Annotated in this window: 55 protein-coding genes, 1 tRNA gene and 1 pseudogene (2 of these 57 running past the window's edge); 31 read left to right on the plus strand and 26 right to left on the minus strand. The window is 68.9% G+C overall.

What is annotated here, in order from left to right; all coding sequences use genetic code 11:
* From glmU to FKO37_RS08990, 3 genes are all read right to left on the minus strand, one after another.
* Positions 1 to 1,275: the 5' portion of a bifunctional UDP-N-acetylglucosamine diphosphorylase/glucosamine-1-phosphate N-acetyltransferase GlmU gene (gene glmU / locus FKO37_RS08980; protein ID WP_238604215.1), read on the minus strand. The gene continues 222 nt to the left of window position 1, outside the view; 1,275 of the gene's 1,497 nt are visible here — the first part of the coding sequence; it begins with the start codon at positions 1,273 to 1,275; its stop codon lies beyond the left edge, outside the window.
* A gap of 45 nt (positions 1,276 to 1,320) precedes the next feature.
* A complete protein-coding gene (locus FKO37_RS08985) occupies positions 1,321 to 3,000 on the minus strand; it encodes a diguanylate cyclase (protein ID WP_238604216.1) in 1,680 nt (559 codons plus the stop codon).
* 90 nt (positions 3,001 to 3,090) lie between these two features.
* Positions 3,091 to 3,162 (minus strand) — tRNA-Gln (locus FKO37_RS08990).
* Positions 3,163 to 3,359: 197 nt separating this feature from the next.
* On the opposite strand from FKO37_RS08990, the gene FKO37_RS08995 reads away from it, so the two are divergent.
* Both FKO37_RS08995 and FKO37_RS09000 read left to right on the plus strand, forming a co-directional pair.
* Positions 3,360 to 4,319 carry an acyl-CoA desaturase gene (locus FKO37_RS08995; RefSeq protein ID WP_037820201.1) on the plus strand — a complete coding sequence of 320 codons (960 nt, stop codon included), beginning with the start codon at positions 3,360 to 3,362 and terminating at the stop codon, positions 4,317 to 4,319.
* Between the two features lie 148 nt (positions 4,320 to 4,467).
* A complete protein-coding gene (locus tag FKO37_RS09000) occupies positions 4,468 to 5,058 on the plus strand; it encodes a TetR/AcrR family transcriptional regulator (protein WP_134667546.1) in 591 nt (196 codons plus the stop codon).
* 4 nt (positions 5,059 to 5,062) lie between these two features.
* On the opposite strand, the gene FKO37_RS09005 is transcribed toward FKO37_RS09000, so the two are convergent.
* From FKO37_RS09005 to FKO37_RS09015, 3 genes are read right to left on the minus strand one after another with little or no spacing between them, the layout of a single operon-like run.
* Positions 5,063 to 5,443, minus strand: coding sequence for a VOC family protein (locus tag FKO37_RS09005; RefSeq protein WP_037820205.1), 381 nt, complete (start codon positions 5,441 to 5,443; stop codon positions 5,063 to 5,065).
* Positions 5,443 to 5,841 (minus strand): NUDIX domain-containing protein, encoded by a 399-nt coding sequence (locus tag FKO37_RS09010; RefSeq protein WP_238604217.1) that lies wholly within the window; start codon positions 5,839 to 5,841, stop codon positions 5,443 to 5,445. The genes FKO37_RS09005 and FKO37_RS09010 overlap by 1 nt, the downstream gene beginning before the upstream one ends.
* A gap of 10 nt (positions 5,842 to 5,851) precedes the next feature.
* Positions 5,852 to 6,385 (minus strand): MarR family transcriptional regulator, encoded by a 534-nt coding sequence (locus FKO37_RS09015; RefSeq protein ID WP_037820208.1) that lies wholly within the window; start codon positions 6,383 to 6,385, stop codon positions 5,852 to 5,854.
* A gap of 31 nt (positions 6,386 to 6,416) precedes the next feature.
* Here FKO37_RS09015 and FKO37_RS09020 point away from each other — a divergent pair, with 31 nt between their 5' ends.
* Positions 6,417 to 7,133 carry an SDR family NAD(P)-dependent oxidoreductase gene (locus FKO37_RS09020; protein ID WP_238604218.1) on the plus strand — a complete coding sequence of 239 codons (717 nt, stop codon included), beginning with the start codon at positions 6,417 to 6,419 and terminating at the stop codon, positions 7,131 to 7,133.
* Between the two features lie 2 nt (positions 7,134 to 7,135).
* Here FKO37_RS09020 and FKO37_RS09025 read toward each other — a convergent pair whose 3' ends face one another.
* Genes FKO37_RS09025 through FKO37_RS09035 form a run of 3 tightly spaced genes read right to left on the minus strand, consistent with a single transcriptional unit; the run spans position 7,136 to position 10,087 of the window.
* A complete protein-coding gene (locus tag FKO37_RS09025) occupies positions 7,136 to 8,293 on the minus strand; it encodes a sorbosone dehydrogenase family protein (RefSeq protein ID WP_037820212.1) in 1,158 nt (385 codons plus the stop codon).
* Positions 8,294 to 8,312: 19 nt separating this feature from the next.
* A complete protein-coding gene (locus FKO37_RS09030) occupies positions 8,313 to 8,966 on the minus strand; it encodes a response regulator transcription factor (RefSeq protein WP_037820214.1) in 654 nt (217 codons plus the stop codon).
* Positions 8,963 to 10,087, minus strand: coding sequence for a sensor histidine kinase (locus FKO37_RS09035; RefSeq protein WP_078870808.1), 1,125 nt, complete (start codon positions 10,085 to 10,087; stop codon positions 8,963 to 8,965). The genes FKO37_RS09030 and FKO37_RS09035 overlap by 4 nt, the downstream gene beginning before the upstream one ends.
* 116 nt (positions 10,088 to 10,203) lie before the next feature.
* Here FKO37_RS09035 and FKO37_RS09040 point away from each other — a divergent pair, with 116 nt between their 5' ends.
* Together FKO37_RS09040 and FKO37_RS09045 are read left to right on the plus strand one after the other, a co-directional pair.
* Entirely contained in the window at positions 10,204 to 10,839 is a 636-nt protein-coding gene (locus FKO37_RS09040; RefSeq protein WP_374204232.1) for a class I SAM-dependent methyltransferase, read from the plus strand.
* Positions 10,811 to 11,317 carry a DedA family protein gene (locus FKO37_RS09045; RefSeq protein WP_037820220.1) on the plus strand — a complete coding sequence of 169 codons (507 nt, stop codon included), beginning with the start codon at positions 10,811 to 10,813 and terminating at the stop codon, positions 11,315 to 11,317. The genes FKO37_RS09040 and FKO37_RS09045 overlap by 29 nt, the downstream gene beginning before the upstream one ends.
* On the opposite strand, the gene FKO37_RS09050 is transcribed toward FKO37_RS09045, so the two are convergent.
* Positions 11,295 to 12,071: a helix-turn-helix transcriptional regulator gene (locus FKO37_RS09050; RefSeq protein WP_037820222.1), complete on the minus strand. Its 777-nt coding sequence runs from the start codon at positions 12,069 to 12,071 to the stop codon at positions 11,295 to 11,297. The genes FKO37_RS09045 and FKO37_RS09050 overlap by 23 nt on opposite strands.
* Positions 12,072 to 12,158: 87 nt before the next feature.
* Here FKO37_RS09050 and FKO37_RS09055 point away from each other — a divergent pair, with 87 nt between their 5' ends.
* Positions 12,159 to 13,100: an LLM class flavin-dependent oxidoreductase gene (locus tag FKO37_RS09055; RefSeq protein WP_037820223.1), complete on the plus strand. Its 942-nt coding sequence runs from the start codon at positions 12,159 to 12,161 to the stop codon at positions 13,098 to 13,100.
* Between the two features lie 6 nt (positions 13,101 to 13,106).
* Positions 13,107 to 16,685 (plus strand): transcription-repair coupling factor, encoded by a 3,579-nt coding sequence (gene mfd / locus FKO37_RS09060; RefSeq protein ID WP_063762927.1) that lies wholly within the window; start codon positions 13,107 to 13,109, stop codon positions 16,683 to 16,685.
* A gap of 409 nt (positions 16,686 to 17,094) precedes the next feature.
* Here the strand turns inward: mfd and FKO37_RS09065 are convergent, their stop codons facing one another.
* A complete protein-coding gene (locus tag FKO37_RS09065; RefSeq protein ID WP_238604219.1) occupies positions 17,095 to 17,508 on the minus strand; it encodes a hypothetical protein in 414 nt (137 codons plus the stop codon).
* An 81-nt stretch (positions 17,509 to 17,589) separates the two neighbouring features.
* Here FKO37_RS09065 and FKO37_RS09070 point away from each other — a divergent pair, with 81 nt between their 5' ends.
* The 7 genes from FKO37_RS09070 to FKO37_RS09100 all read left to right on the plus strand — a co-directional run bounded on the left by FKO37_RS09070 (position 17,590) and on the right by FKO37_RS09100 (position 24,317).
* A complete protein-coding gene (locus FKO37_RS09070; protein WP_308196518.1) occupies positions 17,590 to 18,588 on the plus strand; it encodes a hypothetical protein in 999 nt (332 codons plus the stop codon).
* A complete protein-coding gene (locus tag FKO37_RS09075) occupies positions 18,585 to 19,499 on the plus strand; it encodes a MazG family protein (protein ID WP_238604221.1) in 915 nt (304 codons plus the stop codon). Before FKO37_RS09070 ends, FKO37_RS09075 begins: the two co-directional genes overlap by 4 nt.
* 717 nt (positions 19,500 to 20,216) lie before the next feature.
* Entirely contained in the window at positions 20,217 to 20,771 is a 555-nt protein-coding gene (locus tag FKO37_RS09080) for an RNA polymerase sigma factor (protein ID WP_037820232.1), read from the plus strand.
* Positions 20,772 to 20,800: 29 nt separating this feature from the next.
* Positions 20,801 to 21,589 (plus strand): zf-HC2 domain-containing protein, encoded by a 789-nt coding sequence (locus FKO37_RS09085; RefSeq protein WP_037820233.1) that lies wholly within the window; start codon positions 20,801 to 20,803, stop codon positions 21,587 to 21,589.
* A 21-nt stretch (positions 21,590 to 21,610) separates the two neighbouring features.
* The gene (locus FKO37_RS09090) at positions 21,611 to 22,414 is read left to right on the plus strand and encodes an ABC transporter ATP-binding protein (RefSeq protein ID WP_037820234.1); all 804 of its coding nucleotides are present in this window, start codon (positions 21,611 to 21,613) and stop codon (positions 22,412 to 22,414) included.
* Positions 22,414 to 23,754: a hypothetical protein gene (locus tag FKO37_RS09095; RefSeq protein WP_238604222.1), complete on the plus strand. Its 1,341-nt coding sequence runs from the start codon at positions 22,414 to 22,416 to the stop codon at positions 23,752 to 23,754. Before FKO37_RS09090 ends, FKO37_RS09095 begins: the two co-directional genes overlap by 1 nt.
* Positions 23,754 to 24,317 (plus strand): hypothetical protein, encoded by a 564-nt coding sequence (locus FKO37_RS09100; RefSeq protein ID WP_037820237.1) that lies wholly within the window; start codon positions 23,754 to 23,756, stop codon positions 24,315 to 24,317. The genes FKO37_RS09095 and FKO37_RS09100 overlap by 1 nt, the downstream gene beginning before the upstream one ends.
* Before the next feature lie 74 nt (positions 24,318 to 24,391).
* Here the strand turns inward: FKO37_RS09100 and FKO37_RS09105 are convergent, their stop codons facing one another.
* The 5 genes from FKO37_RS09105 to efeU all read right to left on the minus strand — a co-directional run bounded on the left by FKO37_RS09105 (position 24,392) and on the right by efeU (position 29,238).
* Entirely contained in the window at positions 24,392 to 24,802 is a 411-nt protein-coding gene (locus FKO37_RS09105) for a PPOX class F420-dependent oxidoreductase (protein ID WP_037820238.1), read from the minus strand.
* Between the two features lie 4 nt (positions 24,803 to 24,806).
* A complete protein-coding gene (locus tag FKO37_RS09110) occupies positions 24,807 to 25,871 on the minus strand; it encodes an LLM class flavin-dependent oxidoreductase (protein ID WP_238604223.1) in 1,065 nt (354 codons plus the stop codon).
* Positions 25,872 to 25,976: 105 nt separating this feature from the next.
* The gene (gene efeB, locus FKO37_RS09115; protein ID WP_238604224.1) at positions 25,977 to 27,236 is read right to left on the minus strand and encodes an iron uptake transporter deferrochelatase/peroxidase subunit; all 1,260 of its coding nucleotides are present in this window, start codon (positions 27,234 to 27,236) and stop codon (positions 25,977 to 25,979) included.
* A complete protein-coding gene (efeO, locus tag FKO37_RS09120) occupies positions 27,233 to 28,384 on the minus strand; it encodes an iron uptake system protein EfeO (RefSeq protein ID WP_238604225.1) in 1,152 nt (383 codons plus the stop codon). Before efeO ends, efeB begins: the two co-directional genes overlap by 4 nt.
* Before the next feature lie 2 nt (positions 28,385 to 28,386).
* On the minus strand, positions 28,387 to 29,238 hold the full coding sequence (gene efeU / locus FKO37_RS09125; RefSeq protein WP_037820241.1) for an iron uptake transporter permease EfeU: 852 nt from the start codon (positions 29,236 to 29,238) through the stop codon (positions 28,387 to 28,389).
* 268 nt (positions 29,239 to 29,506) lie between these two features.
* Between efeU and FKO37_RS09130 the strand changes: the two genes are divergently transcribed.
* Positions 29,507 to 30,307 (plus strand): murein transglycosylase, encoded by an 801-nt coding sequence (locus FKO37_RS09130; protein ID WP_238604226.1) that lies wholly within the window; start codon positions 29,507 to 29,509, stop codon positions 30,305 to 30,307.
* A gap of 312 nt (positions 30,308 to 30,619) precedes the next feature.
* Here the strand turns inward: FKO37_RS09130 and FKO37_RS09135 are convergent, their stop codons facing one another.
* Both FKO37_RS09135 and FKO37_RS09140 read right to left on the minus strand, forming a co-directional pair.
* Positions 30,620 to 30,802 (minus strand): hypothetical protein, encoded by a 183-nt coding sequence (locus FKO37_RS09135; RefSeq protein ID WP_037820244.1) that lies wholly within the window; start codon positions 30,800 to 30,802, stop codon positions 30,620 to 30,622.
* 206 nt (positions 30,803 to 31,008) lie between these two features.
* A complete protein-coding gene (locus FKO37_RS09140; RefSeq protein ID WP_037820246.1) occupies positions 31,009 to 31,413 on the minus strand; it encodes a tetratricopeptide repeat protein in 405 nt (134 codons plus the stop codon).
* Positions 31,414 to 31,483: 70 nt separating this feature from the next.
* Between FKO37_RS09140 and FKO37_RS09145 the strand changes: the two genes are divergently transcribed.
* The 6 genes and pseudogenes from FKO37_RS09145 to FKO37_RS47500 all read left to right on the plus strand — a co-directional run.
* Positions 31,484 to 31,975, plus strand: a complete 492-nt coding sequence (locus FKO37_RS09145) for a glyoxalase/bleomycin resistance/extradiol dioxygenase family protein (protein WP_238604227.1) — start codon at positions 31,484 to 31,486, stop codon at positions 31,973 to 31,975.
* A gap of 115 nt (positions 31,976 to 32,090) precedes the next feature.
* On the plus strand, positions 32,091 to 33,377 hold the full coding sequence (gene eno / locus FKO37_RS09150; protein ID WP_037820247.1) for a phosphopyruvate hydratase: 1,287 nt from the start codon (positions 32,091 to 32,093) through the stop codon (positions 33,375 to 33,377).
* A 193-nt stretch (positions 33,378 to 33,570) separates the two neighbouring features.
* Positions 33,571 to 33,936, plus strand: coding sequence for a septum formation initiator family protein (locus FKO37_RS09155; RefSeq protein WP_078870811.1), 366 nt, complete (start codon positions 33,571 to 33,573; stop codon positions 33,934 to 33,936).
* Between the two features lie 490 nt (positions 33,937 to 34,426).
* A complete protein-coding gene (locus FKO37_RS09160; protein WP_037820317.1) occupies positions 34,427 to 34,939 on the plus strand; it encodes a DUF501 domain-containing protein in 513 nt (170 codons plus the stop codon).
* A 326-nt stretch (positions 34,940 to 35,265) separates the two neighbouring features.
* Complete coding sequence (locus tag FKO37_RS09165) at positions 35,266 to 35,436, plus strand: hypothetical protein (RefSeq protein ID WP_167754305.1); 171 nt, start codon at positions 35,266 to 35,268, stop codon at positions 35,434 to 35,436.
* Positions 35,437 to 35,810: 374 nt separating this feature from the next.
* Positions 35,811 to 36,260, plus strand: a pseudogene (locus tag FKO37_RS47500) (hypothetical protein); the annotation flags it as partial.
* A gap of 155 nt (positions 36,261 to 36,415) precedes the next feature.
* Here FKO37_RS47500 and FKO37_RS47505 read toward each other — a convergent pair.
* Entirely contained in the window at positions 36,416 to 36,739 is a 324-nt protein-coding gene (locus tag FKO37_RS47505) for a hypothetical protein (RefSeq protein WP_308196594.1), read from the minus strand.
* A 61-nt stretch (positions 36,740 to 36,800) separates the two neighbouring features.
* Here FKO37_RS47505 and FKO37_RS09175 point away from each other — a divergent pair, with 61 nt between their 5' ends.
* Positions 36,801 to 37,694: a LysR family transcriptional regulator gene (locus FKO37_RS09175; protein ID WP_037820253.1), complete on the plus strand. Its 894-nt coding sequence runs from the start codon at positions 36,801 to 36,803 to the stop codon at positions 37,692 to 37,694.
* A gap of 4 nt (positions 37,695 to 37,698) precedes the next feature.
* On the opposite strand, the gene FKO37_RS09180 is transcribed toward FKO37_RS09175, so the two are convergent.
* Together FKO37_RS09180 and FKO37_RS09185 are read right to left on the minus strand one after the other, a co-directional pair.
* Positions 37,699 to 38,433, minus strand: coding sequence for an SDR family oxidoreductase (locus FKO37_RS09180; protein WP_238604228.1), 735 nt, complete (start codon positions 38,431 to 38,433; stop codon positions 37,699 to 37,701).
* The gene (locus FKO37_RS09185) at positions 38,430 to 39,167 is read right to left on the minus strand and encodes an oxidoreductase (RefSeq protein WP_238604229.1); all 738 of its coding nucleotides are present in this window, start codon (positions 39,165 to 39,167) and stop codon (positions 38,430 to 38,432) included. The genes FKO37_RS09180 and FKO37_RS09185 overlap by 4 nt, the downstream gene beginning before the upstream one ends.
* Before the next feature lie 180 nt (positions 39,168 to 39,347).
* Here FKO37_RS09185 and FKO37_RS09190 point away from each other — a divergent pair, with 180 nt between their 5' ends.
* From FKO37_RS09190 to FKO37_RS09220, 7 genes are all read left to right on the plus strand, one after another.
* The gene (locus FKO37_RS09190; protein WP_238604230.1) at positions 39,348 to 40,301 is read left to right on the plus strand and encodes a Ppx/GppA phosphatase family protein; all 954 of its coding nucleotides are present in this window, start codon (positions 39,348 to 39,350) and stop codon (positions 40,299 to 40,301) included.
* A gap of 194 nt (positions 40,302 to 40,495) precedes the next feature.
* On the plus strand, positions 40,496 to 42,124 hold the full coding sequence (locus FKO37_RS09195; RefSeq protein WP_238604231.1) for an ABC transporter substrate-binding protein: 1,629 nt from the start codon (positions 40,496 to 40,498) through the stop codon (positions 42,122 to 42,124).
* Positions 42,125 to 42,227: 103 nt separating this feature from the next.
* Positions 42,228 to 43,154, plus strand: coding sequence for an ABC transporter permease (locus FKO37_RS09200; RefSeq protein WP_238604232.1), 927 nt, complete (start codon positions 42,228 to 42,230; stop codon positions 43,152 to 43,154).
* Positions 43,147 to 44,103 carry an ABC transporter permease gene (locus FKO37_RS09205; protein ID WP_037820263.1) on the plus strand — a complete coding sequence of 319 codons (957 nt, stop codon included), beginning with the start codon at positions 43,147 to 43,149 and terminating at the stop codon, positions 44,101 to 44,103. Before FKO37_RS09200 ends, FKO37_RS09205 begins: the two co-directional genes overlap by 8 nt.
* 5 nt (positions 44,104 to 44,108) lie before the next feature.
* A complete protein-coding gene (locus FKO37_RS09210) occupies positions 44,109 to 45,134 on the plus strand; it encodes an ABC transporter ATP-binding protein (RefSeq protein ID WP_037820264.1) in 1,026 nt (341 codons plus the stop codon).
* Complete coding sequence (locus FKO37_RS09215; RefSeq protein ID WP_037820267.1) at positions 45,127 to 46,125, plus strand: ABC transporter ATP-binding protein; 999 nt, start codon at positions 45,127 to 45,129, stop codon at positions 46,123 to 46,125. Before FKO37_RS09210 ends, FKO37_RS09215 begins: the two co-directional genes overlap by 8 nt.
* Before the next feature lie 83 nt (positions 46,126 to 46,208).
* Entirely contained in the window at positions 46,209 to 47,924 is a 1,716-nt protein-coding gene (locus FKO37_RS09220) for a S8 family serine peptidase (RefSeq protein ID WP_238604233.1), read from the plus strand.
* 41 nt (positions 47,925 to 47,965) lie between these two features.
* Here the strand turns inward: FKO37_RS09220 and FKO37_RS09225 are convergent, their stop codons facing one another.
* From FKO37_RS09225 to FKO37_RS09240, 4 genes are all read right to left on the minus strand, one after another.
* The gene (locus tag FKO37_RS09225; protein WP_238604234.1) at positions 47,966 to 49,474 is read right to left on the minus strand and encodes an alpha/beta hydrolase; all 1,509 of its coding nucleotides are present in this window, start codon (positions 49,472 to 49,474) and stop codon (positions 47,966 to 47,968) included.
* Between the two features lie 38 nt (positions 49,475 to 49,512).
* Complete coding sequence (locus FKO37_RS09230) at positions 49,513 to 51,030, minus strand: alpha/beta hydrolase (protein ID WP_238604235.1); 1,518 nt, start codon at positions 51,028 to 51,030, stop codon at positions 49,513 to 49,515.
* Positions 51,031 to 51,194: 164 nt separating this feature from the next.
* Positions 51,195 to 51,914: an ABC transporter permease gene (locus FKO37_RS09235; protein ID WP_238604236.1), complete on the minus strand. Its 720-nt coding sequence runs from the start codon at positions 51,912 to 51,914 to the stop codon at positions 51,195 to 51,197.
* A gap of 18 nt (positions 51,915 to 51,932) precedes the next feature.
* Positions 51,933 to 52,817, minus strand: coding sequence for an ABC transporter ATP-binding protein (locus tag FKO37_RS09240; RefSeq protein ID WP_134732365.1), 885 nt, complete (start codon positions 52,815 to 52,817; stop codon positions 51,933 to 51,935).
* Between the two features lie 135 nt (positions 52,818 to 52,952).
* Here FKO37_RS09240 and FKO37_RS09245 point away from each other — a divergent pair, with 135 nt between their 5' ends.
* Both FKO37_RS09245 and FKO37_RS09250 read left to right on the plus strand, forming a co-directional pair.
* Positions 52,953 to 54,086, plus strand: a complete 1,134-nt coding sequence (locus FKO37_RS09245) for a sensor histidine kinase (protein ID WP_205673340.1) — start codon at positions 52,953 to 52,955, stop codon at positions 54,084 to 54,086.
* Complete coding sequence (locus FKO37_RS09250; RefSeq protein ID WP_037820278.1) at positions 54,083 to 54,685, plus strand: DNA-binding response regulator; 603 nt, start codon at positions 54,083 to 54,085, stop codon at positions 54,683 to 54,685. The genes FKO37_RS09245 and FKO37_RS09250 overlap by 4 nt, the downstream gene beginning before the upstream one ends.
* A 41-nt stretch (positions 54,686 to 54,726) precedes the next feature.
* Here the strand turns inward: FKO37_RS09250 and FKO37_RS09255 are convergent, their stop codons facing one another.
* Positions 54,727 to 55,943: the 3' portion of a S10 family peptidase gene (locus FKO37_RS09255; RefSeq protein WP_238604237.1), read on the minus strand. It continues 274 nt past the right edge of the window; the window shows 1,217 of its 1,491 coding nt (coding positions 275-1,491); its start codon lies off the right edge, out of view — the gene reads right to left on this strand; its stop codon occupies positions 54,727 to 54,729.

A 55,943-nucleotide genomic window follows, 5' to 3' on the forward strand; every position in this document is an offset into this window, starting at 1 on the left:
CCCGATCCGCACCGGCGCGACCAGCGTGTTGTCCGCCCCAAGCCGGACATGCGAACCGACAACGGTCTGGTGCTTGCTCACCCCGTCGTAGTTCACGAAGACGCTGGAACAGCCGATGTTGCTGTGGTCGCCGACGATCGCGTCGCCTACGTACGTGAGATGCGGCACCTTCGTCCCGGTGCCGATTTGCGCGTTCTTCGTCTCGACGAACGCGCCCAGCTTGCCCTTCGCGCCGAGCTTCGTGCCCGGCCGCAGGTACGTGTACGGACCGACGTTGACGCCGTCGCCCAGCTCAGAGCCCGAACCATGCACGCGGACGACCGACGCGCCCGCGCCGATCCGCACGTCGGTCAGCGTGGTGTCCGGGCCCACAACGGAGCCCTCGCCGACCGAGCAATGGCCCTTGAGCTGGGTGTTCGGCTCGATCAGCACGTCGCGGGAGAGCGTGACGTCCGCCTCGATCCAGGTGGTGTTCGGGTCGATCACCGTGACGCCCTCGCGCTGCCAGCGGCGCACGATGCGGCGGTTGTACTCGGCGCCGAGTACCGAAAGCTGCACGCGGTCGTTGACGCCCTCGGTGACCCACGGGTCGTCGACGACCAGCGCGCCGACGCCCTTGCCGTCCTCGCGGGCGATGCCGAGGACGTCGGTGAGGTAAAGCTCACCCTGCGCGTTGTCCGTCGACAGCCGCGACAGGCCGTCGATCAGGACAGCCGCGTCGAAGGCGTAGACGCCGGAGTTGATTTCGGTGATCGCGCGCTGGTCCGGCGTCGCGTCCTTGTGCTCGACGATCGCGCTGACCGAACCGTCGGCGCCGCGGACGATGCGGCCGTAGCCGGTGGGGTCGGCGACCTCGGCGGTGAGCACGGTGACCGCGTTGCCCGCCTTGGCGTGCTCGGCCCGCAGGGATTCCAGGGTTTCGGTGTCCAGCAGCGGAACGTCGCCGTAGCTGACGACCACGGTGCCGGTGAGTCCTTCCGGCAGTTCGGCCAGCGCGCACGAAACGGCGTGCCCGGTGCCCTTCTGCTCTTCCTGCACGGCGGTGGCGACCTCGCGGCCGAGCGCCTTGCCGACCCGGTCGAGTTCGGCGCGCACGGCGTCGCGGCCGTGTCCGATCACGACCACCAGATGCTGCGGCGCGAGGCCGGCGGCGGCGCGCACTGCGTGTTCCACCAGCGGCCTTCCGGCGATCGGGTGCAACACCTTAGGAGTGGAGGAACGCATGCGGGTGCCCTCACCCGCAGCGAGGATCAGCGTGCTCAGCGGGCCGCTCACGAGTCTCCCAACGATTCACCGGTGCGTTGACGAGCACCAACGATCCTACGTGGGGTCCTCAGCGCTCCACGCGGGGTCGGTCGGAGCCGTTTCCCCAGGCCAGCCGCTCGTGCCGTCGCCAGCCATCGAGTTGGCCGACGCGACCTGGTTGCCACCGCCGCGTTTCGCTTCGTACATCGCCGCATCTGCGCGTGCGAGCACCTGTTCGGCCCGCTCTTGCGGACGCAGCGACACCAAGCCAATGGACAACGTCACACCGTGCGAGAGGTGATGCGGCAGTGTCGCGACCGATTTGGCCGCGCGGCCGAGCGCCATCTTCGCCGCCGACGCCGGTGCGCCGGGCAGCAGCACGATGAATTCGTCGCCGCCGTAACGGGCCACCACGTCGTCGCCGCGCAGAGCGTCGCGCAGAGTGCTTGCGACAACACGCAAAACGTTGTCGCCCTCGGCGTGCGACTGCTTGTCGTTGACGCCTTTGAACCCGTCGAGGTCGACAAGCGCGACCGCGAGCGGCTGGGCGTCCGCCGACGACGCCAGCGCGCGCAGGCGTTCGTCGAGCGCGCGGCGGTTCGGCAGTCCGGTGAGCGGATCCTGCAGTGCCTGCTGGGTGATCGCACCGTGCTCGGCGGAGAGCCGTTCATGCTCGCGGCGCGCGTTCAGCGTGGCGATCTGCGATTCGCGCAGCGCCCACATTTCGGTTTCCAGCGCGGTCGCGTAGTCGATCAAAGACTGGCTCGCGGCTTCCGGGTCGAGCCGGGCGAGCTCGCGGGAGAGGGTGAGCCGCATCGACGGCTGCGAGACGTCCTCGGCCAGCACGTCGCGGGACTCGCGCAGCACCTGCAGCGCGTCGGAGCGGCGGCCGGCCGCGTCGAGGCAGCGGGCCAGCGCGATCGCGACCAGCTCCTGCTCGTGCGGGTAGTGGTGGCCGAGATGCATGCCCTGCAACCGTTCGACGTGCTCGGCCGACGGGTCGTGCAGTGCGAGCGCCGCGGCCAGCACGCCGACCTGGTCGACCGCGGACACGCCGATCTTGCGCGGGAACAGGGATTCGGCGAACGGGCCCTCGGCGGCGACCGCCATCGACGCGGCCGTGCGGAACTTCTCCGCCGATTCGTCGTACTGCTCGATCCGCTCGAGCCGGAGACCCCAGCCGAGCAGCATCTTGACCCGGTTCATCAGCTGCAGGGTGATCTCGTGCGGGCTCGCGCTTTCCCGGATCGCCTGGTGCGCGCGGCCGATCACCTCTTCGGCGGCCTCGTAGACGCCGAGCTGGTTGAGCACTATCCAGCAGTCGATGAGCGCCATCGACTGCATGCGGTTCCAGTTGCGGACGCCGACCTGGCGGTCCGGAATCGTGGAGTCGTCGAGGATCGCGAGCGCGCGGGCGATCTCGGTGAGCGCGGCGTCCTCTTGCGCGGCGAGCACCAGCCGGCGTCCGCGCAAAGCGTGCGCGTCCGCGCGCAGCAGCGAAAGGCCGTGCCGCCGGGTGTGCGCGAGCATCTCGTCGAGCCGGGGCTCCGCTTCGGCCGCGAGACCGCGGGTGACGAGCCGGGAGAACGCGGAGGCGCGCAGCAGCTGGGCGACGAGCGTGGGTTCCCCCCGCCGGAGGGTTTCCTCGAGCAGCTCGTCCATGATCTTGACGATCTCGAGCTGGTTTTCGTGTTCCTGGCGCTGAACGGCCGCGATGAGTTCCCGCGCGCGCCCGACCAGCCACGCGTCCGACATTTCGACCAGGGTCGGGCGACGGGTGCCCGCGGGGTCGCTCGGTTCCTCGCTCAGCCGCCCCCACTCCCATCGCCCTCGCCGGATGTGCAGCTCCGCCGCCAGGATTCGAACCTGAACTGTCAGAACCAAAATCTGAAGTGCTGCCGATTACACTACGGCGGATCGGTCCAGGTCAGGATAGCGATGATCGAGGACGGGGGCGCCAGGAGGGGGAGGCGTGCGCCACAGGCCCGTCCCGGGCATCGGGCAATCGGACTTTTCGGGCCTCCACAGCGCCGGAAACCTCCTGTACCGTAACTTACGACACCGTAGGTAAGGGCACCCTTCGCAAGGGGTTGTGAGAGGAAAGAAGTGAGCGCATGACGGCCACCCTCGATCGTTCTCAGTCAGCGGGCGACCCGCCGAAGGGCCCCAAGCCGATCATCGACGGACAGCGCGGGATCGGCGTTCAGCTGTCGGTGTACTTCGGGGTGCTGCTGCCGATCGTGGCGCTGCTGGTCGCGGTTCCGTTCGCCTGGGGCTGGGGGCTGACCTGGACGGACGTCGCGCTCTTCGTCGTGTTCTACGGGATCAGCGGGCTGGGCATCACCGTCGCTTACCACCGCTACTTCACCCACGGTTCGTTCAAGGCCAAGCCGTGGCTGCGCGTCGTGATGGCGATCGCGGGCAGCATCGCGTTGCAGGGCCCGGTGATCACCTGGGTGGCCGACCACCGGCGCCACCACGCGTTCTCCGACCGCGACGGCGACCCGCACTCGCCGTGGGCGTACGGCACCTCCCCGCTGGCCATCGCCAAGGGTTTCTGGCACGCGCACATGGGCTGGCTGTTCGACCGGGACCAGAGCAACCAGGCGCGGTTCGCGCCGGATCTGGTGAAGGACCCGGCCATCCGCAAGGTCGACGACCTGTTCTGGCTGTGGTCGCTGGTGAGCCTGTTCGGGCCGGCGCTGCTGGGCGGCCTCATCTCGTGGTCGCTGTGGGGCGCGGTGACCGCGTTCTTCTGGGCGGGCCTGGTCCGCGTGTGCGTGCTGCACCACGTGACCTGGTCGGTCAACTCGATCTGCCACATGATCGGCGAGCGCCCGTTCGCCGCGCGCGACCGTTCGGCGAACTTCTGGCCGCTGGCGATCTTCTCCTTCGGCGAGTCCTGGCACAACCTGCACCACGCCGACCCGACCTCGGCCCGGCACGGCGTGAAGCGCGGCCAGATCGACATGTCGGCGCGGCTGATCTGGATGTTCGAGAAGTTCGGCTGGGTGCACGACGTGCGGTGGCCGACCCCGCAGCGGCTGGCCCGGATCGCGGCCGAGAGCAAATAACAGTGTGAATGGCAGTGCCGGTCAGTGCCGGTGAGAACCGGCATTGCCACGCACGACTACCCTGCAGTGAATGGCGGGGAGACGACGGGCGAAACGAGAAGCGGCGGTCACCGGCGCGCGGCCGGCCGCACCGGTCGCCCGGGTGCGCATGACCGGCAGCGAGCGCAGGCAGCAGTTGCTCAACGTGGCACGCGCATTGTTCGCCGAAAAAGGGTTCGACGGCACCTCGGTCGAGGAGATCGCCGCGCGGGCGAACGTGTCGAAACCGGTTGTCTACGAGCACTTCGGCGGCAAGGAAGGCATTTACGCCGTCGTCGTCGACCGGGAAACGCAGCTGCTGCTCGACCGGATGATCTCGACCCTCCACGGTGGACACCCGCGGGTGATGCTGGAGCAGGCGGCCGTCGCGTTGCTGAGCTATGTCGAGGATTCCCACGACGGTTTCCGGATTCTCGTCCGCGATTCCCCGGTCGCCAGTTCCACCGGCACCTTCTCGACGGTGCTCAACGACATCGCGAGCCAGGTCGAGCACATCCTCGCGCAGCAGTTCGCCGCGCGCGGGTATGAGGAGAAGCTGTCCGCGCTTTACGCGCAGGCGCTGGTCGGCATGGTCGCGCTCACCGGGCAGTGGTGGCTGGACGCGCGCAAGCCGAAGCGGGACGAGGTCGCCGCGCATCTGGTGAATCTCGCCTGGAACGGGTTGTCCCACTTGGAGAACAAGCCCCGGTTGCTCGGCTGAGTCCTCAGCTTCCGGACGGCGCGTTGCTCAAATCCACGACGCAGAACAGGTTGCCGTCCGGGTCGGCGAGGACGACGAAGTCCGGCTCGGGCGGGTAATGCGGCCAGTCGACCCGTTGCGCGCCTAGCCCGATGAGCCGTTCCACCTCGGCGCGCTGTTCGTCCGCGGTGTCGGTGTAGAGGTCCAGGTGCAGCCGCGGCACGGGTTCGGCGGGCGAGTCGCTTCGCATGAGGCCGAGCGCGTGCGCGCCGCCGGGGTGGGCCAGCGTCTTCCACGTCGCACTCGCCCATTCCGGATCCTCGACTAGCCCGAGCGCTTCGCACCAGAACCGCATCGCGCGTTCGACGTCGGCGACTCCGAGCACCGTTGTCCCGAGTCGCAGCATCAGACCAGTTTTCCTTGCGCGCGCAGGTCGTCCAGGATCAGCTGGACCGTCGCCGACACCTGGTCGCGATCGGCGTGGGCGAGCCAGCCGAACGACTCGATCTCGCTGCTCGGCTTCAGCTCGCCGGTGTACTTCGCGGTGTAGCAGGTCATCCGCACCACGACGCCGTCCGCCTTGCCGTGCGCCTGCGCTTCCCAGGTTCCGGCCAGCTGCGCGGAAGCCGGATCCAGCGTCACGCTTAGTTCCTCGGCGATTTCCCGGACCAGCGTCTCGACGTCCGACTCGCCCTCCTCGCGTTTCCCGCCGGGCAGGTACCAGGTGTCCTTGCCCGCCGAGCGCGCGGCGAGCAGCTTGCCGTCGACCACGTGCAGCCAGGCGACTTTGTCGATGGAGGGCATGTCCGCCACCCTACCTCCGCGCCCGCCGGTCGAGGTCCGCGAGCAGGATGCGCAGGAGGTCGGCGAGCTGATCGCGCTGCGCCGGGGACAGCGCGGACACCAGGGTTTCCTCGTGCTCCAGCAGATCTCCGACGGTGCGCTCGATCAACTCGTGGCCAGCGTCGGTGAGCTCGACGTACACCCCGCGACGGTCCGAAGTGGACTTCACCCGGCGGACGTGCCCGTCGCGTTCGGCACGCGCGGTTTGCTGGGAGATCGCGCCGGGACTGACCCGGCAGCGTTTCGCGAGTTCGCCCGCGCTGAGCCGGTACGGCGGCCCGGCCCGGCGCAGCGTGCTGAGCAAGGTGCGGGTGGAGGCGTCCATCCCGAGTTCGAGCATGGTCGCGCGCCGGTCGTCCTCCAGCAGTTTCGCGATGTGCCAGATCCGCGTGATCACACCGATGGACGACACCGGCGTGCCCGGCCGCTCCCGCAGCCACGCCCGCTGAATCTCGTCCACCTCGTCGCTTGACGGGTTTTCCCCGCCGCCGGTACCGTCGTCCACCAGAGGTACTTTAGCAATAAAGGACGTGGGGATGAATCGGGAATCGGTAGTAACCGGGGGCGGCACCGGAATCGGGTACGCGATCGCCGCGGCGTTTGCCAGGGCGGGTGATCGGGTCACGATCACCGGACGGCGCGAGGACGTGCTCACCGAGGCGGCGGCGCTGCTCGGCGCGCGGGCGGTGAGCTTCGACGCGAGCGATCCCGAGGCGGTCGAGGCGGCGCGCGACCAGCTGCCCGAACGCATCGACGTGCTGGTGAACAACGCTGGCGGCAACACGGATTTCCTGCACGAAGACAGCCGAGACTTGAAAGCGCTCGACGCTGCCTGGACGGCCAATCTTCGCGCGAATCTGTTCAGTGCGGCGTTCGTGACGACGGCGCTGCGGGACCGGCTCGCCGACAACGGCCGCATCGTCACGATCGGTTCGATCGCCGGGCACACCGGCGCCGAATCGTACGGCTGGGCGAAAGCCGCGGTGGAGGTGTGGAATACCGAAACCGCCCGGCAATTCGGGCCGCGCGGGATCACGGCGAACATCGTCGCGCCGGGATTGATCGTGGACACCGAATTCTTCCGCGGGAAACTCTCCGCTGAACGCCAGGAGCGGCTGGTCGAGAACACGATGACGAAACGCGCGGGCAAGCCGGAGGATGTCGCCGAAGTGGTGCGGTTCCTGGCTTCCCCGGAGGCCGGGCACGTCACCGGCCAGGTCGTGCACGTGAACGGCGGCGCGTACGTAGGCTGACCTCAGCCGGGGGTCACGCGCAGCACTTTGTCGTTGCTGCCGTTGGAAGTCGTCACGTACAGCGAGCCGTCCGGTCCGCTTCGAGCCGCGCGCAACCGGCCGAATTTGTCGTTGAATTCCGCGGGCAGCGTCACTCCGGTGACCTTCGCGGCCGCGTCCAGGTGCAGCAGCAGGAGTTTCTGTCCCTTCAGCGCGACCACGACCAGCGCGCCTTCGTTCGCTCCCCACTGTTTGCCGGTGAGGAAGGCGTCGCCGCTGGTCGCCTCGGTGATCTGGCCAGTTGTCCACAGTGGACGAACCGCGTCCGGGAACCGCTTGGTGTCGGTCATCGGCACGCTCTCGTCGTAGCTGGGGTCGGTGCCGCCCTTCGACGGATCCCAGCCGTAATTCCCGCCTGGGCGCAGGAGATTCACCTCGTCGTCGAATGCCGGTCCGTGTTCGGAGGTGATCACCTGACCGGTGCCCGGCCGGATCGCGACGCCCTGCACGTTGCGGTGCCCGTAGGTGTAGATCCGGCGTTCGTTCGGGTCGGAGGAGGACAGGAAGGGGTTGCCCGGCACCGGTTCCCCGGTCTTCGCGTTGATCCGCAGCACCTTGCCGCCGAGGCTGTGCCGATCTTGCGCGACCGTGGACCGCGCGGTGTCGCCGGTGCCGACGAGCAGCGCGCCGTCGGGAGCGAGCGTCGGGCGGCAGCCGGAATGGCGTCCGCTCGGATTCACCGGCAGCCCGGTCAGCAGGTCGCGCACCTTCGCCGCGCTCGCGCCGTCGTCGGCGAGCCGCCAGGTGACGAGCCGGACGTCCACCGCGCGGCCGTTTTCCTGGTGGGTCTGGCAGGTGGTGAACTCGCGCGAGGTCGCGAAGTCCGCCGCCAGCACCAGGCCCATCAGGCCGCCTTCGCCCTGCACGAGGACGTCGGAGAAATCGGCGCGCACGTCGGTCGTCCGGCCGTCGCGGACCAGCGCGAGCTTGCCGGGCCGCTGCGGCACGAGGAGCGAACCGTCGGGCAAGAAGGCGACGTCCCAAGCGTGTTCGAGGCCGTCCGCGACCTCCTGCACGGCGAACCGGCCCTGCTCCGGCTTGGCCGGGGCGGGGGCCGAGGCCGGCGCCGCCGAGCAGGCGGCGAGCAGCAGGACCGAGGCGAGCACCGCGACGAGACGCATGGGTCCAGCATGCCCCGATTCAGCCGCCGGGACGTACCAATCCGGATTCATACGCGAACACGACGGCATGCACCCGGTCGCGCAGCCCGAGCTTGTTCAGCAACCGGCCGACGTGCGTTTTCACCGTCGTCTCGCCGATGAACAGCGTCCCGGCGATCTCGGTGTTCGACAGTCCGCGCGCGATCAGGCCGAGCACGTCCTTCTCGCGTTCGGTCAGCGTCTCCAGTTTCTGCTCGTCCAGCGGCGTCCGGTGCGCGCTGAGATAGCGGTCGAGCAGGCGTTTCGTGACCGACGGCGACACCATCGCGTCACCGCGCAGCACGCCGCGGATCGCCACCAGCATCTCGTCCGACGGCGCGTCCTTGACCAGGAATCCGCTGGCCCCGGCGCGCAGCGCGGAGTAGGCGTACTCGTCGAGGTCGAACGTCGTGATCACCAGGACCGAGGTGTCCGGCAGTTCGGCGCAGATCTGCGCGGTGGCCGCGACGCCGTCGAGCACCGGCATCCGGACGTCCATCAGCACGAGGTCCGGCCGGCGCGCACGGGCGAGTTCGACGGCTTCCGCGCCGTCGCCCGCCTCGGCGACCACCTCCAGGTCGGGTTGGCTGTCGACGATCATCCGCAGCCCGACGCGCACGAGTTCCTGGTCGTCGCAGATCAGCACGGACGTCATGCGGCGTCCGTCCGCAGCGTCGCCGCTACGCGGTAGCCGCCGTCCGGCAGCGCGCCGGTTTCGAGCTTGCCGTGGTACATCGCGACGCGCTGCGCCATGCCGGTGAGGCCGCGCCCGGACCCGGGCAGTCCCGCCGCGGCCGGTTGCCGTCCGCCGGAGTTGGTCACCTCGACGCGGATTTCCGGACCGGCGAAGGCGACCCGGACCCGGCCGGTCGCGTCGGGCGGCGCGTGTTTGAGCATGTTGGTCAAGGCCTCCTGGACGATGCGGTACGCCTGAAGCGCGACGCCTGCGGGCAGGTCGGCGATGTCGCCGTCGACTTCGAGGGTGATGTCGCGGCCGGACTGTGCGACGAGCGTGCGCAACTGGTCGAGCGTCGGCTGCGGAGCGCGCGCGGGTTCGCCAGCATGCATCACTTCTAACAGCCGCCGTAGTTCGGCGAGTGCGGAACGGCCGGTTTTGCTGATGGTGTCGAGCGTGCGGTCGACAGCGTCTGGATCGTGATGGCGCGCGAGCTTCGCTCCTTCGGCGTTCAGGACGATCACGCTCATGCTGTGTGCGAGTACGTCGTGAAGCTCGCGCGCGATCCGTGTGCGCTCTTCGGCGACTGAAGCGCGACTGCGGGCTTGTTCCTCGGACGCCGCTAGCTCCGCTCTCAACCGTTCTTCTTCGGACAGTTGCTCCTTCGTGCGGAAGAACGCGCCGAGCGCCCACGCTGCCAGGTACAGCGGCAGTGGGCCGAAGATGGTGAGCGTCGGGTTCAGGGTGTTGGCACCCCAGGTAAATCCCCAGAAAGTGTCCAGGCCGACGACAGCTACCGCGAAGCCGATGAACCATCTGTCGCCGGCTTTGACGAGCGTGTACAGCATGACTGCCATCGCGAGGTCGCTGCGGCCGCGGTCGTACGCCCAGATCTCGTTCGTATAGACGACAGCGACTCCGATGAGGATCAGGAGCGCGACAGTGCGCGGATAGCGGCGACGCACCAACAGCGGCAGCAGGAACAGCATCGACACCATGCGGATCGGCCAGGTCGCCTGATCCGCGATGTTGGGGCCGAAGGCGGCGAAGACGGCGTACAGCGGCAAGTCGAGCAGCCAACGCTGCTTGCGTCCCCACATCACCAGTCCACGCACGAAACGAACGTAACTCGCGGACGTCGTCGCGCGCGTCGTTCCGGAGGATGGCGGTGGTCCTCCGAGCGGACGACTTTTCCCGCCGACCGAGTCGATCCGCGATGACCGAGCCGCTTCCTACCGTACGAAACATGTCGATTACCAGGGAGTTCTTCCGGCATCCGATGCGTACCGGCGCGATCGCCGCCAGCTCGGCACGGCTGGCCGGAGTGATGACTGCCGGGCTGGGCGTCGAAAGCGCGCACAGCGTCGTGGAGCTAGGGCCGGGAACGGGCGTGTTCACCGAAGCGCTGCTTCGCATCCTTCAGCGCGACGCGCATTTCACCGCGGTCGAAATCAACAGGCACCTCGTACAGGAGCTTCGTGAGCGCTTCCCGTCGCTGCACGTTGCGGAAGGCTCCGCGGAACACGTCGCTGCGTACGTGACCATGCCGGTCGACGTGGTCGTCTCCGGCCTGCCGTGGACAGCCATGCACGCCGCACCACAGGCTGCGGTACTGAATGCCGTCTGCGAAGCGCTGTCGTCACAAGGCCGCTTCACCACCTTCGCGTACGCGCACACCGCCTGGACGCCGCCCGCGCGTCGGTTCGCACGGTTGCTGCGAAGCCGCTTCGCGGTTGTCGAACGCACCAGTGTGGTTTGGCGGAACCTGCCGCCGGCGTACGTGTACCGCGCGGCTTTGCCGGTGCGGTCGGGACTGGACCGCTATGGACAGCCTGCTTCAGCCGCTTCTTGACGCGCCCGCGCCGCTCGTCTACCTGATCTGCGCGCTGGTGATCATGGCCGAGACGGCGCTGCTGCCCGGCATCGTGCTGCCGACGCTGTCCACCTTGCTGCTCATGGGTTTCCTTGTGCAGCGCGGGACTTTACAGCTGTGGCCAGCGCTCACGGTCTGCGTTGTGTCGGCGTTAGCGGGGGACCAGCTCGCGTACTGGGAGGGACGACTGTGGGGTCCGAAGCTGCGACGGTCGCGCGTAGGACAGCGGATCGGCGAAGCGAAGTGGGACAAGGCTGAAGCGACCGTCGCGCGTTATGGCGTGCCAGCAGTCGTCCTAGGGCGGTGCCTCGCGGGCGTACGCACTCTCGTGCCGCGCGTCGCCGGTTCCGCCGGACTGTCGTACCGACGCTTCTTCATCGGAAGCGTGTGCGCGGCAGTGCTGTGGGCGGGGGTGGAGCTGACGATGGGGCAGGTCACCGGGTGGGTCGCGCCTTGAGCAGTTCCGCAGTGGAAGCGTCGGCGGGCAGGAAGGTTTCGAGGCTCAGCTCGGCGACCGTCACGTCGACCGCGGTGGCGAAGTGCGTGATCGCGGTGAGCAGCCGCAGTTCGCCCGCCGAGCTGGACAACTGCAGCGGCACGGCGAACCCGAGGTGGTCGCCGGACGGTTCGCCGGGCGACGGCAGGTAGCCGGTGAGTTCGTCCAGCAACGCCTGATGGCGCGGGTCGGGTCCGTTCGCCAGACCGCGGCGAGGACGTTCGAGCACGTGCTGCGCCCAATCGGCGAAGTTCTGGATCCGCGGCGCCATCCCGCGCGGGTGCAACGCCAGCCGCAGCACGTTGACCGGCGGTTCCAGCAGCTCCGCCGCGACATCCTCGGTGAGCAGGCCGAAGCTGTCGTTCGCCGCGACGAGATCCCCGTAGCGGTTCACGACCAGCGCCGGATACGGCTCGTGCCCGGCGAGCAGCGCGCGCAGCGACTCCAGCACCGGCGTCAGCGCGGGGTCGTCCATCCGGGTTTCGGGGTAGACCGGCGCGTATCCGGCGGTCAGCAGCAAGGCGTTGCGCTCGCGCAGCGGCAGGCCGAGCGCCTCGGCGACGCGCACCACCATGCCCCGGCCGGGCAGCGAACGGCCGCGTTCCATGAAGCTGACGTGGCGCTGCGTCGTCCCGGCTTTCAGCGCGAGGTCGAGCTGGCTGAGCCGACGGCGGGAACGAGCGTCGCGCAAGGCGTCGGCGAACGAAGTGGGCACTGCGCGATTCTGGCCGGTGCTCGTGTCCGCCTGCCATTCCCCGCAGGGAATTGCCGGGACGCCCGGCCGCGCTGGATCGTCGGCGACGTGGAATTCGGACTTCTTCTTCCTGCCGGACAGGCACAGCTCGAAGCAGGCGGCACCCCGCGTGCCCTCGTCGCATTGGCCCGCGAAGCCGAACGGCTCGGATTCGCGTCGATCTGGGCCGGTGACTCGCTTTCCCGTCCCCGGATCGAACCGCTCACCCTGCTCACCGCGGTCGCGCAGGCCACCGAACGCGTCACCGTCGGCACTGCCGTGCTGCTGCCCGCACACCGCAATCCGGTGCAGACCGCGATGACGCTCGCGTCCGTCGACCTGATCTCCGAAGGACGGCTGGCGGTCGGCGTCGGCGCGGGCTTCCCCGGCTTCAGCGAGCGGGAGTTCGAGCTGGCCGGGGTCGATTTCCGGACACGGTTCTCGCATCTGGACGACGTCGTCACGCTCTGGCGCGAGCTGTGGACCGGGCAGCCGCAGTCGTTCCACGGCAAGGTGCTGCATTACGACTGGCTGCCGCCGGCGGTCTGGCCCGCGCGCCCCGGCGGTCCGCCGATCTGGCTGGGCGGCGCGACGCCTGCCGCGCTCCGCCGAACCGCGCTGCATTACGACGGCTGGCTCCCGTATCCGCCGGACCCCGCGGACTACGCGTCCGGCCTCGCGACGATCCGCGCCGCCAGCGATCGCCCGGTCACGCCGTCGCTGTTCCTGACGGTTTACGTTGACCCTGACCCGCGCCGCGGCCGTCGCGTTCTGGAGGACTACGCGCAGGCGACCTACCGGCGTCCGTTGGCGCAGATCAGCACCATCCAGGCGACCGTGACCGGCCCGATCTCGGAAGTCGCGGCGACGGTGCGCCGCTACGCCGAGGCCGGAGCGGAGCACGTGCTGCTGCGCGTCGGCTCCCTCGAACCCGGTGCGGTCGAGCAGCAGCTGCCCCTGTTGGCGGAGGTGATCGCCGGGGAGCGAAAACTTGTCGGTGCCGCGACGTAGGCTGGGATGGTGACCGACGCTGTACTGTCCGGACTCCTCCAAGCCATCCTTCCCGACCCGGCGCTGCGCGGCGTTGTCGAGCGCGCCGGGGCCCCGCTGCTCGAACTGCAAGGCGCTGTCGCCGTACGGCAGCTCGTGGCCGCCGCGCTGGCCGAAGACCCCGAGCGCGGCGGCGCGGGCCGTCCGGTGCTGGCCGTCACCGCCACCGGACGCGAGGCCGACGAGCTCACCGCGTCGCTCGGCGCGCTGCTCGGCCCCGATCGCGTGGCCGACTTCCCGTCCTGGGAGACGCTGCCGCACGAGCGCCTTTCGCCGCGCGCGGACACGGTCGGGCGGCGGCTGGAAGTGCTGCACCGGCTGCACACCGGAGACGACGAACTGCGGGTCGTGGTCGCGACCGTGCGCAGCCTCATCCAGCCGATGGCCCCCGGGCTCGGCTCGCTCGCGCCGATCGACCTGGTCGTCGGCGAGGAACAGAGCTTCGAGGACCTGCTCGAACGGCTTGTCGAGCTGGCGTACACGCGCGTGGACATGGTCGAGAAGCGCGGCGAGTTCGCGGTCCGCGGCGGCATCCTCGACCTGTTCGGGCCCACCGCGCAGCATCCGGTCCGCGTCGAGTTCTGGGGCGACGAGGTCAGCGAGATCCGCGCGTTCGCGGTGTCCGACCAGCGCTCGCTGCCCGGCGAGATCCAGCGGGTCACCGCGCCGCCGTGCCGCGAGCTGCTGCTCACGCCGGACGTCAAGGAGCGCGCGGCGGAGCTAGCCACCACGTACGAGGCCGACGCGCACCTGGCCGAAATGCTCACCAAGCTGTCCGGCGGCATCCCGGTCGAGGGCATGGAGGCGCTCATCCCGGTCCTCTGCGAGGGCGAGCTGGCGCTGCTCACCGACGCGATGCCGCAGGGCAGTCACGTGCTGCTGGCCGATCCGGAGAAGATCCGCGCCCGCGCGGCCGATCTCGTCCGCACCGGGCAGGAGTTCCTCGAGGCCTCCTGGACCACCGCCGCGGCGGGCGGGCAGGCGCCGATCGACCTCGGCGCGTCGGCGTACCGCGATCTGGCCGAGATCGCGTCGCACGCGCAGGAGACAAAGCGCCCGTGGTGGACGCTCACCCAGCTGACCAGCGAAGACCCGGATGTCTACCGCGTCGGCATCGAGCCCGCGCCCGCCTACCGGGGCGAGCTGGAACGCGCGATGACCGACCTGCGCGCGCATCTCGCGTCCGGCGGCACCGGCGTGCTCGTCGTCGCCGGGCAGGGCACCGCCAGCCGCGCGGTGGAGCAGCTGATGGCCGCCGAGGTCCCGGCGAAACACGTCGAAGTGCTCGCCGACGTCCCGCCGGCCGGGGTCGTCACGGTCACCTGCGGCGGGCTCGCGGAGGGCTTCGTCTCGCCGGAGCGCGCGCTCGTGGTGCTGTCCGAGGCCGACCTGACCGGCCGCGGGGCCACCGCCGGATCGTCCACAAAGGACTTGAACACCAAGATGCCGTCGCGCCGCCGCGGCGCGGTCGACCCGCTGGCGCTCAAGGCGGGCGACTACGTGGTGCACGACCAGCACGGCATCGGCCGGTTCGTGGAGATGGTGCAGCGCACGGTCGCCGGCGCGACGCGCGAGTACCTGCTGCTGGAGTACGCGTCGTCCAAACGCGGTCAACCCGGGGACAGGCTGTTCGTGCCCACCGACCAGCTCGACGAGGTGTCCCGCTACGTCGGCGGCGAACTGCCCACGCTCAACAAGCTCGGCGGCTCGGACTGGAAGAACACCAAGGCACGAGCCAAAAAGGCGGTCAAGGAGATCGCCGCGGAACTGGTGCAGCTCTACGCCGCCCGGCAAGCCGCGCCCGGGCACGCGTTCGGCGCGGACACGCCGTGGCAGTCCGAGCTGGAAGACGCCTTCCCCTTCACCGAGACCAACGACCAGCTCGCGGCCATCGACGAGGTCAAGTCGGACATGGAACGCGGCGTCCCGATGGACCGGGTGATCTGCGGCGACGTCGGTTACGGCAAGACCGAGATCGCGGTGCGCGCGGCGTTCAAGGCGGTGCAGGACGGCAAGCAGGTGGCCGTGCTCGTGCCGACCACGCTGCTCGCGCAGCAGCACCTGAACACGTTCACCGAGCGCATGCGGTCGTTCCCGGTCACCATCAAGGGCCTTTCGCGGTTCACGCACAAGGCCGAATCGGACCGGATCCTCGAACAGCTCGCCGACGGCGAGGTCGACATCGTCATCGGCACGCACCGGCTGCTGCAGACCGGCATCCGCTACAAGGACCTCGGCCTCGTGATCGTCGACGAGGAACAGCGGTTCGGCGTGGAGCACAAGGAACACATCAAGGCGCTGCGCACGCACGTCGACGTGCTGACCATGTCGGCGACGCCGATCCCGCGCACGCTCGAGATGTCGCTGGCGGGCATCCGCGAGATGTCGACCATCCTCACCCCGCCGGAAGACCGGCACCCGATCCTGACCTACGTTGGCGCGTACGACGACAAGCAGGTCGGTGCGGCGGTCCGGCGCGAGCTGCTGCGCGACGGCCAGGTGTTCTACGTGCACAACCGGGTGTCGTCGATCGAGAAGGCGGCGAAGCGGATCCGCGAGCTGGTGCCGGAGGCGCGCGTCGTCACCGCGCACGGGCAGATGAACGAGGACAAGCTCGAAAAGATCATCCAGGGCTTCTGGGAGAACGAGTACGACGTCCTCGTCTGCACCACGATCGTCGAGACCGGTCTGGACATCTCCAACGCCAACACGCTGATCGTGGAACGCGGCGACATGCTCGGCCTCGCCCAGCTGCACCAGCTGCGCGGCCGGGTCGGGCGCGGACGCGAACGCGGGTACGCGTACTTCCTGTACCCGCCGGAAGCGCCGCTCACGGAAACCGCGCACGACCGGCTCGCCACCATCGCGCAGAACACCGAACTCGGCGCGGGCATGGCGGTCGCGATGAAGGACCTCGAAATCCGCGGCGCGGGCAACATCCTGGGCGCGGAACAGTCCGGGCACATCGCGGGCGTCGGATTCGACCTGTACGTCCGGCTAGTCGGCGAAGCGGTCGAGGCCTTCCGGCGGCACGCGGGCGCGGAACCGGCGGAGGACGAGGAACTGGCCGAAGTCCGCGTCGACCTGCCCGTGGACGCGCACATCCCGCACGACTACGTCCCCGGCGAACGGCTGCGGCTGGAGGCGTACCGCAAGATCGCCGCAGCTCCGGACACTGCGGCCCTCGACGCGGTACGCGAGGAATTGGTCGACCGCTACGGCCAGCCACCCGCCCCGGTCACCCGCCTGCTCGCGGTCGCAGCGTTCCGGCACGCCTGCCGCGCCGCGGGCGTCACCGAGGTCGCGGCACAAGGCAACACGATCCGGTTCGCACCGCTGCCGTTGATGGACTCGCAGCTGGTGCGGCTGAAACGCTTGTACCCCAAGGCGTTGTACAAGGCGATCACCAACACGGTGTCGGTGCCGAAGCCGACCGAAGGCCCAGCAGGCGGCCGAATGGGCGCGCCGGTGCTGCGGGACCAGGAACTGCTCGACTGGTGCACGAAGCTGCTGGCGCAGTTGACGAAAACCCCAGCCGCGGTGTGAGCGCTGCGGCGTGCCTCGCCTGAACCGCCGCCGGTACCCGCGGCGGTCTCGATGGCGAGGCACCGCCGCGGCACCCGGGCTCCCGAACCGCGGACCTAACCCCGAGCGATATCGGCCGGACGAGGTTCCGCCGCTCTGGCCGCGACGTGGTTTCCGTGGCCAGGCGTCAGCTAGCCGAAACCCCGGGTGGCTGCGCCGTGGCCAGCCGCAGTGCCACTTCCTCCTGTGGCGTAGGCAGTGCCCCGCAGCCGGACATCGGCAACGGTCGTGGATGTCGCGGCACTCTGGCTCCCGAACCGCCGCCGCGGGTCTGACCCGCCGTGCTGCGGTACGAAATCGGCGCGCGCGGCGGTTTCGGCCGGACGAGGTGCCGCCGCTCTGGCCGCGGCGTGCTTTCCGTGGCCAAGCGTCAGCTAGCCGAACAGACCTCGAACCCCGGCGGTTGCGCCGTGGCCAGCCGCAGCGCCACTTCCTCCTGCGGCGTAGGCAGCGCCCCGCACCCGGACATCGGCAACGGTCGTGGATGTCGCGGTACCCGGGCCCCCGAACCGCCGCCACGGCCCGGATACACGAGCAGCCCGCGTTCCGGATCCGGCACCGCGTCGAGGGCGGCGGTCACCGCGGGCAGGTGCCGGAAGCGATCTCGTGCCTGCTCCGACGCAAACTCGATCTCCAGCGTCACGCCCCAGCGATGGACGTGCCACGTCCACTGCTCGGCGCCGTTGGTCAGCGCGGCCTCGGTCAGACGGTCGCCGTGAGCACGTTGCCACGCGCTCGCCGCGAAGGCCCCGTCGAGGACTTCGATCGACAACCAAGAGTCCATATGTCGACAATAGCCCGCTGAATGCCTCGATGGTGTTGCGTTTCGAGGCCATGTGAGAGGGTAGGGCCTGTGATGCGGATCATGGGGCGCCGCCGTGCGCTGGGCGCCGTTCTCGCCGGAGCTTTCCTCCTCGCCGGATGCGGTACCGGCCCCAGTCAGGTGGGCATGGCCGCGGTCGTCGACGGTCAGGTCACCACCATCGACCAGGTTCAGGCGCTGCTCGACCGCGCCGTGCAGGAGCAGCCGTACGCCCGGCAGCTCGCGTCGCGGCACCAGCTCGACCTCGTCGGGCGCGAGATCGTCCGGCAGACGCTGCTGCACGAGGTCGTCGTGAAGGCCGCGCAGAAGGAAGGCATTGCCGTCGACGAGGCCACCGTCAGCGAGGCCATGCAACAAGATCCGCTTGCGTCGCCGGTGCCCGAGGCCGTCACGCAGGACCAGTCCGCGGCCGTCACCCAGCTCGTCTGGCGGCTGCGCGATCACCGCGAGGCCATCACCGACCAGTACCTGCAGCAGCGGATCGCGCTGAAGTACCTCTCGACGCTCTCGGTGAACTTCGACTACACCAGCATCGGCGCGCCGACCTCGGAGAGCCAGGCCCCGTCGATCGACCCGAAGGCCGCGCGCAGCCAGGCCATCGCCAAGGCCGAGGAGTACGCGAGCGACCCGGGCAAGATCCAGGCCGACATCCAGAGCGGCGCGCAGGGCAACGTGGGCCAGCAGGCTCCCGCGCTGTCGTCGCCGCAGGACGCCGCGACCGTGCTGTTCGGCGTGCCCGCGAACACCGCGATCGCGTTCCAGCCGAACCCGGCGAGCGCGCCGACCTGGTGGGTCACCGCCGTGGTGCGGAAGCGGACGACGGACGCGAAGGTCGCCACCGACCAGGTCCAGCAGCCGACCGCGGCTCAGCTGGGTGCGATCGGCGTGCGGATGCTCCAGCCGTACGTTGGCGACGTGAACTTCAAAATCAACCCGCGCTACGGCGTGTGGGACGCAGTCGGCATGAACCTCGCCCCCAGCGCGGCCGAGGTGACGGGCGTGGCTGTGCCGCTGCACGGCGGTGCCCCGGCGCAGCAGTGACCGGCACGGTAATCCTGGTCCGCGGCGCGACCCTGCCCGCGGCCGCTCTGCCCCTGCTTCGCACCAGTGCCGTCTACGCCGCGACCGACGTCGACCCCGCGCAGTTCGGTGTCCCGCCGGTAGGCGAGTCCTTCGCGGACATCGTGCTGCTAGCCGCTTCCCGCACCGAACCGACCGCGGCCGCCATGCTCGCCGCCGGTGCCCGGTTGATCGAAACCCCCGTGCCCCCGCTCGTCGAAGCGGTCGAGGTCATGGACCGCCTGCGCTCACCCGGCGGCTGCCCGTGGGACGCCCGGCAGACGCACGAATCCCTCCGCCAGTACCTGGTCGAGGAAACGTACGAACTGCTGGAAGCCATTGAGGACAACGACCGCACGGCCCTGCGCGAGGAACTGGGCGACGTCCTGCTGCAGGTCTTGTTCCACGCCCGCGTAGCCGCCGAACACGGCCGCGCGCCCTTCACCATCGACGATGTTGCCAGCGACCTGGTGGACAAACTGGTAGGCCGCCACCCCAACGTCTTCGCCGACGCGGCCCGCATCGCCTCGGCGGAGCACCAGGAACTGAAGTGGGAAGAGCTGAAACAGGCCGAGAAGCAACGCAAGTCCATTGTGGACGGTGTCGCGCTGGGCCAGCCCGCGGTCGCCCTGGCCGGAAAACTGGGCCAGCGCAGCGGCCGGGCAGGCATCCCGCTGGACCTGTTCCCGCAAGACTCCTCGGCCCCCGCCCAACTCTTCCGAATGGCAGCCACCGCCCGCCGAGGTGGCTTGGACCCCGAGGGAGAGTTGCGGGCAGTAGCGAAGCAGTTCGCCCGCGACATCCGCGCGGCGGAGACGGCCGCCCGGAAAGCCGGGGTCGAACCGACGACGCTGGAGGCTGAAGGCTGGCGGAAGTTCTGGCCTTCGGCTTGAGCCGGTTTCGCTGCGCCGCTTGAGTTTTTGCGGCGCGGGCGTGATCGACGGCTGGCGGTTTTTCCGGGGGATCTGGCGCGCCGCTTGCTTTCTCCCGGGCGTGATGGGTGTCTGGTGCGCGGCTTGCTTTCCTCGGGGCCTGCTGCGATCCTCGCCCGTGCCGTGCCGTGCCGTGCCGTGCCGTGCCGTGCCGTGCCGTGCCGTGCCGTGCCGTGCCGTGCCGTGCCGTGCCGTGCCGTGCCGTGCCGTGCCGTGCCGTGCCGTGCCGTGCCGTGCCGTGCCGTGCCGTGCCGTGCCCGCACCAACTGCTCATGCCCCTTGCCCGCGGAGTCCGCGAGTGCCGACGCGGCTTCCAACCGGCATCAACACTCCCGAGAACCCAGCCGTGCGCTGCCAGCCCTCACTCCTGCGCGCCGTCTGCTCGCGCGCATCCCACGCACCCGCGCTCACCTGCGCCGTTGCAACCACCAGGCTTTCCCCAGCCACACCGCCCGTACCAAAGCTCCCCGCCCAACCCCCCACGCCGCTACGGCACCTCACACATCGGCCGCCCCTCCGCCGAATAGCCACCCTCACTCGAACGACGGAGCCCCGCCCATCCACCCACGCCCTCCACCACCCCCGCGCCACGATGATGTCCGGCAGCCCCGATGGAAAATGTGACCCAGATCACTCATTTCAGAGAACCGTAAGCGCGGAGGTGGCGTCTTGCCGGGTGTGAAGCACAAGCCACCCAGGGAGCCGGACGAGGAACGCCTCCTCCGGCGCACCGCCCGCGGTGATCGTGCGGCGTTCGAAGAGCTCTACCGCCGCACCTCGCCGTGGCTCGCGATACGCCTGCGGCACCGCTGCTCCGATGACCAGATCATCGCGGAGGTGATGCAGGAGACCTACCTCGCCGTGTGGCGCGCCGCGGGTTCTTTCGCAGGCGTCGTCGCCGGCGGTTCCGCCGTGGGCTGGGTGTGGACGATCGCGGTGCGCCGGCTCATCGACGCGTTCCGGCGGCGGGCGCATCACGCGCATCCGCCGCCCGGGGTGCACGAGTCGCTGTCCGCGCCCGCCGCCGAGGAGGAGGCGCTGGCGAGCACGGTCGGCGATTCGGTGGGCGACGCCTTGCGCAGTCTCGCGCCCGAACTGCGCGAGGTCTTGCAAGCCATGGCGCTCGACGGATTGTCGGTACGGGAAACCGCGATCCTGCTCGGCCTGCCCGAAGGCACGGTCAAAACCCGGGCCCGCCGCGCCCGGATCGCGATGCGGGAGGCGTTGTCGTGAAACCAGGACTGTCTGAAGGAGGTCAAGCCATGAACCACGTATCCGACCGGATGCTCGCCGGCTACGTCGCCGGCCGGGACCTGCCGGGCGACGAGGCATGGGCGATCGAAGGGCACCTGGAGAACTGCGCGCAATGCCGGGCGCGGCTCGCCGGCGCGTCCACCGCCGAGGTGACCGGTCTGCTCGACACCGTGTGGGCCGGGCTGGAACCGGACCTCGCCCAAGCACCGCAGCCGATGCCGCGCCGGGCCGCGGCATGGCTGCATTGCTGGGCGACCCCGGTGATGATGCCGTGGCTGTTGATGGTCCTCGTGGTCGGCGCGCTGTCGGTCTACCTCGACCGGTCACTGCACGACGGGCTGTCGTTCGTGCAGTTGCTTTCCCCGGTGCTGCCGGTCTTCGGGGTGGCGGCGGCGTGGACCCGCGGGCTCGATCCGTCGTACGAACTCACCGCGGCCACCCCGCGCGCCGGGCTGGAGCTGATCCTGCGCCGGACCACGGCGGTCGTGGTGCCGGTGCTGGCGGTGCTGCTCGCCGCCGGCTGGCTGGTCGGCGCGCGGATGGGATTCGGGCTGTTGCCGAGTCTCGCGTTCACCACGGGGACTCTCGCGCTCGGCACGTTCATCGGCGTCGCCTGGGCGGCGTCGATCCTGGTCGGCCTGTGGCTCGGCGCGCTGGTGGTGCCGAGCGTCGCGTTCGGGAGTTCGGTCCTGCTACAGGACGTCGCCTGGCCGGGCTGGCTGGCGGCCGCTGTCGTCGCGACCGTGTTCGTAGTGCTTCGCCGGAACACCTTCACGCAGCTTGCTGCGCATCACTGACGGAAACGAGAGGGGACACCGATGCGGGCTGTGGAAGCCGCCGAGGTCGCTCCGGCGACCTACGCCTGGGAAATCCAGGCACAGGGACTGAAAGTTCGGGTCGGCCGCAAGAAGATGGCGGTCGACGGCCTCGACCTCGCGCTCGGCACGGGCGTGCACGGGCTGCTCGGGCCGAACGGTGCGGGCAAGACCACCTTGATCCGCACCCTGGCCACGGTGCTGCGGCCGACGGAAGGCAAGCTGGCGCTGCTCGGAGAGCCCGTCGGGGGGCACTTCGACCAGCGCGGCCTGCGCCGCCGGATCGGCTATCTGCCGCAAACCTTCGGGTACTACAAGCGGTTCACCGTCCGCGAGTTCGTCGAATACATGGCGTGGCTCAAGGAAATGCCCAAGCGCGAGGTGCCGGGCGCGGTCCAGCGCGCGATCGAGCGGGTCGGTCTCGCCGAACGCGCCGGGGACAAAATGAAGACCCTGTCCGGCGGCATGATCCGCCGGGTCGGCATCGCGCAGGCGATCGTGAACGACCCGGTGGTCCTGCTGCTTGACGAACCCACCGCCGGGCTCGATCCGGCGCAACGGCTGCGTTTCCGGGAACTGCTGCAGGAAATCGGCAGGGACGCGTGCGTCGTCGTGTCCACCCACCTGGTCGAAGACGTCGCCGCGGCGTGCTCGGACGTCGTCCTGTTCGCCGGCGGGAAGCTGGTTTTCCAAGGCACGCCAGCTGATCTGGCCTCGGCGGGCAGCGAGGCAGACGTCGGCGACAGCCCGATCGAGCGCGGCTATTCGGCGCTGCTCGGCCACGCACAGGGAAAGGGGTCCTGGTGATGAGCGTGTTCCGGATCGAACTCCGGCGCACCGTCGCGCCCTGGGTTCCCGTCGCGATGCTCGTGGTCAGCCTGGGACTGCTGCTGTTCTCGCGCGGGCCGTGGAGCCACGGTTCCGCGGCCTGGAACGAGACCTGGCTGACCGCGGTGCGGTGGCCTCGCTATCTGCTGGTGCTGATGTGGCCGATCATCGTCGGAGCCGCGGCGATCCAGGGCATGCGAGATGCTCGCGCGGGTGTCGTCGAACTGTTCGGCTCCACGCCCCGGCCAGCCGGGCAGCGAGCCGCCAAGCTCGGCCTGGCCCTCGGTCTCGCCGCGGCCGTGGGCTATCTGGTGCTCGTCGCCGCCGGGGTCGGGCAGGTCGTGGCGACGGGCGGATTGTTCACCACGGCGTGGGCGATGCAACTGGTGCTCGGGGTGCTGTCCGTGCTCGCCGGTGTCGCGCTCGGGCTCGGCGTCGGGCGGCTTCTGCCGTATCCGATCACCGCGCCGGCGCTGGCCGTGCTCGTGCTGGCAGGCGGCCTCTTCACCCAGGTGTCGGGGGTGAACGGGGTGGCGTCGAACGCGGTGGCGTTGCTGGGGATCGGGCAAGTGGCACCGCATGGCCCGTTCGATCTGCCGAAGCCCGCGGTGGAGATCGGGCAGCTGGCCTGGCTGCTCGGGATCGCCGCGGCCGGAATCGTGCTGCTGCTGGCCCGTTCGGCGCGGATCCGGGTGCTCGCGCTGCTCCCAGTGGGGGCCGGGCTGGCGGTGGCTTTGCCGCTCTTCCCCGCGTCGTCGGCCGAAAACTACGCCCCGGACGAGACGGCAGCCGCTCTCGTCTGCGACGGTCCGGTGTGCGTGACACGCTTGCACGAGGACTGGTTGTCCACTGTGGCCGGCCCGGGCAAGGAAGTCTTGCAGCGCCTGGAGAAACTGCCGCAACACCCGACTCGGGTAGTGGAATCGACAGAGCCGTACCGGAACAACAAAGTGGGCCCGCGAGATCCGTCCCAGGTGCTGCTGCAGCAAGACAGTACTGCGCTGTACCACAAAAGCGGCCTCAGCCTCACCATGACGCTGCTTAGCGGTGCCGGGACAACGCAATGTCACGCGGCGTCCTACGGAGGTGAGCGAAACGACCGGGAAGACGCCGCGCGCTGGGTAATGGCGCAGTGGCTGGTCGGCTCGTATTCTCCGCCGCCTTCGTACGCTGCGCTTCAGAACCGGACGGACCCAGCGTGGGCAGCCCTCAAGGCAGTACCAGAGCCGGAGCAGACCGCCCGCGTGGCCGCCGCTCGGCAACTGGAACTGACGTGCACCGGTGACCCCCTGAAGGTCCTCACGGAAGGTGGCCGCTGATGCGGTGGACAGCGCTGTACGCGCGTTCGCGCCACCTCGCAGTGTCGCTGGCGGCGGTGTTGCTCTGCGCCGTCGTTCTCCCGCCGCTGCTGGGCGACAACTGGGCAACGCTCTTCGCGACCTTCACCCTCGGTGCCGCGGTCGCGGTGGCAGGCGTGGGTCTCAGCGGACAGGACATCGACCTGGACCGCACGGCCTCTTTCCGCTGGCCGCCCCGACGGCTCGGGCACCTGCTGCTGATCGGTGCGGTAGCCGGTGGAGTAATGATTGCGGCACAAGGCTTTGTCGACCATCCCATGGAATCCGGCTGGATCCTCCGCAACGCGGCCGGGCTCATCGGCCTGACCGGGCTAGCGGCCACGCTGTTCGGCGGCCAGTTCGGCTGGACGCTGCCCTTGGGCTGGGCGATGACGGCGATGTTCGTCCCGAGCGCAGTCGGCCAGGCCTACGACTTCGTGGCTTGGCCGATGGCGACGGCAGCCTCCGCCGCAGCGTGGTGGACGGCCGGGCTGCTGTTCGCGGCGGGAACGGCGGCGTACACGGTGGCGGGTGCGCGCAGATGAACCAGCGGAACGTCGAGCCGGGCGCAGTCCCGTCCCTCCCCCGGGCAGGGGCGGGACTGCGGACCGGCGCGGCGTCAGACGTTCCGGTTGTTCGGCTTCACCTCCAGCGGCTCGCGGTCGGGATCTTCGATGCCGAGGCTGATGATCCGTTGCGGGTGAATGCGGATGACGGCTCCGTCGAGGTGACCGTCCGGTTCGAAGGCGTCCGGCACCGCTTCCGCCCGGCCGCGGATCTCCAGGCAGCGGATGCGCATGGGGCTTGTCGAGGGCTGGTCGTCGATCACGATGGCGACCTGGCCGTTGTCCTCGACGTTGCGGTATTTCCGGCTTTTCGTGAGGTGGTACCCGGACACGTCGATCGTCTGCGTCTCCGGGTTCCAGGTGAACGCGACCGGGCTGACCTGCAGAGTTCCGTTCGGCTGCTGAGTGGCGACCCGGGCCAGCGGCTGGGTGGCCAGGTAGGTGAGTTCCGCTTCGGTGAACATGCACCTACCGTGCAAGTTCAAGCTTGCTTGAAGTCAAGCGCACGCGGGGAATCACGTGCTCGGCGAACCGCCGCATCTCCGCTTCGAAGGGCTGAAATTGCAGCATAAACGTCTCGATTCCCAGGTCAGCCCACTCGCGGATCCGCTGGGCGACGGTGTCGTAGCTGCCGACCAGGCCGGCCGCGGTGCCGCCGTTCGTGCCGATGTGCGGGTACTTCGCGAACGTCTGGAACATCACCGCCTTCGGATCGGCGTCCGCGACCAGCGCCTCCCACCGCGCCTTGCCCGCCTCGGCCAGTTCCCACAGCGCCGCCAGCTCCGCTTCCGCCTCGGTGTCGGTTTCGCGAGCCACCACGAAGGCGGACAGTCCAAATCGGACTGGCGCACCGGCGCGCGGTCGGGCGGCGACGTCCGCGATCAGTTCGGCGACGTTCTCCTTCGGCTGCCCGTTGATGAACCACACGTCGGCCTTGTCCGCGACCAGCGCCCGCGCCGGGTCGGATTCGCCGCCGACGTACACGGTCGGCGCCGAAGCAGCAGGTCGCAGCTGGTACCCGTCGACCTGGAAATGCTTGCCCTCGAACGAAACCCGCTCGCCGGCCAGCAGTCCGCGCACGACGCTGATCCATTCGCGGCCGTACTCGTACCGTTCGTCGTGCTCGGCGAACGGTATGCCCGCCCGCGCCAGCTCCGGCTTGTACCAGGCGTTGACGAGGTTCAGCCCGAATCGGCCACCGCTGATCTCCTGGATCTGCAGGGCCTGTTTCGCCAGCACCACCGGGTGCACGAGATACGGCTTGATCGCCGCGATGATCTCGATCCGCTCGGTGAGCGCGGCGAGCGCCGCCGCGGACGTCCACGTTTCCAGCTGGTCCAGTTCGTCGCCGAACGGGTTGACGACGTGCTGCGCGATGAGCGTCGAATCGAAGCCGAGCCGGTCGGCCTCGACGATCAGCCGCCGGTTGCGCTCCCAGCTGGCGTCCACCGGATCGTCCGGATGATCGAACGGGCCCCACGACCCGTAGACGACCGCCCACACCCCGAACCGCGGCTGTGTCACAGCGACCACGACCGAACTCCTCACCTCGCGCGGATGAACGCGGTCACCGTCGCCTGCCCGGAAGGCACCGGCAACCGGTCCCACGCAGTGGCGGGGCGGGGAGATTTGTACTGGTCAGGCGAAGAGCCCGTCACCCCAGTTGCTGGTCGGGGTGAGGCCCGGCGGGATCGCGAAGTGCGCGGAACCGGTGTGCTGCAGGTACTCCATCATCGCGTCCTTCGACGACAGCACCTGCTGCATCGGGACGTACTGCGTGCGGGTGTCCCGGTTGAACGCGAGGAAGAACAGCCCCGCCTCGAGGTGCCCGACTCCGTCGGAACCGTCGACGAAGTTGTAGCCGCGGCGCAGGATCTGCACGCCCTTGCGGGTCTGGCGCGAGGCCAGCCGGATGTGCGCGTCCTCGGCGATCAACGGGGTCCCGCCCGCGCCGCCGACCTGCAGGTCGACCTGGTCGAACTCGCCGGTCTGCCCGAGCGGGGCACCGCTTCCCTTGGTGCGCCCGACAATCTGCTCCTGCCCGGCCAGCGTTTCGCGGTCCCAGGTTTCGATGTGCATCCGGATCCGGCGGGCGACGAGGTACGTGCCGCCCGCCATCCACGCCTGTCCGTCGCCGGCCTGCGCCCACACCTGGTCGCGGAGCACGTCGGTGTCCTCGGCCTTGATGTTGTTGGTGCCGTCCTTGAAACCGAACAGGTTGCGCGGTGTCTGCTGCGAGCGCGAGGTCGACGAACTGCGGCCGAACCCGAGCTGCGACCAGCGCACCTCGGTGACGCCGAAGCCCAGCCGCACCAGGTTGCGCACCGCGTGCACCGCCACCTGCGGATCGTTCGCGCAGGCCTGGATGCACAGGTCGCCGCCGCTGCGGGCGGGGTCGAGCTTGTCCTTCGGGAACGCGGGCAGGTCGATCAGCTGCGGCGGGCGTTTCGCGGCGAGGCCGAACCGGTCGTCGAAGAGCGAGGGGCCGAAGCCGATCGTCAGCGTCAGGTCGGAGGCGGGCAGGTCGAGCGCCTCGCCGGTGTCGTCCGGCGGGGCCTGCGCGGACCCGCCGAGCGCGCCGTTCGGGCCGACGTCCTGGCCCGCGGTCATCCGCCGTGCCGCGGCCGTCCAGGTACGCAGCAGTTCGCGGAGCTTCTTGACGTCCTTGGTGGTCACGTCGAGCGCGGCGAAGTGCAGGTTCTGCTGCGTCGGCGTGTCGATCCCGGCCTGGTGCTCGCCGTGGAAGTCCACAGTGGACGTCGCGGCCGCGGCCGGGGTGTCGCCGCCGAGCCGGTCGAAGCCCACGCCGGCCGCCGCGCCCGCGCCCGCCAGCGCGACCCCGGCGCCGGCGAGCCCGAACAGCTTCCGGCGGGAAACCTGCGTTCCCTCCTCGGTCACTTCGACACGACCTCCGCGACCTTGCTGAGCGGCTCGCTCAGCGCGTCGACCGCCGAGGCGAACGCCTTGATCTGGTCCTGGGAGAGTTCGTTGTAGTACTTGAAACCGTCCCCGGAACGGGTCTTGTCCAGCAGCCCCTGCACGTTCGCGAACTCCTTGTCCAAAGTGGACACCAGAGCCGCGTCGCGCTCCTGGATGATCGGCCGCAGCGCGGCGATCGCGCCCTTGGAACCGTCGAGGTTGGCCTGGAAGTCCCACAGGTCGGTGTGCGAGAAGGTCTCCTCCTCGCCGGTGATCTTGTCGGTGGCGACCTCGTCCATCAGGCCCTTCGCGCCGTTGGCCAGGTCCAGCACGCTCAGCTGCAGCGTCTTCGCCTTGGCGACCAGCGCCTTCACGTCGGTGAGCAGCTTGTCCGCGATCTGCGGGCTGTCCGGCTTCAGCCCGGTGCTCCAGAGGTCCTTCTCGAGCCGGTGGAAGCCGGTGAACTGCTGGCCGGGTTCGAGGTCGGCCTCGCGCGCGTCGACGGCCGGGTCGAGGTCGCCGAACTTCTCCGCGACCGGCTCGATCCGCTCGTAGAACACGCGGGTGCGGGCGTACTCGGCCTTCGCCTCGTCGACCTTGCCCGCCTTGACCGCGGCGACGAACTTCGCCGTTTCGGTCTCCAGCGCCGAACTGTTGTTCTCGACGTAGGTCGCGTAGCTCTTGGTGGCAGCGGCTTTCTGCGCGCTGGCGCTGTTCTGGCTCTGCGCGCCGCCGGTGACGGTGAAGTCGCCGCGGATGCCGTTGCCGACCATGCCCGGCTTGCACGCCGTCTGGTACTTGCCCGCGTCCGGGACCTCGACGATGAGCCGCCGGTTCAGCCCCGGCGCGATGTTCTCGACCTCGCCCATGATCCGGTCGCCCTCGGCGTAGAGGTAGAACTCGGTGACCTTGCTGCCCTTGTTGGCGATCTCGAAGGTCAGGTTGCCCGCGGCGGCGGTCGTCGCCGACACCGAGCAGGCGGTGTCGGACGCCTCGACCTTGATCGGCCCGCCCGCGGCCGCGCCGGAGGGACCGGACGCGGAGTTCGTGCTGTCGCAGGCGGTCAGCGCCACGAGGGCGCCGAGGCCGGTGAGCACAGCCGTCGAGGTTTTGCGGAACTGGGGCACGATCACTCCTTGGCGGCGGCCGGGGCGGCCGGAGCCGCCTCGGTCTTGTTCTTGCGGGCAGGCTTGAGGAACAGCGGCAGCACGATCGCCACGTAGGCGACCCACGCGATCGCTTGCAGCACAGTGGTTTGCTGCGAATAGTTGAAGATCCCCTTGAGCAGCGCGCCGTACCAGGAGGTTTCCGGCAGCGTGCTCGACGCGTCGAAGGCGAGCGTGGTCAGCCCGGGGATGAATCCGGCTTCCTGCAGGTCGTGCAGGCCGTAGCCGAGGACGCCGGCGGCGACGAACACCAGCAGCACGCCGGTGATGGTGAAGAACTTCGCCAGGTTGAACCGCACCGCGCCGCGGTAGAGCAGGTAGGCGAGCACGACCGCGGCGGCGATCCCGATCACGAACCCGATCAGCGGCTGCAGGGTGTCGGACTGCGCGGTCTGCACGGCCGAGTAGAAGAACACGGCGGTTTCGAGCCCCTCGCGACCCACCGCGAGGAACGACAGCAGCAGCACCGCCGCCGGACCGACCTTGAGCGCGTCCTCCATCTTGCCGCGCAACTCGGCCGCGATGTGCCGGGAAGCCTTGCGCATCCAGAAGATCATCGCGGTGACGAAGACGACCGCGACGATGGAAAGACTTCCGCCGAGCAGTTCCTGATGCTCGAAACTCAGCTGCGCGGTGCTGTAGGTGAGGATTGCGCCGACACCGACCGACAGCAGCACCGCCGCGCCGACGCCCGGCCACACGAACCGCAGCGCGTGCCGTCGTTCGGTCTTCACCAGGAAGGCGACCAGGATGCTGACCACAAGCGCGGCTTCGAGGCCTTCGCGCAGCCCGATGAGCGCGCTGGAAAACACCACTGTTCAGCCCTCCTTCGACTACCTGACCTGATGTTTTTAGGTAAGGCTTGCCTGTAAGTCCAGAGGGAAGTTCGCTGAGTGGGTCCGGCAAAATGCGCAAAACGGCGTTCTGGCGGGAGTTAGGTTAGGGTAACCGCAGGTCAGGGCGTCGCCGACAGGTCACGTAACGAATTGTGTGACCTGGGCGGCTCAAGCGGGGAGTTAACCATCCGCTTGCCATTCGCCCAGTCCAGCGTCCCCCGGGCGGGTTCATCAGTAACCTGTCCGAGTGGCCGATACCACTCAGCCGACTATTACGCCGTCTCCGGCGGTTCCGCCGCGCCGCTACCCGAGCCGGATCGCGTTCGCGCTGGGTCTGGTGCTGACCGGGGTCGTGCTGGTGGTGACCATCGGGATCCGCAACCCGAACCCGCCCGCCGCTCCCGCCGCGGCCGCTCCGCCGCCGGTGGCGACCAAGGCGGAACCGCGCCCGCAACCCGGCTCCGAAGCTCCGCGCGTCGGCTTGGCCGCGCCGCCGGATCGCCCGCTCGTGTCCGACCAAGCGGAACTGGACGCGTGGGCGACCCGGGTCGCCGGAAAGACGCGGCTGGACGCGCGGGTGCTCGCCGCGTACGGCCGGGCGGAAATGTGGATGCAGCGGCAGAAACCGTCGTGCCACCTGTCGTGGGCGACGCTCGCGGCGATCGGAAATCTGGCCTTCGGAGCGGAGAAACCCGGCCCGGACGGCACATTGACGGTGAACCCCGGTCCCGCGGAAGGCCCGGACACCGACACCGGAAAACTCGACGGCGACCGCACCGCCGACCACCGCGTCGGCCCGCTGCGGATCATGCCGGCCGCCTGGCACAAACACGCCCAGCGAGCGAACGGCGACGGCAAAGCCGCGGACCCCCGCAACCTCGACGACGCGGCGTTCACCGCCGCCCGCTACCTCTGTTCCGGCGACGACGACCTGGGTGCGCCAGCGGGCTGGTGGAAAGCGATGCTGCTCTACAACCCGGCGGTCAACTACGTGCAGGACGTCTTCACCGCGGCGGATTCGTATGCGGCCGAGAGCGTGGCGCCCTGAGCTGACTGGGTGGGTCGGCGGAGGTTTGTTCGCTTCGGCCGGTTCCCTGTGCAGCGGCGAGTGTGGAGCGTTGAGCTGGCTGGGTCGGTGGCGGTTCGGCCAGCCTGCCTCGATTCGGCACGGGCCGTCTGGCTGGCCGTCGCTGATGGGCGGCCGAAGCAGTTCGTCCGTGGCCTGTCTGCGCGCGGCACTCCGTGCAGGCACGTTCAGCGGTCGAGCGCGCCCCTGCCTCCGCGCCCGTCGCGTGCTTCCTCAGAACAATCCGGTCCCGGCGAACGGCCGAAACCGTGGCCTGCTCGGCAAAATCGGCAGTTAGTGCGTCGACAGAGCGGCGCTCACTCGCACCGGCTTCTGCGGCAGAGCCTCGGCGCGCACGGGCTGCTTGCGCGGCTGGACCGGATGGCGTTCGTTGAATTCCACGAGCGCCGGCGCCAGCGCCATCAGCACCAGCACGAGCAGCCCGGCGGTCGCTCCGATCACGGTCAGCGCGGTCATGTCGGCCTCCTCTAATCGCTCTCTGTGATGACACCAAGGATCGCGCTTCGCCCGGTCTGCCCGGATCGGCCGACTGGCCGAGCCGGGTCGCCGGATGGCCAGGCTTCCCCGTTGCCCTGTTCACTTCAGAAGACGCGCCGGGGCCGTGCTGGATCCGGCGGTTGCACGCGAGTGCCTCCGCGGGTGCACGTTCGGGACACGCGGGCTCAGCGGTCGCTCAGCGTGATCCTCGCCCTGACCTCGCTGATCGCCTCGAGATACTCCGGCACCGGGTTCATCGCCGACGCCATCCGCAGTTGTGCGAGCGCCTCGGCCAAACGGCCGAGGCGCTGGAGGGTGCGGCCGAGCACGAACCGGGCGTAGTGATCGGTGGGGTCCAGTTCCAGGACGCGGGTGAAGGCGCGTTCGGCGCGGCGCAGCTGGGCGGAGTGGAAGTACGCGCGCCCGGCGAGCAGTTGCACGCTCGGCTTGTCCGGCTCGTCGGCGAGCAGGGGTTCCAGCTCTTTGAGCGCGTCGAGAGGGCGTCGCCGCGCGACCAGATGCTCGGCGTTGCGGAACCTGCGGAAGCGCGATTCGCCGTCGGGTTCGGGGGCTGCTGCGGCGTCCGTCATGGTCGCTTCACGATACCGGCGCGGAGGGCGTTGCACGACCGTCAGACGAGTCGTGATGGACTGTTCCGCCATGAGCAGCGATCAGGAACCCGATTACGTGGGACTGGCGCCGTACCTCTACTACAGCGATGCGACCGCCGCGCTCGCGTGGCTGACCAGGGTGTTCGGCTTCACCGAGGAAGTCCGCTTCGAGGACGGGTCCGGCGAGGTTTTCCAGGCGACGCTGCGCGCCGGCGACGCGCGTCTGCAGCTGGCCGGGGTCGGTCCCGAATACTGGGAGGCCAAGGGCGTCGAGGGGCCGGTCGGGCAGTTGAACGTCGTGTACGTGACCGACGTCGACGCGCAGCACGAGCGCGTGTCCGCGGCGCTCGGCGAGGACGCCGCGCCGGAACCGCCCCAGGACCAGCCTTACGGCGCGCGGATCTTCACCGTGGCCGATCCGGGCGGCAACAGCTGGACGTTCTGGCAGCAGGTGACCGATCAGGTCGAGCTGCCGTCGGGGTGGCGCGAGGTCCGGCCGGAGGACCAGGAGTCCGAGGAGACCGGCGAAGTGCCCGGCTGAGCTGGAGAACACGCAGCGGAACGGCCCCGCACCGGCCTGGCCTCCAACGGGTGAACCCGCTGGGCGGTTACTCTGGGCGGCGTCACCGCAGGCACGACCCACCAAGGAGCAGAGCGTGGCTCTCATCGAGCAGGTAGGCGCGCGCGAGATTCTCGATTCGCGCGGGAACCCGACCGTCGAGGTGGAGGTGGCGCTCGACGACGGCACTCTGGCCCGTGCGGCGGTGCCGTCCGGGGCGTCGACCGGCGAGCACGAAGCGGTCGAGCTGCGCGACGGGGACACCGGCCGCTACAACGGCAAGGGCGTGGAGCGCGCGGTCGCCGCGGTGCTCGACGAGATCGGCCCGGACCTGGTCGGCGTCGACGCGGTCGACCAGCGGATCGTCGACCAGAAGCTGGTGGACCTCGACGGCACGCCCGCGAAGTCGCGGCTGGGCGCGAACGCGATCCTCGGCGTTTCGCTCGCCGTCGCGAAGGCCGCCTCGGAATCGTCCGAACTGGAGCTGTTCCGCTACCTCGGCGGGCCGAACGCGCACGTGCTGCCGGTGCCGATGCTGAACATCCTCAACGGCGGTGCGCACGCCGACACCGACGTCGACATCCAGGAATTCATGATCGCGCCGATCGGCGCGGAGTCGTTCCGCGAGGCGCTGCGCTGGGGCACCGAGGTGTACCACGCGCTGAAGGGCGTGCTGAAGAGCCGCGGCCTGGCCACCGGCCTCGGCGACGAGGGCGGTTTCGCGCCGAGCCTCTCCAACAACCGCGAGGCGCTCGACCTGATCCTCGCCGCGATCGAGAAGGCCGGCTACGCGCCGGGCCGTGACGTCGCGCTCGCGCTGGACGTCGCCGCGACCGAGTTCTACTCCGACGGCGCCTACACCTTCGAGGGGTCGAAGCGCAGCGCGGAGCAGATGTCCGCGTACTACGGCGAACTGCTGCGCGACTACCCGCTGGTGTCGATCGAGGATCCGCTGAGCGAGGACGACTGGGACGGCTGGGTCCAGCTGACCTCCGAGATCGGCGACAAGGTCCAGCTCGTCGGCGACGACCTGTTCGTCACCAACCCGGACCGGCTCGAGGAGGGCATCACCCGCCGCGCGGCGAACGCGCTGCTGGTGAAGGTCAACCAGATCGGCACGCTGTCGGAGACGCTGGACGCGGTGTCGCTGGCCACGTCGTACGGCTACAAGTCGATGATGAGCCACCGGTCCGGCGAGACCGAGGACACCTTCATCGCCGACCTCGCGGTCGCGACCGGCGTCGGCCAGATCAAGACCGGCGCCCCGGCCCGCGGCGAGCGGATCGCGAAGTACAACCAGCTCCTGCGCATCGAGGAAACCCTCGCGGACGCCGCGCGCTACGCCGGCGACCTCGCCTTCCCGCGGTTCAGCGCGGAGGCCTGAGGGGCACATGGCCGACCGGGGGAGGGCGCGCAGCCGCCGCGGCGGCCGGGCAGCGGGAAGCGGGTCCAGCAGGGCCCGCCGTCCCGCGTCGGCCCGGCGCCGCACCGGCGCGGGCACGACGGAGACGACCAGGGCCCGGCTGCGCCGCGGCTTGGCGGCGAAACGCGCCTCCGGTGCGGCCAAAGTGCTCGGCATGTCGACCACCCGGCGCGCCGCCGTGGTGGCGATCGTGGTGTGCGCACTGGCGTTCACCGTCGCGGTCCCGTTGCGCACCTACCTCTCCCAGCGCTCCGAGGTCCGCGACCAGGAAGCGCAGCTCGCCCAGCTCCAGCACGAGGTCGCTCAGCTGCGCGACCGCAAAGCCCAGCTGAGCGACCCGGCCCAGATCGAGGCGGAAGCCCGCCGCCGGCTCCGGTACGTGAAACCGGGCGAGACCCCGTGGATGGTCCAGCTGCCCGAGGACCAGCCCGGTTCGCCGACGGCTGCCCAGCCTGGGCAGCAGCCCGCTCCGCAGGCGCCCTGGTACGAGAACCTGTGGGCGCAGGTTTCCGGGGGCTGAGGTGCCTGGCCGGGTGCGGCTTTTGCGCGCGGCCGCTTGCTGGCGGTTGGTTGGGGCTGCTGATCGGCTGAGGTTGGTGGCTGGGCGAGCCTCACTGGCTGGGTGAGGTTGGTGCCTGGCGGGGTTCACTGGCCGGGCGTGGTCGTTGACCGGGCTGGACCGTTGACGAGGCTTTTTCGGCCAGGTGCAGGACGACTTCCGCGCCTTCCGGATGCTTGATCGCTGTCGCGGCGAGTTGAGCCTTGGGCGTGACCGTTGACGGGCGCCGTGCTTGAGGCTCTGATCTTCGATCGGCGTTTCTGATTCTCCTTTCTCTCCGACGGCTTGATTTCGTGGCGAAGCTTCGACTGCCTTCCACGCTAACCACATCGGAAGGGCGGCGGAGGGAGATGCGGCGAGTTGTCCACACGGTGTGCCGGTTGTGGACAACTCGGCCGTTTCGGCGGAGGTCGCGAGGGGGTGACCGGACGGCGGCATTAGCCTGGAGAGCGTGAACAGCAGTACGGAGACACCCCGATTCGAGCCCGTCACCGATGCCGACCGGGAGGTCATCGCGCAGCAGCTTGGACGCCCGCCGCGGGCTTTGCGGGCGGTGGCCGCGCGGTGTCCCAGCGGGCATCCTTCGGTGGTCCAGACCAGTCCGCGATTGGAGAACGGCACGCCGTTCCCGACGTTGTATTACTTGACCTGCCCTCGGTTGACGTCGATGGTGGGCACGCTGGAAGCGTCCGGCGTGATGAAGGAGATGACCGAACGGCTCACCACCGACCCGGAACTCGCGGCGACCTACCAGCGCACGCACGAGACGTACCTCGCTGAGCGGGATGCCATCGAGTCGCTCGGCACCCAGGTGACCGCGGGCGGGATGCCCGGGCGGGTGAAATGCCTGCACGTCCACCTCGCGCACACGCTCGCGGCCGGACCCGGGGTGAACCCGTTCGGCGACGAGACCCTCGCCTGGGTCCGCGAACAGGGCTGGCCGACGGGCGACTGCGCCGGGTAACGCTCCGGTCTCGGGCGCGGATAGGCACAGCAGAGGCCGGTGCCCGCCTGGGTGGGAATGCTTCGCGGCGCGCACCGGAGCTTCACACCGAGCAGGCGAGCCCGAGTGCACCGCCGGGCGGGCCGGGGAGGGGCGGAAAGTGCGGGTGCCACGCAGATCTCGGCGATCGGTGCGCGCTGAGGGGTCTCCTGCTGCGGAGAGTCGGGCCGATCCGGTCGCGGACGGTGGGGGCGGGCCGGTCGCGGACGGGGCGGACGGGCCGATCGAGGACGGTGCGGGCGAGCCAGGCGCGGACGGGGCGGGCGAGCGGGTTGCCGGTAGCGCGGGTGAGCGGGTTGCCGACAGTGCGGCGGCTGCTGGTGCTGAGGTGGCTGGTGATGAAGCCGGTCTCGCCGAATCGGTTGGCGGCGGTGTTGCTGATGGCGAGGCAGGTGGCGAGAGCAGCGACGGCGAGGTGGCTGCTGGAGCTGTCGGCGCGGGTGACGGCGGTGAACTAGCTGGCGAAGCGGTTGCCGCCGACGCAAGGGGCGAACGAAGCGACGGTGACGTCGCGGATGAAGCAATCGCCGACGCGGCGGACGGTGAAAGCAGCACGGAGCTAGCCGCCGAAGAAGTAGCAACTCAGGCGAACCCGGCCCGAACCAAAAGAACCCCACCCCTCATCGGACCCCCGCCGGAGAAGGCGCGGTTGATCGGCCGCGCGAGGATCCGGGCTCGGCGGGGGCGTTATCGCGCTCGGCGGGTGGCGTCGCGGCATCGCACGGCGGTCGCAGTGCTCACCGGGCTGCTGGGAGTGCTTCCGGCGACCGTAGGCGCGGGCGTGGTCGTAGGCTGGGTCGGGCGGATGCCCGTCGTGCACTCGGCGGACGTTATGCCTGATCAGGGGTACGACCCTGGCATTCGCGGCGTCGCCGTCGACGGGCGGTTGCCTGACGCGCCTGCACCGGTCCCACTGCCTGCGTATGACCTTCCGGACGGGCCACTCGGGATTCCGGCTACTGCGCTTGCCGCGTATCGGCATGCGGGGGACGTCTTGGGGAAAGAGCAGCCAGGGTGTCATATCGACTGGGCGCTCGTCGCGAGTATCGGGCGGATCGAGTCGGATCACGCGCGTGGTGGGTATGTCGACGCCGCCGGGACCACGCTTCAGCCGATTCTTGGGCCGCAGCTCAATGGCACGGCGCCGTTCGCGGCGATTCCCGATACCGATCATGGCGTTCTCGACCAGGATCCGGTGTGGGATCGCGCGGTGGGGCCGTTCCAGTTCATCCCCGCGACCTGGCGGACCTACGCGGCGGACGGCAACGGGGACGGCAAAGCCGACCCGGGCAATCTCTTCGACTCCTCGCTCGCGGCGGCACGCTATCTCTGCTCCGGCGGGCTCGACCTGGCCAATCCGGATCAGCTCAGGACCGCGATCTACCGCTACAACAACTCCGACGCCTACGTCACCGCGGTCATTCTCTGGGCCGAGGCCTACCGCAAGGGCGTCGCGCAGGTGCCGGACAGTCCGGTTCCGGCTACCGCCAGTTCCGCGCCGCCTGCGAGTCCGGGGGAGCGGCCGAGGACTACCGACTTGCCGCCGGTTGCGACTGGGGGTCCGTCGGTGACGCCTACTGGGTTGCCGCCGCAGAACAGTCCGAGCGGGACGCCTCCGGGCAGTACGTCCGGAACTCCGAGTACTGACTCCAGCACTCCGACCTGCGGATCCAGTACCTCGACGACGCCAACCTCGACACCGCCGTCGACGACTTCGACCTGTACCTCGTCGTCGGGCGGCAATCCGTCGGGCAGTGCCACGGCTCCTGGCTGACAAACAGGTAGCCTCGATGACAAACCTCGCCACACCGCAGGGGAGACGATGAGTCTTCGTCAGTTCGAGTACGCCTTGGCGGTCGCCGAGGCGGGGTCGGTGACCGCTGCGGCTGAAGTGCTGCACGTCGCTCAACCGTCCGTTTCGCAGCAGATTCGGGGGCTCGAGCGGGAACTCGGCGTGCAGCTCTTCTCCCGCACGCCCACCGGGCTCGTGCCGACCGTCGTCGGGCGGGCGTTTCTCCGGGACGCTGAGGTCGCGGTGCGGGCCGCGCGGCGGGCGCAGGCTACCGCGCGGGCGGGGGCGGACGAGTTGGCCGGCGAGTTGCTCGTTTCGGCGCAGATGGGGTTGGGGACTCGGCAGTTGCCGGGGGCGCTGGCCGCGTTGCGGCGGAAGTATCCGCGGCTGGCGGTGACCGTGTTCGAGGAGCCGAATCCGGCTGAGCTGGAGCAGCTTGCCCGGCGCGGGGTGCTGGATCTCGCGTTGCTCGGCTCGGCGTGCGACGAGGGCCTGTACGAGGGGCATCACCTCGGCGACGAGGAGTTCGTGGTCGTCCTCGGCGCCAGCCACCGGTTGCTCAAGAAGGACCGGATCGCGTTGCGGGAGCTGGAAGAAGAGCAGTGGATCAGGTTCGACCCGGCCAGCGCGCTCGAAGGCTTCCTGACCGAAGTGTTGCGCGACAACGGGTTGAAGCCGACCGCGGTCGCGCGGGTGTCGCAGACCTCGACGGCGGTGCGGTGGGCCGCGCACGGGCTGGGAGTGACGCTCGTTCCGGCGTCGGCGGTGCCCGAAGGGCATGAGCACCTCGTCCGGCCGGTGTTTCCGGTCGTGTCCCAGCCCGTCGTCGCGGCGGTCCGGCCTGGGGCGGGGCCCGCGGAGATGGCGTTGCTCGAGTTTCTGCGGCAGGAGACCTGGTATCAGCCGGTGTCTCCGGCCGCCTGAAAGCTCAGAGCTGCGTGTCGCCGCCGTCCACGACCAGTTCGATGCCGGTGGTGAAGGTGGCGTCGAAGGCCAGGAACGCGACGGCGCGGGCGATCTCTTCGGGGGTGCCCAGCCGTTTCATCGGGTTCGCGGCGGCTCGCGCGGCCTTGAACTGCGCGGCTTCCTCGGCCGACATCCCGGCTTCCAGGATCTCGGTGTCGATGGGACCGGGGCTGATCGCGTTGACCCGGATGCCGCGTGGGAGCAGTTCGGTGGCGAGCGTGCGGGCCATCGAACGCAGCGCCGCCTTGCCTGCCGAGTAGACGCTCGTTTCCGGCAGGCCCATGACGTTCGCCGTCGAGGTGGTCAGCACGACGCCCGCTCCGGAGCGCAGCAGCGGCGCGAGCTTCTGCACGGTGAAGTACGCGCCTTTGACGTTCACCGCGAAGTCCGCGTCGAACTGCTCCTCGGTGACCGACGCGAACGGTGCCGTCCGGGCCACCCCGGCGTTGACGAACAGCGCGTCGACCGGGCCGGGCACCTGGGCGGCCAGTGCGTCCAGATCGGAGAGCAACGCCACATCGCCGCGGACAGCCAGCGCGTCCTCGCCGAGTTGAGCCAAAGCCGCGTCGAGGCGGGATTGGGAACGGCCGGTGATGATTACCCGCGCTCCGCCGTCGGCGAACAATTTCGCGGTGGCGAAACCCATTCCGGTGCTGCCGCCGGTAATGACCGCGGTTTTGCCCTGATAAGCATTCATCGCGGGTATTCGCCTCCGTCGACGGCCAGTCCGCTTCCGGTCAGCCAGTTCGCCTGGTCGGACAGCAGGAACAGCACCGCGTTGGCGATGTCGTCGGGTTCGCCGTCGCGGCCCAGCGGGACGTCGGGGAGAGCGAAGCCGGGCGACTGGCTTGCCCACTGCTCGCGCGTCGCCACACCGCCGGGAGTGGCGGTCCGGCCGGGGGACACGGTGTTGACCCGGACGCCGGACGGGGCCAGCTCGGCGGCCAGGCCCTGGCTGTAGGCCTCCAGCGCCGTTTTCGCCGCCACGTAGTGCAGGAACGGCGGGAACGGCGGACGGATCGCGGCGGTGGAGACGTGCACGATCGCGCCCGATCGGCGGTCGCGCATGCCCGGAGCCAGCAGCGCGTCCAGGCGGACCGCGGCCAGCAGGTTGACCGACAGCGCGTCCTGCCATTCGTCGTCGGGGATCGCCAGCGCGCTGGGGTGCGGACGCGCGCCGCCCGCGTTGTGGACCAGCAGGTCGACGCCGCCGAGGACCTCCTGGGCAGCGGTGGCGACCGTCTGGGCGCCGGCCTGGGTGCGGACGTCGGCCTCGACGAAGGACGCGCCTTCCGGCACCGGACCCGCCGACCGGGCGGTGGTGAGCACGGTCGCGCCCGCGGCCAGCAATTGCGCCACGATCGCCGCGCCGATTCCGCGGGAACCGCCGGTGACTACCGCGCGCTTTCCCGCAATCCCGTAATCGGGCATGCCACTAAACCTCTCGATAAAAGAAGAAGAAAAACCGCCGCGAACAGAAATGCGGCGAACACGTCAACCGTACGGCCGGAAAAGCGAGAAAGGCAAAGACCAAATGTCGGCGAGGGGGCATAGGGCCCGCCTATGCCCGCCTCGCCCGCGAAGCGCCGGAGACCAAGTAAGGTCGGGGACATGCCTCGGGTAGCTGCGATCGACTGTGGGACCAACTCCATCCGTCTGCTCGTCGCCGAGTTGACGCCGCGCCACGACGGCACGGTCGACCTGCGCGACCTGCACCGCGAGATGCGCATCGTGCGGCTCGGCCAGGGCGTCGACGCCACCGGCAGACTCGCGCCGGAAGCGCTCGAACGCACCCGCGCCGCGCTCGCGGACTACACCGTCGCCGCGCGGCGCAAGGGCGTCGAGAAGGTGCGCATGGTCGCCACCTCCGCGACCCGCGACGCGAGCAACCGCGACGAGTTCTTCGCGATGACCCGCGAAACGCTCGGCGTCGAGGCCGAGGTGATCAGCGGCGACGAGGAAGCCCGGCTGTCCTTCACCGGCGCGGTCGGCGAGCAGGACCCGGACGACGGGCCGTTCGTGGTCGTCGACGTCGGCGGCGGCTCCACCGAACTGGTCCTCGGCACCTGGAACGGCCGCGAGGCCGAGGTGATCGCCGCGAAATCCGTCGACATCGGCTGCGTCCGGATCACCGAGCGCGCGCTGAAGGGCGACCCGCCGACCGCCGACGAGATCGCCGCCGCGCGCGAATTGGCCCGCGGCATCCTCGCCGAGGCGTTCGACGTCGTGGACGTCGCGAAGGCTCGCACCTGGATCGGCGTCGCCGGCACCGTGACCACGTTGTCAGCGGTTTCGCTCGGCCTGCCCGAGTACGACTCCGAGCGCGTGCACCTGTCGAAGCTGTCGCACGGCGAGATCGACCAGCTCGCCGGACAACTGCTCGCGGCCGACCGCGCGACCCGTGCCGAGAACCCGGTGATCCACCCCGGCCGGGTCGACGTGATCGGCGGCGGCGCGGTCGTCGTCCAGGTGCTCGCGGAGGAACTCGCCGCGCGCGGTGGTCCGGACCAGCTGGTGGTCAGCGAGCACGACATCCTGGACGGCATCGCTTTGTCGCTCGCCTGAACGCTCCGCAACGCCGGGGTCACCAGCCGCGCGCACCCGTACCAAAACCACCGAAAGTCATCAAGCGCAGTTAGTTGTGAGCTGACCGGGTGATGAACGGTGTTGTTATTCAGGTGCAACCCGGTGATCCGGTTACGAAGCGCTGATCCAGCTAGCCTCCATCTCGCTATTCGGACGCGAGAAACGGAGGGGACATGCGGGGTTCATCCAGGCTCTGGAGCGCGGCCGCAGTCGTGACAACCTTGTCACTGCTCCTGACCGCCTGTGGGGGCGGCGGATCCAGCAGCGGGTCGTCGGGAGAAGCGGATCCGAACGGGACCTTCACGGTCTACGGCACGGAACCGCAGAACACGCTGATCCCCACGAACACCAACGAGCTCGGCGGTTCCAAGGCCGTCGACCCGATGTTCTCCGGGCTCGTCGCGTACAAGGGCGACAGCGGCGAACCGTACAACCTGATGGCGGAGTCGATCACCACGACCGATTCCAAGGTCTTCGACATCAAGATCAAGCACGGCTGGAAGTTCCACGACGGCACCGAGGTCAAGGCGAAAAACTTCGTCGACGCCTGGAACTACGGGGCCAACTCGGCGAACGGCCAGATCAACAGCACGTTCTTCGAGAACATCGCGGGCTACGCCGACGTCCACCCGGCCGACAAGGCGGCGAAGCCGACCAAGGACAAGATGTCCGGCCTGGCGGTCAAGGGCGACTACGAGTTCCAGGTGACCCTGGACGCGCCGTTCTCCGTGTTCACCACCAAGATCGGCTACACCGCGTTCGCGCCGCTGCCGGACTCCTTCTTCAAGGACCCCGCCGCGTTCGCGAAGCACCCGATCGGCAACGGACCGATGAAGTTCGTCAGCCGCACGCCGAACGTCGACATCAAGCTGACCCGGTTCGACGACTACCAGGGCCCGGACAAGGTCAAGTTCAAGGACCTGGACGTCAAGATCTACGCCAGCCAGGAAACCGCCTACCAGGACCTGCTGAGCAACAAGCTCGACTTCATCGAGACGTTGCCGCCGTCCGCGCTCACCGCGGACAAGTACAAGACCGACCTCAAGGACAACCTGGTCACCGGGCACCTGCTCGGCATCAGCACGATCGCGGTGCCGTACTACGTGCCCGGCTACAACAACCTCGACCTGCGCCGGGCGATCTCGATGGCGATCGACCGCGAGCAGATCACCAAGACGGTCATGCACGACACCTACGTTCCCGCCGACAGCTATGTCTCCCAGGGCATCGCGGGCTTCCGGCCGGGCGTGTGCGGCGAGTACTGCAAGTTCAACCCGGCGAAGGCGAAGGAACTGTTCGCGAAGTCCGGGTTCAAGGGCAAGCTCACCATCGCCTCGAACGCCGACGGCGGCCGCAAGGAACCGCTGGTGGCCGCGTGCAACAGCATCAAGAACACGCTCGGCGTCGAATGCGATTTCGTGCCCGCGACCGACTTCGGCCAGTGGCGCAGCATCGTGACCGGGCACAAGCTGACCGGCATGGGCCGTTCGGACTGGTCGGCGGACTATCCGTCCATTGAGGACTTCCTCAACCCGCTCTACCGGACCGGGGCCTCGTCGAACGACTCGACGTACTCCAACCCGCAGGTCGACGCTCTGCTGAAGCAGGCCGACTCGACGGCGGACAAGGACGCCGCGGTCAAGCTGTACCAGCAGGCCGAGGACATGATCGCGAAGGACCTGCCCTCGATCCCGGTCTGGGACGAGAAGGGCGTCGCGGCCAAGTCGAAGCACACGAAGACCGTGGTCCTCGACTTCCGCCGCCGCGCGGACTACTCGTCGGTCGAGGTCCTCAAGAAGTGATGCGCTGACTCGTCCGTTTCCACCACGCGGCTCGTGAGCGTCCGCGCCCGCCACAAGCAGGCGCGGCGCTCACGAGCCCGGCGCGCACTCTGAGGAACCACGCATGATTCGCTACGTCCTGCGCCGCCTGCTCCAGTTGATCCCGGTGTTCTTCGGCACCACCTTCCTGATCTACGCACTGGTGTGGGCCGTGCCCGGGGACCCGTTCTCCGGCAAATGCGGTCAGCAAGCCTGCCCACAGGCCTATATCGACTTGATGACCGAGAAGTTCCACCTCAACGACAACCTGTTCGTCCAGTACTTCAAATACCTCGGGAGCCTGTTCAGCGGCGACTGGGGCGAGACGTTCAACGGCTCCTCGGTCGGCGAGCTGATCTCCACCTCCTACCCGATCACGCTGCGCCTCGCGGTCGTCGCGGTGCTCATCGAGGCGGTCATCGGCCTGAGCGCCGGCGTGCTGACCGGCTTGCGCGGCAAGGGTTTCCTCGACAACCTGGTGCTGGTCTCGACCACGTTCCTGATCTCGCTTCCGGTGTTCGTCACCGCGATCGTGCTGCAGATCGTGCTCGGCGTGAACCTGGGCATCATCGACGCCAGCGTTTCGGACGATCCGAGCTTCGGCGAGCTGATCGTGCCGGGCATCGCGCTCGGCAGTCTCTCGATGGCTTACGTCGCGAGGCTGACGAGAACGTCGATCGCGGAGAACCGGCACGCCGACTACATCCGCACCGCCATCGCCAAGGGGCAGCCCAACAGCCGCGTCATCGGCATCCATCTGCTGCGCAACTCGGTGATCCCGGTGCTGACCTTCCTCGGCACCGACCTCGGCGCCCTGATGGGCGGTGCGATCGTGACCGAGGGCGTGTTCAACATCAACGGTCTCGGCGGGCTGATCTTCCGCGGCCTCCAGAACCGGGAAAGCGCGACCGTCGTCGGCGTCGTCGTGCTGCTGGTGCTGGTGTATCTGCTGATGAGCCTGATCGTGGACCTGCTCTACGCCGTTCTCGACCCGAGGATCCGTTATGACTGACCCGAATCTCGTCGGCGGCGGAGGGGTCGACGCGGCACAGCTGTCGCATGTGGACAGCTCGGCCGACGCCGGTCCGAAGAAGCCGCGCAGTCTGTGGGGCGACGCGTGGCGGCAACTGCGCCGCAAGCCGACGTTCGTCATCTCCGCGGTGATCATCCTGCTGATCGTGCTCATCGCGATCGCGCCGGGATTGTTCTCGCACCGCCCCGCCGGATACAACGATCTGACCCACGCCAACGAAGGCCCGTCCGCGGACGCCTGGTTCGGTTACGACAACCAGGGCTACGACGTGTACGCGCGGACCATCTACGGAGCCAGGGCATCGCTCCTGGTCGGCGTTTTCGCGACGCTGCTGACTGTCCTTTTCGGATCGTTGATCGGCATCGTCGCGGGCTACTACGGCCGGATCGTCGACAGCCTGCTGTCCCGGCTCGGCGACATCTTCGCCGGGCTGCCGTTCGTGCTCGGCGCGATCGTCATTCTCACCACGTTCAACGCTCCCGGCACGAATCCCGGACAGGTCACCATCATCGTTCAGGTGGTGTGCTCGATCGCCGTGCTGACGTGGCCGGTGGCGATGCGCATCATGCGGTCCGCGACGCTGGTGGCCAAACAGCTGGACTACGTGAAGGCGGCCCGTGCGCTCGGCGCGAGCACACCGCGGATCGTGTTCCGGCACCTGCTGCCGAACACGCTCGCGCCGGTGCTCGTGTACGCCACGATCGCGCTCGGCGCGGCCATCGGCGCCGAGGCGACGCTGGCGTACCTCGGCATCGGCGTGCGGCCGCCGGTGGTGTCGTGGGGCGTCATGATCAGCGACGCGCGCGACTATTTCCGCGCGGTCCCGCACATGCTCCTGTTCCCCGGTGCGTTCGTCACCATCACCGTGCTCGCGTTCGTGATGCTCGGCGACGGTATCCGCGACGCGCTCGACCCGAAGTCGAGGTAGCCGCAATGTCCACAGTGTCCAGTTCACCTGGTCCGACGACGGAGCACGAGCTGCTGCTCGAGGTCGAAGACCTGCACGTGGAGTTCCGCACCTCCGACGGCGTGGCCAACGTGCTCAACGGCGTCGGCTATTCGGTGCACGCCGGGGAAACCCTCGCCGTGCTCGGCGAATCGGGCTCCGGCAAGAGCGTCACCGCGCAGACCATCATGGGAATCCTCGACACCCCGCCGGGCGTGATCACCGGCGGGTCGATCCGGTATCGCGGCGAGGACCTGCTCACCGCTTCGGCGGATCGGCGCCGGCAGGTGCGCGGCGCGGAGATCGCGATGATCTTCCAGGACGCGCTTTCGGCGTTGAACCCGGTGTTCACCGTCGGGTTCCAGATCGAAGAGCAGCTGCGCGTCCGGCTGGGCATGTCCAAAAAGGATGCGCGCAAACGGGCTGTCGAACTGCTCGACCTGGTGCGGATCCCGGCCGCGGAACGGCGGGTGAAGGATTACCCGCACCAGTTCTCCGGCGGGATGCGGCAGCGCGCGATGATCGCGATGTCGCTCGCGCTCGATCCGGATCTGCTCATCGCGGACGAGCCGACGACCGCGCTGGACGTGACCGTGCAGGCGCAGATCATGGACCTGCTCGCGGATATCCAGCGGGAACGGCGGATGGGGCTCGTGCTCATCACGCACGACCTCGGCGTGGTCGCGGAGGTCGCGGACCGGATCGCGGTGATGTACGCCGGGCGGATCGTGGAACAGGCCGACGTGCGGGAATTGTTCAGTTCGCCAGGGCATCCCTACACCGCGGCGCTGATGGATTCGCTGCCCCGGCTGGACCTCAAAGGACAGACCCTGGAAACCATCAAGGGCCTGCCGCCGAGTCTGCTCGACATTCCGTCCGGCTGCCCGTTCCACCCGCGCTGCAAGCGGGCTGAGCAACGGTGCCGCGACGAGCGGCCGTCCTCGCACGCGCTCGGGTTCGGACGGGTCAGTGCGTGTCACTTCGCCGAGGAGGTGGTGGAGAGCCGTGGGTGAGCCGATTCTCAGCGTGCGCGAACTGGTGAAGCATTTCCCGGTGCGCACTGGTGTGCTGTTCAAACGGACCATCGGACAGGTGAAGGCCGTCGACGGCGTTTCGTTCGACCTGCAGCCGGGTGAAACTCTCGGCGTGGTCGGGGAATCCGGGTGCGGCAAGTCGACGCTCGCCCAGGTGCTGATGCGCCTGGAGGAGCCGACCAGCGGCAGCGCGACCTTCGAGGGCCGCGACCTGTTCAAGCTGCGCGGTGCGGAACTGCGGCGAATGCGCCGGGAAATCCAGATCGTGCTGCAGGATCCGTACACGTCGCTGAATCCGCGGATGACCGTCGGCGACATCGTCGGCGAGCCGTTCGAGATCCACACCGACGTGGCGCCGAAGGGTTCGCGGGCGAAGAAGGTGCAGGAACTGCTGGAGGTGGTCGGGCTCAACCCCGAGCACGTGAACCGGTACCCGCACCAGTTCTCCGGCGGGCAGCGGCAGCGCATCGGCATCGCGCGGGCGCTGGCGTTGCGGCCCAAGGTGATCATCTGCGACGAGCCGGTGTCCGCTTTGGACGTTTCGATCCAGGCGCAGGTGATGAACCTGCTCGGGGAACTCCAGGGCGAGTTCGGACTGTCCTATGTGTTCATCGCGCACGACCTGTCGGTGGTGCGGCATCTGTCCACGCGCGTCGCGGTGATGTACCTGGGCAAGATCGTCGAAATCGGTACTGAGGACGAGATCTACGAGCGACCGTCCCATCCGTACACCCAGGCGCTGCTGTCCGCGGTGCCGGTCGCGGACCCCGCGGTGCGCGGGCAGCGGCAGGTGATCCGGCTGGAGGGCGACGTGCCGAGCCCGATCGATCCGCCGTCGGGCTGCCGTTTTCGCACGCGCTGCTGGAAGGCCGCGGATATTTGCGCGACCGAGGTGCCGAAGCTGGAACCGAGGACGGACGGGCATCTGTCGGCTTGTCACTTCGCCGAGGAGAAGTCGGTGGTTCCGTAACCTGGCGATTCCTCCGGTTTGCCGATTGCCGTGCGCAGTGTCCGCTATGTACGTTGCATTGTCGGTTTCGGTCAGGAGGACTCGTGAAAAGACCAAGATTGCTCGCTGTGGCACTCGCGGTGCCATTGTTCGGTGCGGTGTCCGGCGTCGCCGTTGGAGCGGCGTCGGCCCAACCGGCCGGACCGGTAACGGAATTCAGCGTGCTGGCGCGGGACGGCCAGAGTGTCGCCGCCGCGCAGCAGGCGGTGCGCGACGCCGGCGGCACGATCGTCGCGACCAACACGGCGGTCGGGCTCATCACCGCCACCGCGCCCGCTGCCGGCTTCACTGAGCGGGTTTCGGCGAACCGCGCGGTATTCGGCGCGGCGAAGGCGAAAGCGATCGGCAGCGCGCCGAAGGCGGGCAAGAAGGAGAAGCCGGACGCGGTCGAGAAGGAAGGCCGCGGCAGCGTTTCGCGCAAGGCCGCGGCGAAGAAGGCGGTCGGCACCGACCCGCTGGACGACCAGCTCTGGGGCCTCAAGTCCACTCGCTCCGACCTCGCGCGCACCAAGCAGGCTGGCGACAAGCGGGTGAAGGTCGGCATCATCGACACCGGCGTCGACGGAAGTCACCCGGACATCGCGCCGAACTTCGACAAAGCCGATTCGCGCAACTTCACCAAGGACATCGTCGCGGACGTCAACGGCACGGTCGTCGACGGCCCGTGCGAATACCGCGGCTGCGTCGACCCGGTGGACCACGACGACAACGGCCACGGCACGCACGTCGCCGGCACGATCGCCGCGGCTGCCAACGGATTCGGCGTGTCCGGGGTGGCGCCGAACGTGACGCTGGTGAACGTCCGTGCCGGACAGGATTCCGGGTACTTCTTCCTCCAGCCGATGGTTGACGCGCTGACGTATTCTGGCGACGCCGGACTCGACGTGGTCAACATGAGCTTCTACGTGGACCCGTGGCTCTACAACTGCCGTTCGAACCCGGCGGATTCTTCTGCCGAGCAGGCGGAACAGCGCACGATCATCGAAGCGGCCACGCGGGCGTTGAACTACGCGCACCGCAAGGGCGTGACGATGGTGGTCGCACTCGGCAACCAGCACGACGAAATGGCCGCGCCGCACGACGACGTCACGAGCCCGGACTACCCGGCGAACGGGACGCATCCGCGCAAGATCGACAATTCTTCGTGCTTCTCGCTGCCGGTCGAAGGCCCGCACACCATCGGTGTCGGTTCGTTCGGTCCGACGCAGGCGAAGGCGGACTACTCCAACTACGGGACCGAGCAGATCTCCGTTTCCGCGCCGGGCGGGTATTTCCGGGACGGCTACGGCACGCCGTGGTACCGGACGGTGGAGAACGAGATCCTGTCGACGTACCCGCGCAATGTGGGTGTCGCGGAAGGAAACATTGACGCAGCGGGCAATGTGACTCCGGCTGGCGTCGCGCTTGGCGTGCAGAAGGCGACGGCGGCGGACGGCCGGGTCGGCTATTACCAGTGGCTGCAAGGGACTTCGATGGCCGCTCCCCATGCGACTGGTGTCGCGGCGCTGATCGTTTCCCAGTACGGCAAGAAGACCGGGCATTCCGCGTCGATGGATCCGGACGCGGTGCAGCGGGTGCTGGAAGGCACGGCCGCGCCGATCGCGTGTCCCGTGCCGCGGACGGTCGATTACCTGAAGGAGGGCCGGGACGCTTCGTTCACGGCGACTTGCCTGGGTGACGCGTCGTTCAACGGGTTCTACGGACATGGTTCGGTGGACGCCTATTCCGCGGTGACGCGGGGTTCGGCGTACCTGCGCTGAACGAGCGGCGGTGGGGCGGGAGTTCCGCCCCACCGCCTGTTTCAGTGCTGCCGCAGTCGGTCCATGATCTTGTCGGCTGCCTGTTGTTGTTGCGGGGTAAGCGACTTGACGGTCGCTTCGGCACCGCAGAATTTGTCCGTCGTCGGGCGGATTCCGTTGACCAGGTAATCGATGACGGCGTTGAAGCCGCAGCTGTTCAGGTACGGGAGCCCGACGCCGTGGCCGCCTTGGTCCACAGTGACCATTCGAGCTCGGTCGCCGAACGCTTCGCGGGTGTCCAGCGCGCCGGACAGCGGGGTCGCCGGGTCGCGCATGTTCTGGACCAGCAACAGGTTTGACGGTCCCTGGTCGCTGAATTGCACGGCCGATTCCAGTGGTTGGTAGGGCCAGGCTGCGCACGGCCAGACGTTCGCGGTCGCGCCGCCGAGCATCGGGTACGTGACCCGGTCATGCGCGACGTTCCGCCGGTAGGTCGAGATCTGCCGGGGCCACGCGTTGTCGCCGCAGATCACCGAAAGCATGGTGGCGATCTCGCTTTGTTCCGAACCGGCCGTGCTCGGCAGTGAATCGGGTGCCTGGTCCGCGAGGGCGGATTGCCACAGCTGCGCCAGTCTAGGGAAGGCTGTGGTCTGATAGGTCAGGCCGTGTGTCACGTAGCGGAAGGCCGATCCGTCCAGGGTCCCGATCGGATGCTGGTCGAGCTTGTCCGCGAGTTTGAAGAAGGTCGCGGTGACCTCGGCGGGAGTGCTGCCAAGGCCGTAGGAAGAATTGCGTGCTGCCGCCCATTTCGCGAAGTCCGGGAAGCGATCCTGCAATCCTTGGGCGAACCGCCGGGCCGCGGTGATGTCGTAGCCGCCGGGGCCGAGAATGCTGTCGAGCACCACGCGATCGGTGCGTTCCGGGAACAGCGACGCGTACACTCCGCCGAGATAGGTGCCGTAGGACAAGCCGAAGTAAGAGATCTTCGACTCGCCGAGCGCAGCGCGGATCTGATCCATGTCCCGCGCGGTGTTCGCGGTCGTGATGTACGGCAGGACCGCCGCTGATCCCGAGGCGGCGCATTGCTGCGCGACCTGCTTCGCATGCGCCGCGGCCTCGCTGACCTCGGCGGCGTTGTGCGCGTACTTCGGCCCGATCGACAGCTGAGGGTCGAGGTCGCAGGTGACCGGGTTGCTGTGGTCGACGCCGCGCGGGTCGAAGCCGATGAGGTCGTATTCGGCGAGGAGGCTGGCCGGAAGTCCGAGCTGGGTGAGCTGGAGCGGGAAGGCCAAGCCCGGATTGCCGGGGCCGCCTGGGTTGAACAGCAGCACTCCGCGCCGTTTCGCCGGGTCGGTGCTCGGCAGCCGGGAGATTTCGATGCTGATTTTCTTGCCGTCCGGATTACGGTAGTCCAGCGGTACTTCGACAGCCGCGCATTGCAATCCCGGAGAAGCGACGTCGGCTGGACACGCGCCCCAGCCCACCGTGGATTTCGCCGGGGAGGCGTGCGCCGGAACGGAAGTTGCTGTGAGCGCGGCGGCCGCCAGTACGGCGAGCAATTGTTTTCGCACGTTTTCCTTCCTCCTGTCGTGCGCCGGTGAACGGCGGTTCAGTACTGCCGCAGCCGCTCTGCCAGCTTGCTCGCGGCCTCCTGTTGCTGCGGATTAAGCGACTTGACACTCACTTCGGCACCGCAGAATTTGTCCGCCGCCGGGCGGATTCCGTTTACCAGGTAGTCAGCGACGGCGTTGAAACCGCAGCCGTTCAGGTACGGGAGTCCGACGCCGTGGCCGCCTTGGTCCACAGTGACCATCCGGGCCCGGTCACCGAACGCCTCGCGGGTTTCGAGGGCACCGGACAGCGGGGTCGCCGGATCGCGCATGTTCTGGACCAGCAACAGGTTCGACGGTCCCTGGTCGTTGAACTGCACTGCTGGTTCGACGGGCTGGTACGGCCAGGCCGCGCACGGCCAGACGTTCGCGGTCGCGCCGCCGAGCATCGGATAAGTCGCCCGGTCCGCCACGACATTCCGCTGGTAGGTCGAAATCGTCCGGGGCCAGGAGTTGTCGCCGCACAGGACCGACAGCATGGTCGCCCGCTCGCTCTGTTCCTGCCCCGTGGCGGGCGGCAGCAGCGAGCCGGGCGGGGGCTGGTCGTTGAGGAGGGCTTGCCACGTCTGGGCCAGCCTGGGGAAGGTCAGCGTCTGGTAGGTGAGGCTGTGCGTGCCCAGCCGGAAGAGCGAGCCGTCGATGCCGGCGGCCGGGTGCTGGTCGAGTTTGTCCGCGAGTTTGAAGAAGGTGGCGGTGACCTCGGCGGGAGTGCTGCCGAGGCCGTAGGTCGAATCGCGCACCGCGGCCCATTTCGCGAAGTCCGGGAAGCGGTCCTGCATTCCCTCGGCGAACCGGCGGGCGGTGGTGAGGTCGACGCCGGTCGGCCCGGCGACGCTGTCGAGCACGACGCGGTCGGTCTGGTCCGGGAACAGCGAGGCGTAGACCCCGCCCAGGTAGGTGCCGTACGACAGGCCGAAGTAGGAGATCTTCTGCTCGCCGAGCGCGGCGCGGATCCGGTCCATGTCGCGGGCGGTGTTCGCGGTGGTGACGTAGGGCAGGATCGCCGCGGACGCCGAAGCGGCGCATTGCCGGGCGATCTGCTTGGCGGCCGTCGAGGCCTGCACGACTTCTTCGCGGTTGTGCGCGTATTTCGGGGTGAAGGCGAGTTGCTCCGGAGCGAGATCGCAGCTCACCGGCGTGCTGTGGGCGACCCCGCGCGGATCGAAGCCGATCAGGTCGTACTCGGCGAGCAGGCTCGCGGGCACTCCGATCCGCGCCCAGGTCGACGGGAAGGCGAGCCCGGGTTCGCCGGGGCCGCCCGGGTTGAACAGCAGCACTCCGCGCCGTTTGGCCGGGTCGGTGCTCGGCAGGCGGGAAATCGCGAGGCTGATCTTCTTCCCGTCGGGATGCCGGTAGTCCAGCGGCACTTCGAGCGACGCGCATTGCAAGCCGGGCGACGCGACGTCGGCCGGGCACGCGCCCCAGTTCACCGAGGATTTCGCCGGGGAGGCGTGGGCTGGGACAGCGGTCGCCGTCAGCGCGGCGGCCGCCAGTACGGCGAGCAATTGTTTTCGCACGGGTTTCCGTCCTTTGCTGAGAACAAGCGAACTCAGGAACTGAAGGGAAATGCACGAAAGCTGTGTTCACGGATGGTTCGACCGCTGGTCAGGCCGACCCCCGGCCGCTTCGATGATCGAGAACGCCGCCGACGTTACTCCGATCTCCTCGGCACGGGAAGGGGTCAGCGGCGCGGTTCCCAGCGGAATAGCCGGGTCGCCAGCGTGACGCTGAGAATCAGCCACGCCGCGATCGGGCCGAACAGGACTAGCGAGTCGGTTGCCGAGCTTCCGCCATTCCAGGAATTCAATACGAGTTCGGTGGCCGCGCCGCCGGGAAGAAGGCGTTTCAGCAGGGACAGCTGTTCGGTTCCGGTGATTCCGACCCAACTTGCTACCGCAAGGACCGCGATCGTGATGGGCAGCGTGGTGACCTGGGCGTGCTCCGGGGAGTTCGTCAGGCCGGCGGTGGCCAGGCCGAGCGCGACCATCATGCCGATGGTGGCGACGACCGCGACGACCAGCAGCAGCGGGTTTTTCGGTGCGCCGGTGACCGCGCCGAGCACGGCGAGGATGACGCCGACCTGGATGGTGGTGATCGCGGTGATCGGCAGGAGCAGGCCGACGAGAATGCCGGAGTCGCTCGCCGCGGTGGAGCGCAGGCGTTTGAGGAAGAGGTTCTGCCGCCGGGCGGCGAGAGTGGTGACCGTGGTGGTGTACAGGCCGATCGCGGTAATGAAGAAAAGCGTCAGTGCTGCGATATATCCGAGGCTTCCGAGTTTTGCGAAGGTTTCGTGCCGAGAGATGAAGAAAGCGCTGAACGCGACGGGCAGGATCAATGAGGTGACCAGCACCAGGCGATTCCGGAAGAGCTGGATCAGTTCGCCGCGGGCAATGGAGAGCATGGGAAAGCCTTTCGGTGCTTAAGCGTTGCTGATGGCGCGGAAGACGTCGTCCAGACGCGTCGGTCCGGCTTCTAGTTCAGCTAGTTCTACGGCGTAGTCCGCTGCCCAGCCGAGCAGAGTGTGCAGGTCCTTTTGCAGGCCGAAGGTCTCGATGAGGAACCGGCCGTCCTCTTCGCGGGTCGCTTGCAGCGGCGGCGCCGGGGCGTGCGGCGGAAGTCCGAAGCGGATGGTCGCGGGCAGCGTCCGGGTCAGTTCGGCGACGGTGCCTTCGCGGTTGAGCGTGCCCTGGTGCATCAGGCCGATGCGATCGGCGCGCTGCTGTGCTTCCTCGAGGTAATGCGTGGTCAGGACGATGGTGGTGCCGTCCTCGCGGAGCCGGTCCACGGCGTCCCAGAGCGCGTCGCGCGACTGGATGTCCAGACCAGTGGTCGGCTCGTCGAGGAAGACCAGGTCCGGCGTCCCGTACACGGCGGTCGCGAAGTCGAGCCGACGTTTCTCGCCGCCGGACAGCTGCGACACCCTGGTGGTGGCTTTGCGGGTGAGGTCGATGATGCCGAGCAGCCGCTCGACGTTGTCGTCGCGCTGGGTCAGGCTGCCGATCAGCCGGATCGACTCGCGTACGGTCAGGTCCGGCGAGAAGCCGCTTTCCTGCAGCATGATCCCCATCCGGGGACGCACCGAAGCGCGGTCGCGCGGGTCTTTTCCGAACACCCGCACGGAGCCGGAGCTGGGTTTGCGGTGGCCTTCGACGGTCTCCAGCGTCGAGGTCTTCCCGGCGCCGTTCGTGCCGAGCAACGCGTACAGTTCGCCGCGAGCGACCTGGAACGACAGATCGCGCACGGCCTGGAAGTCGCCGTAAGTGAGGTTCAGGCGGTCGACTTCGATGACTGGGGTCGTGGACATGCTCCGATTCCAGCCGGATCCGCTGGTCGGAAGTAGTGCGACCACGTCAGCCGAAGACATGACACTGCGTCACTGGTGGGCCCTCGGCGGCTGCGGCATGCTGGGGCCGAATCCCGTGGCCGAAGCTGGAGCACCATGATCGAGATCCGTCCTCCGTGGACTCGCCGCACGGCTTGGGCCAGCAGCGTGGTCCAGGACCGGCTGCGACGGCTCAACCTCATCACGGTGATGCCGCCGCTGGTGTTCGTCGGGCTGCTGCTGGTGGTGTTCGCGTCGAAGACCTGGTGGCACGTCGTCATCCAGGTGATCGGGTTGCTGGCCGCCGTGGTGACCGCGGAACGCTGGACCGCCGGCGACTTCCTCCGCGTCGCGCGTCCGTGTCTGGTGCTCACCGCGTTCGTCTGGCTCGCCGGCGCGCTCAGCGACAAGAGCGCGGCGTTCTACGGACTGACCATGGTCGGGTCGTTCCTGATCCCGCCGCTGGTGCGGCACCGGTTCGCCGCACTGGTCGGCCTCGCGGTGCTGACCGGCGCGATCGGCGCGACGAACCTGCTGGTGTACGACGACAAGGTCGGCGGGCGGCTGCTCGCTTTTGTCGTCGCCCCGGCCCTGGCCGCGGCGCTGTCGACCGTGTTCATGTTCGCCAGCCAGAAGCTTTACGACCTCGTCGTGGAGCTGGAGGAGTCCCGGGAGAAGGAAGCCGAGCTGGCGGTGGTCCGGGAGCGCGTCCGGTTCGCCAGCGAACTGCACGACATCCAGGGGCACACGCTGCACGTGGTCAAGCTGAAGGTCGCACTCGCGGAGAAACTGCTGCACCGGGATCTCGGACGCGCGCAAGAGGAATTGCGCGAGGTGCACACCCTGGTCGGCGAAACCATCGTGCAGACCAAGGAACTCGCTTACGCCCAGCGCAGGCTCAATCTGTCCGCGGAACTGGAGAACGCGAAGAACCTCTTCGAGGCGGCGGGGATCCACGTGCGGGTCGAACGGCTTGCGGAGGCCGGTTCGGGGGCGGACGAACTGCTCGGCCAGGTGTTGCGCGAGACCACCACGAACATCCTGCGGCACGCGCAGGCCCGGCAGGTGCGGATCACGTTGACCGAAACGGGGATCAGCATCGTCAACGACGGCGTTCCGGACCGCGAGGAACCGGTACTGAGTGGACTGTCCACTTTGGCGGACCGGCTGGCGGATGAGGGCGGAGAATTGACCGTGGAGCAGAAGGACGGCCGATTCGTGACGGCCGCGGCCTTCCCGGAGAAGCGATGACGACGGTAGTGCTAGCTGACGACGAGGCCCTGCTCCGCAAGGCGATGGCCGCGTTGCTGCCGATGGAGGACGAGATCACCGTGCTCGCCGAGGCGGAAGACGGCGAAGCGGCGGTGCGGGCCACTGTGGAGCATCGGCCGGACGTGCTGGTGATCGACCTGGAGATGCCCAATGTGGACGGTCTCGGCGCGGTCGCGCGGATCCGGCGGGAGCGGCCGGAGCAGGTGATCCTGATGCTGACCCGGCACGCGCGGCCGGGCGTGCTGCGCAAGGCGTTGAAGCTCGGTGTGCAGGGGTTCGTCAGCAAATCGGCGGAACCGGCGCACATCGCGGCGGTGATCCGGACGCTGGACGAGGGCAAACGCTGGATCGACCCGGACGTCTCGGCGCTCGCGGTGGTGGACGATTGTCCGTTGACCGTGCGGGAAATCGACGTGCTGCGGGCAACGCGGGAGGGGTATTCGGTCGCGGACATCGCGACGCAGCTGCACCTGGCGGAGGGGACGGTGCGGAATTACCTGTCGAACGCGATGCAGAAGACGCAGACGCGAACGCGGCACGAGGCGGCGCGGTATGCGCGGGAGCACGACTGGTTGTGAGTGCCTATGCCGGTTAGCGCCGGCATAGGCACTTCACCAGGTCAGCGGTTGGACGCCTTCTTCACGAACTTGCCCAGGTCCTTCGACTGCTGCACCCGCGACGGTTCGTGCACGTACATCATGTGCCCGGCCGGGTAGTAAGCCGTGTCGATGTTCTCCCGCAGCTCCTCCGGGATCTTCAGCTGCGAAAGCACGTACTCGGACGCGTAATAGGCCGTCGCGCCGTCGTAGTGTCCGAACGCGACGTGGACCTGCAGGTGCGGGTTGGCCCGCATCGCCGCGCTCAAGGTGTCCACAACGGACACCGAACGGCCCTCGAACTCCTTGTAGGACCAGGCCTTGAACACCTCGGTGGAAAGGATCTCGTACGGCAGGTCGTTCTCGTAGCCGAGTTCGGCGCGCACGTAGTGGTTGAACCCGGCGGAGTAGGCCCCGATGATCCGCGACACCGAGGGGTCGTCGCTCATGTGCTCGACGCCGCCGTCCGGTTCCCACGTGGTGAACCGGCCGTCCATCCGGCCGACGGTCTTGCCCTGGTCGCGCAGCAGTTCGGTGAAGAACCGGACGTGCTCGATCCGCAGGTTCACCCGGTCCACATAGGACTCGCTGAGCCCGGTGAGCGACGCCAGCGTCTGCACCGCCTCGGTACGGTCCTGAGCGGACAGCCGCGCGCCGCGGGAAAGCGCCCACGGCAGTTCCTTCGAGGCGAAGTCCTCGGCGTCGGCGAGCACGTCGTCGAGCGGCCGTTCGCCGTGCCGGCCGTGGTAGTGCGCGATCGCCGCGTACGTGGGCAGGAACAGCGAGTACGGCAGGTCGTTGCCCTCGTGGAACCGCAGCGTGCCGAGGTCCAAAACGGACGAGATGAGCATCAGGCCGTTGAGGTACAGGCCGTAGCGCTCCTGCAAGTGCCCGGCCAGCGCGGCCGCGCGCAGCGTGCCGTACGACTCGCCGGCCAGGAACTTCGGCGACAGCCAGCGCTGGTTGCGCGAAACCCACAGCCGGATGATCTCCGCGACCGATTCGACGTCGCCCTGGAAACCGGTGTACGGCTGGGATTCGCCGCCCTCGGTCACCCGCGAGTAGCCGGTCTGGACCGGGTCGATGAACACCAGGTCGCTGTGCGCGAGCAGGCTTTCCGGGTTGTCCTCGAGCCCGTAGGGCGGCGGTACCGGGTCGTTGACGTCGCCGGACAGCACCCGGCGCGGTCCGAGCAGGCCCATGTGGAGCCAGATGCTGGAGGAACCGGGGCCGCCGTTGA

It is taken from the genome of Amycolatopsis sp. Poz14 (assembly GCF_006704225.1).
GTDB lineage: Bacteria > Actinomycetota > Actinomycetes > Mycobacteriales > Pseudonocardiaceae > Amycolatopsis > Amycolatopsis nivea.

Coding starts and splice junctions, on each gene's coding strand:
- FKO37_RS08985 (WP_238604216.1), bottom strand. CDS start 3,000: ATGTCGGACGCGTGGCTGGTCGGGCGCGCGCGGGAACTCATCGCGGCC.
- FKO37_RS08995 (WP_037820201.1), top strand. CDS start 3,360: ATGACGGCCACCCTCGATCGTTCTCAGTCAGCGGGCGACCCGCCGAAG.
- FKO37_RS09000 (WP_134667546.1), top strand. CDS start 4,468: ATGACCGGCAGCGAGCGCAGGCAGCAGTTGCTCAACGTGGCACGCGCA.
- FKO37_RS09005 (WP_037820205.1), bottom strand. CDS start 5,443: ATGCTGCGACTCGGGACAACGGTGCTCGGAGTCGCCGACGTCGAACGC.
- FKO37_RS09010 (WP_238604217.1), bottom strand. CDS start 5,841: ATGCCCTCCATCGACAAAGTCGCCTGGCTGCACGTGGTCGACGGCAAG.
- FKO37_RS09020 (WP_238604218.1), top strand. CDS start 6,417: ATGAATCGGGAATCGGTAGTAACCGGGGGCGGCACCGGAATCGGGTAC.
- FKO37_RS09025 (WP_037820212.1), bottom strand. CDS start 8,293: ATGCGTCTCGTCGCGGTGCTCGCCTCGGTCCTGCTGCTCGCCGCCTGC.
- FKO37_RS09030 (WP_037820214.1), bottom strand. CDS start 8,966: ATGACGTCCGTGCTGATCTGCGACGACCAGGAACTCGTGCGCGTCGGG.
- FKO37_RS09035 (WP_078870808.1), bottom strand. CDS start 10,087: ATGTGGGGACGCAAGCAGCGTTGGCTGCTCGACTTGCCGCTGTACGCC.
- FKO37_RS09040 (WP_374204232.1), top strand. CDS start 10,204: ATGACCGAGCCGCTTCCTACCGTACGAAACATGTCGATTACCAGGGAG.
- FKO37_RS09045 (WP_037820220.1), top strand. CDS start 10,811: ATGGACAGCCTGCTTCAGCCGCTTCTTGACGCGCCCGCGCCGCTCGTC.
- mfd (WP_063762927.1), top strand. CDS start 13,107: ATGGTGACCGACGCTGTACTGTCCGGACTCCTCCAAGCCATCCTTCCC.
- FKO37_RS09065 (WP_238604219.1), bottom strand. CDS start 17,508: ATGGACTCTTGGTTGTCGATCGAAGTCCTCGACGGGGCCTTCGCGGCG.
- FKO37_RS09070 (WP_308196518.1), top strand. CDS start 17,590: ATGGGGCGCCGCCGTGCGCTGGGCGCCGTTCTCGCCGGAGCTTTCCTC.
- FKO37_RS09085 (WP_037820233.1), top strand. CDS start 20,801: ATGAACCACGTATCCGACCGGATGCTCGCCGGCTACGTCGCCGGCCGG.
- FKO37_RS09090 (WP_037820234.1), top strand. CDS start 21,611: ATGCGGGCTGTGGAAGCCGCCGAGGTCGCTCCGGCGACCTACGCCTGG.
- FKO37_RS09095 (WP_238604222.1), top strand. CDS start 22,414: ATGAGCGTGTTCCGGATCGAACTCCGGCGCACCGTCGCGCCCTGGGTT.
- FKO37_RS09100 (WP_037820237.1), top strand. CDS start 23,754: ATGCGGTGGACAGCGCTGTACGCGCGTTCGCGCCACCTCGCAGTGTCG.
- FKO37_RS09105 (WP_037820238.1), bottom strand. CDS start 24,802: ATGTTCACCGAAGCGGAACTCACCTACCTGGCCACCCAGCCGCTGGCC.
- FKO37_RS09135 (WP_037820244.1), bottom strand. CDS start 30,802: ATGACCGCGCTGACCGTGATCGGAGCGACCGCCGGGCTGCTCGTGCTG.
- FKO37_RS09140 (WP_037820246.1), bottom strand. CDS start 31,413: ATGACGGACGCCGCAGCAGCCCCCGAACCCGACGGCGAATCGCGCTTC.
- FKO37_RS09145 (WP_238604227.1), top strand. CDS start 31,484: ATGAGCAGCGATCAGGAACCCGATTACGTGGGACTGGCGCCGTACCTC.
- FKO37_RS09155 (WP_078870811.1), top strand. CDS start 33,571: ATGTCGACCACCCGGCGCGCCGCCGTGGTGGCGATCGTGGTGTGCGCA.
- FKO37_RS09175 (WP_037820253.1), top strand. CDS start 36,801: ATGAGTCTTCGTCAGTTCGAGTACGCCTTGGCGGTCGCCGAGGCGGGG.
- FKO37_RS09180 (WP_238604228.1), bottom strand. CDS start 38,433: ATGAATGCTTATCAGGGCAAAACCGCGGTCATTACCGGCGGCAGCACC.
- FKO37_RS09185 (WP_238604229.1), bottom strand. CDS start 39,167: ATGCCCGATTACGGGATTGCGGGAAAGCGCGCGGTAGTCACCGGCGGT.
- FKO37_RS09190 (WP_238604230.1), top strand. CDS start 39,348: ATGCCTCGGGTAGCTGCGATCGACTGTGGGACCAACTCCATCCGTCTG.
- FKO37_RS09195 (WP_238604231.1), top strand. CDS start 40,496: ATGCGGGGTTCATCCAGGCTCTGGAGCGCGGCCGCAGTCGTGACAACC.
- FKO37_RS09200 (WP_238604232.1), top strand. CDS start 42,228: ATGATTCGCTACGTCCTGCGCCGCCTGCTCCAGTTGATCCCGGTGTTC.
- FKO37_RS09205 (WP_037820263.1), top strand. CDS start 43,147: ATGACTGACCCGAATCTCGTCGGCGGCGGAGGGGTCGACGCGGCACAG.
- FKO37_RS09210 (WP_037820264.1), top strand. CDS start 44,109: ATGTCCACAGTGTCCAGTTCACCTGGTCCGACGACGGAGCACGAGCTG.
- FKO37_RS09235 (WP_238604236.1), bottom strand. CDS start 51,914: ATGCTCTCCATTGCCCGCGGCGAACTGATCCAGCTCTTCCGGAATCGC.
- FKO37_RS09240 (WP_134732365.1), bottom strand. CDS start 52,817: ATGTCCACGACCCCAGTCATCGAAGTCGACCGCCTGAACCTCACTTAC.
- FKO37_RS09245 (WP_205673340.1), top strand. CDS start 52,953: ATGATCGAGATCCGTCCTCCGTGGACTCGCCGCACGGCTTGGGCCAGC.
- FKO37_RS09250 (WP_037820278.1), top strand. CDS start 54,083: ATGACGACGGTAGTGCTAGCTGACGACGAGGCCCTGCTCCGCAAGGCG.